General features: G+C 41.2%; 46 protein-coding genes, 1 tRNA gene and 2 pseudogenes. 23 read left to right on the top strand and 26 right to left on the bottom strand.

The window, feature by feature from the left end; all coding sequences use genetic code 11:
• The 4 genes from H6G18_RS25360 to H6G18_RS20655 form a co-directional block, all read right to left on the bottom strand.
• Positions 1 to 68 (bottom strand): transposase-like zinc-binding domain-containing protein (locus tag H6G18_RS25360; RefSeq protein WP_449224089.1); only part of this gene is annotated, 68 nt, incomplete at its 3' end.
• 103 nt (positions 69 to 171) lie between these two features.
• The gene (locus H6G18_RS20665; RefSeq protein WP_190408975.1) at positions 172 to 474 is read right to left on the bottom strand and encodes a TMEM165/GDT1 family protein; all 303 of its coding nucleotides are present in this window, start codon (positions 472 to 474) and stop codon (positions 172 to 174) included.
• A gap of 28 nt (positions 475 to 502) precedes the next feature.
• The gene (locus H6G18_RS20660; RefSeq protein ID WP_190408974.1) at positions 503 to 931 is read right to left on the bottom strand and encodes a TMEM165/GDT1 family protein; all 429 of its coding nucleotides are present in this window, start codon (positions 929 to 931) and stop codon (positions 503 to 505) included.
• A 94-nt stretch (positions 932 to 1,025) separates the two neighbouring features.
• A complete protein-coding gene (locus tag H6G18_RS20655; protein ID WP_190408973.1) occupies positions 1,026 to 1,376 on the bottom strand; it encodes a YkgJ family cysteine cluster protein in 351 nt (116 codons plus the stop codon).
• Between the two features lie 126 nt (positions 1,377 to 1,502).
• Here H6G18_RS20655 and psb30 point away from each other — a divergent pair, with 126 nt between their 5' ends.
• Positions 1,503 to 1,625, top strand: coding sequence for a photosystem II reaction center protein Ycf12/Psb30 (gene psb30, locus H6G18_RS20650; RefSeq protein WP_190408972.1), 123 nt, complete (start codon positions 1,503 to 1,505; stop codon positions 1,623 to 1,625).
• A 43-nt stretch (positions 1,626 to 1,668) separates the two neighbouring features.
• Here the strand turns inward: psb30 and H6G18_RS20645 are convergent, their stop codons facing one another.
• From H6G18_RS20645 to H6G18_RS20625, 5 genes are all read right to left on the bottom strand, one after another.
• On the bottom strand, positions 1,669 to 3,807 hold the full coding sequence (locus H6G18_RS20645) for a single-stranded-DNA-specific exonuclease RecJ (RefSeq protein ID WP_190408971.1): 2,139 nt from the start codon (positions 3,805 to 3,807) through the stop codon (positions 1,669 to 1,671).
• Between the two features lie 95 nt (positions 3,808 to 3,902).
• Complete coding sequence (locus tag H6G18_RS20640; RefSeq protein ID WP_190408970.1) at positions 3,903 to 4,193, bottom strand: antibiotic biosynthesis monooxygenase family protein; 291 nt, start codon at positions 4,191 to 4,193, stop codon at positions 3,903 to 3,905.
• Between the two features lie 10 nt (positions 4,194 to 4,203).
• A complete protein-coding gene (locus tag H6G18_RS20635; RefSeq protein WP_190408969.1) occupies positions 4,204 to 4,629 on the bottom strand; it encodes a hypothetical protein in 426 nt (141 codons plus the stop codon).
• Positions 4,630 to 4,706: 77 nt separating this feature from the next.
• On the bottom strand, positions 4,707 to 5,201 hold the full coding sequence (locus H6G18_RS20630) for an ureidoglycolate lyase (RefSeq protein WP_190408968.1): 495 nt from the start codon (positions 5,199 to 5,201) through the stop codon (positions 4,707 to 4,709).
• A gap of 183 nt (positions 5,202 to 5,384) precedes the next feature.
• The gene (locus H6G18_RS20625) at positions 5,385 to 6,440 is read right to left on the bottom strand and encodes a hemerythrin domain-containing protein (RefSeq protein ID WP_190408967.1); all 1,056 of its coding nucleotides are present in this window, start codon (positions 6,438 to 6,440) and stop codon (positions 5,385 to 5,387) included.
• A 260-nt stretch (positions 6,441 to 6,700) separates the two neighbouring features.
• Here H6G18_RS20625 and H6G18_RS20620 point away from each other — a divergent pair, with 260 nt between their 5' ends.
• The 4 genes and pseudogenes from H6G18_RS20620 to H6G18_RS20605 all read left to right on the top strand — a co-directional run bounded on the left by H6G18_RS20620 (position 6,701) and on the right by H6G18_RS20605 (position 8,724).
• Positions 6,701 to 7,447: an LmeA family phospholipid-binding protein gene (locus H6G18_RS20620; RefSeq protein ID WP_190408966.1), complete on the top strand. Its 747-nt coding sequence runs from the start codon at positions 6,701 to 6,703 to the stop codon at positions 7,445 to 7,447.
• 11 nt (positions 7,448 to 7,458) lie between these two features.
• Positions 7,459 to 8,019 (top strand): DUF2231 domain-containing protein, encoded by a 561-nt coding sequence (locus H6G18_RS20615; RefSeq protein WP_190408965.1) that lies wholly within the window; start codon positions 7,459 to 7,461, stop codon positions 8,017 to 8,019.
• A gap of 143 nt (positions 8,020 to 8,162) precedes the next feature.
• Positions 8,163 to 8,519, top strand: a pseudogene (locus H6G18_RS20610) (ribosomal maturation YjgA family protein).
• Complete coding sequence (locus H6G18_RS20605) at positions 8,497 to 8,724, top strand: DUF167 domain-containing protein (RefSeq protein ID WP_190408964.1); 228 nt, start codon at positions 8,497 to 8,499, stop codon at positions 8,722 to 8,724. Before H6G18_RS20610 ends, H6G18_RS20605 begins: the two are co-directional and overlap by 23 nt.
• A gap of 58 nt (positions 8,725 to 8,782) precedes the next feature.
• Here H6G18_RS20605 and H6G18_RS20600 read toward each other — a convergent pair whose 3' ends face one another.
• A complete protein-coding gene (locus H6G18_RS20600) occupies positions 8,783 to 9,415 on the bottom strand; it encodes a glutathione S-transferase family protein (RefSeq protein WP_190408963.1) in 633 nt (210 codons plus the stop codon).
• Positions 9,416 to 9,618: 203 nt separating this feature from the next.
• Between H6G18_RS20600 and H6G18_RS20595 the strand changes: the two genes are divergently transcribed.
• The 9 genes from H6G18_RS20595 to H6G18_RS20555 all read left to right on the top strand — a co-directional run bounded on the left by H6G18_RS20595 (position 9,619) and on the right by H6G18_RS20555 (position 17,270).
• On the top strand, positions 9,619 to 10,320 hold the full coding sequence (locus H6G18_RS20595; protein ID WP_190408962.1) for an SOS response-associated peptidase: 702 nt from the start codon (positions 9,619 to 9,621) through the stop codon (positions 10,318 to 10,320).
• Between the two features lie 81 nt (positions 10,321 to 10,401).
• Positions 10,402 to 10,923, top strand: coding sequence for a photosystem I assembly protein Ycf3 (locus H6G18_RS20590; protein WP_190408961.1), 522 nt, complete (start codon positions 10,402 to 10,404; stop codon positions 10,921 to 10,923).
• A gap of 195 nt (positions 10,924 to 11,118) precedes the next feature.
• Positions 11,119 to 11,409, top strand: a complete 291-nt coding sequence (gene gatC / locus H6G18_RS20585) for an Asp-tRNA(Asn)/Glu-tRNA(Gln) amidotransferase subunit GatC (RefSeq protein ID WP_190408960.1) — start codon at positions 11,119 to 11,121, stop codon at positions 11,407 to 11,409.
• A gap of 41 nt (positions 11,410 to 11,450) precedes the next feature.
• On the top strand, positions 11,451 to 12,419 hold the full coding sequence (locus H6G18_RS20580) for a glutathione S-transferase family protein (RefSeq protein WP_190408959.1): 969 nt from the start codon (positions 11,451 to 11,453) through the stop codon (positions 12,417 to 12,419).
• Between the two features lie 59 nt (positions 12,420 to 12,478).
• A complete protein-coding gene (locus H6G18_RS20575) occupies positions 12,479 to 12,682 on the top strand; it encodes a ChaB family protein (RefSeq protein ID WP_190408958.1) in 204 nt (67 codons plus the stop codon).
• A 576-nt stretch (positions 12,683 to 13,258) separates the two neighbouring features.
• Positions 13,259 to 13,981, top strand: a complete 723-nt coding sequence (gene pgl, locus H6G18_RS20570) for a 6-phosphogluconolactonase (RefSeq protein WP_190408957.1) — start codon at positions 13,259 to 13,261, stop codon at positions 13,979 to 13,981.
• A 290-nt stretch (positions 13,982 to 14,271) separates the two neighbouring features.
• Positions 14,272 to 15,123, top strand: a complete 852-nt coding sequence (locus H6G18_RS20565) for an FHA domain-containing protein (protein WP_190408956.1) — start codon at positions 14,272 to 14,274, stop codon at positions 15,121 to 15,123.
• A gap of 92 nt (positions 15,124 to 15,215) precedes the next feature.
• The gene (locus H6G18_RS20560; protein ID WP_190408955.1) at positions 15,216 to 15,959 is read left to right on the top strand and encodes a M50 family metallopeptidase; all 744 of its coding nucleotides are present in this window, start codon (positions 15,216 to 15,218) and stop codon (positions 15,957 to 15,959) included.
• A gap of 165 nt (positions 15,960 to 16,124) precedes the next feature.
• Positions 16,125 to 17,270 carry a SpoIID/LytB domain-containing protein gene (locus tag H6G18_RS20555; RefSeq protein WP_190408954.1) on the top strand — a complete coding sequence of 382 codons (1,146 nt, stop codon included), beginning with the start codon at positions 16,125 to 16,127 and terminating at the stop codon, positions 17,268 to 17,270.
• A 96-nt stretch (positions 17,271 to 17,366) separates the two neighbouring features.
• Here the strand turns inward: H6G18_RS20555 and H6G18_RS20550 are convergent, their stop codons facing one another.
• Positions 17,367 to 18,662, bottom strand: coding sequence for a hypothetical protein (locus tag H6G18_RS20550; protein WP_190408953.1), 1,296 nt, complete (start codon positions 18,660 to 18,662; stop codon positions 17,367 to 17,369).
• Between the two features lie 313 nt (positions 18,663 to 18,975).
• On the opposite strand from H6G18_RS20550, the gene H6G18_RS20545 reads away from it, so the two are divergent.
• The gene (locus H6G18_RS20545; RefSeq protein ID WP_190408952.1) at positions 18,976 to 19,455 is read left to right on the top strand and encodes a hypothetical protein; all 480 of its coding nucleotides are present in this window, start codon (positions 18,976 to 18,978) and stop codon (positions 19,453 to 19,455) included.
• Positions 19,456 to 19,625: 170 nt separating this feature from the next.
• On the opposite strand, the gene H6G18_RS20540 is transcribed toward H6G18_RS20545, so the two are convergent.
• A tRNA-Gln gene (locus H6G18_RS20540) sits at positions 19,626 to 19,697 on the bottom strand.
• 91 nt (positions 19,698 to 19,788) lie between these two features.
• The gene (locus tag H6G18_RS20535; RefSeq protein ID WP_190408951.1) at positions 19,789 to 20,496 is read right to left on the bottom strand and encodes a diacylglycerol/polyprenol kinase family protein; all 708 of its coding nucleotides are present in this window, start codon (positions 20,494 to 20,496) and stop codon (positions 19,789 to 19,791) included.
• A 62-nt stretch (positions 20,497 to 20,558) separates the two neighbouring features.
• Here H6G18_RS20535 and yidD point away from each other — a divergent pair, with 62 nt between their 5' ends.
• Positions 20,559 to 20,855, top strand: a complete 297-nt coding sequence (gene yidD, locus H6G18_RS20530; RefSeq protein WP_190408950.1) for a membrane protein insertion efficiency factor YidD — start codon at positions 20,559 to 20,561, stop codon at positions 20,853 to 20,855.
• 22 nt (positions 20,856 to 20,877) lie between these two features.
• Here the strand turns inward: yidD and H6G18_RS20525 are convergent, their stop codons facing one another.
• From H6G18_RS20525 to psbQ, 3 genes are all read right to left on the bottom strand, one after another.
• Positions 20,878 to 21,726 carry an alpha/beta fold hydrolase gene (locus H6G18_RS20525; protein ID WP_190408949.1) on the bottom strand — a complete coding sequence of 283 codons (849 nt, stop codon included), beginning with the start codon at positions 21,724 to 21,726 and terminating at the stop codon, positions 20,878 to 20,880.
• Between the two features lie 147 nt (positions 21,727 to 21,873).
• Positions 21,874 to 22,956, bottom strand: coding sequence for an NAD(P)/FAD-dependent oxidoreductase (locus H6G18_RS20520; protein ID WP_190408948.1), 1,083 nt, complete (start codon positions 22,954 to 22,956; stop codon positions 21,874 to 21,876).
• A gap of 131 nt (positions 22,957 to 23,087) precedes the next feature.
• Positions 23,088 to 23,591: a photosystem II protein PsbQ gene (gene psbQ, locus H6G18_RS20515; protein WP_390825527.1), complete on the bottom strand. Its 504-nt coding sequence runs from the start codon at positions 23,589 to 23,591 to the stop codon at positions 23,088 to 23,090.
• A gap of 331 nt (positions 23,592 to 23,922) precedes the next feature.
• Here psbQ and H6G18_RS20510 point away from each other — a divergent pair, with 331 nt between their 5' ends.
• Positions 23,923 to 24,351: a hypothetical protein gene (locus H6G18_RS20510; RefSeq protein WP_190408947.1), complete on the top strand. Its 429-nt coding sequence runs from the start codon at positions 23,923 to 23,925 to the stop codon at positions 24,349 to 24,351.
• Positions 24,352 to 24,435: 84 nt separating this feature from the next.
• Here the strand turns inward: H6G18_RS20510 and acsF are convergent, their stop codons facing one another.
• From acsF to H6G18_RS20495, 3 genes are all read right to left on the bottom strand, one after another.
• Positions 24,436 to 25,470 (bottom strand): magnesium-protoporphyrin IX monomethyl ester (oxidative) cyclase, encoded by a 1,035-nt coding sequence (gene acsF, locus H6G18_RS20505; protein WP_190408946.1) that lies wholly within the window; start codon positions 25,468 to 25,470, stop codon positions 24,436 to 24,438.
• Between the two features lie 188 nt (positions 25,471 to 25,658).
• On the bottom strand, positions 25,659 to 26,876 hold the full coding sequence (locus tag H6G18_RS20500) for an ABC transporter permease (protein ID WP_190408945.1): 1,218 nt from the start codon (positions 26,874 to 26,876) through the stop codon (positions 25,659 to 25,661).
• Entirely contained in the window at positions 26,873 to 28,339 is a 1,467-nt protein-coding gene (locus H6G18_RS20495; RefSeq protein WP_190408944.1) for an efflux RND transporter periplasmic adaptor subunit, read from the bottom strand. The genes H6G18_RS20500 and H6G18_RS20495 overlap by 4 nt, the downstream gene beginning before the upstream one ends.
• Before the next feature lie 578 nt (positions 28,340 to 28,917).
• Here H6G18_RS20495 and H6G18_RS20490 point away from each other — a divergent pair.
• Positions 28,918 to 29,403, top strand: coding sequence for an allophycocyanin (locus H6G18_RS20490; RefSeq protein WP_190408943.1), 486 nt, complete (start codon positions 28,918 to 28,920; stop codon positions 29,401 to 29,403).
• A gap of 54 nt (positions 29,404 to 29,457) precedes the next feature.
• On the top strand, positions 29,458 to 29,637 hold the full coding sequence (locus tag H6G18_RS20485) for a high light inducible protein (RefSeq protein ID WP_190408942.1): 180 nt from the start codon (positions 29,458 to 29,460) through the stop codon (positions 29,635 to 29,637).
• A gap of 493 nt (positions 29,638 to 30,130) precedes the next feature.
• On the opposite strand, the gene H6G18_RS20480 is transcribed toward H6G18_RS20485, so the two are convergent.
• From H6G18_RS20480 to H6G18_RS20465, 4 genes are all read right to left on the bottom strand, one after another.
• Positions 30,131 to 30,805 (bottom strand): ABC transporter ATP-binding protein, encoded by a 675-nt coding sequence (locus tag H6G18_RS20480; RefSeq protein WP_277875620.1) that lies wholly within the window; start codon positions 30,803 to 30,805, stop codon positions 30,131 to 30,133.
• 106 nt (positions 30,806 to 30,911) lie between these two features.
• Entirely contained in the window at positions 30,912 to 32,183 is a 1,272-nt protein-coding gene (locus H6G18_RS20475) for an ABC transporter permease (RefSeq protein WP_190408941.1), read from the bottom strand.
• A gap of 18 nt (positions 32,184 to 32,201) precedes the next feature.
• Positions 32,202 to 33,746, bottom strand: a complete 1,545-nt coding sequence (locus H6G18_RS20470) for an efflux RND transporter periplasmic adaptor subunit (RefSeq protein ID WP_190408940.1) — start codon at positions 33,744 to 33,746, stop codon at positions 32,202 to 32,204.
• Between the two features lie 265 nt (positions 33,747 to 34,011).
• Complete coding sequence (locus tag H6G18_RS20465; protein WP_190408939.1) at positions 34,012 to 34,404, bottom strand: hypothetical protein; 393 nt, start codon at positions 34,402 to 34,404, stop codon at positions 34,012 to 34,014.
• A 408-nt stretch (positions 34,405 to 34,812) separates the two neighbouring features.
• Between H6G18_RS20465 and H6G18_RS20460 the strand changes: the two are divergent.
• Positions 34,813 to 36,807, top strand: a pseudogene (locus H6G18_RS20460) (protein-arginine deiminase family protein).
• A gap of 139 nt (positions 36,808 to 36,946) precedes the next feature.
• Positions 36,947 to 37,819, top strand: coding sequence for a tetratricopeptide repeat protein (locus tag H6G18_RS20455; protein ID WP_190408938.1), 873 nt, complete (start codon positions 36,947 to 36,949; stop codon positions 37,817 to 37,819).
• A gap of 236 nt (positions 37,820 to 38,055) precedes the next feature.
• Here the strand turns inward: H6G18_RS20455 and H6G18_RS20450 are convergent, their stop codons facing one another.
• Positions 38,056 to 38,460: a response regulator gene (locus H6G18_RS20450; protein WP_190408937.1), complete on the bottom strand. Its 405-nt coding sequence runs from the start codon at positions 38,458 to 38,460 to the stop codon at positions 38,056 to 38,058.
• 227 nt (positions 38,461 to 38,687) lie between these two features.
• Here H6G18_RS20450 and gyrA point away from each other — a divergent pair, with 227 nt between their 5' ends.
• The gene (gyrA, locus tag H6G18_RS20445) at positions 38,688 to 41,195 is read left to right on the top strand and encodes a DNA gyrase subunit A (protein ID WP_190408936.1); all 2,508 of its coding nucleotides are present in this window, start codon (positions 38,688 to 38,690) and stop codon (positions 41,193 to 41,195) included.
• A 65-nt stretch (positions 41,196 to 41,260) separates the two neighbouring features.
• Here gyrA and H6G18_RS20440 read toward each other — a convergent pair whose 3' ends face one another.
• Positions 41,261 to 42,958: a potassium channel family protein gene (locus H6G18_RS20440; protein WP_190408935.1), complete on the bottom strand. Its 1,698-nt coding sequence runs from the start codon at positions 42,956 to 42,958 to the stop codon at positions 41,261 to 41,263.
• A gap of 295 nt (positions 42,959 to 43,253) precedes the next feature.
• Here H6G18_RS20440 and H6G18_RS20435 point away from each other — a divergent pair, with 295 nt between their 5' ends.
• Positions 43,254 to 44,006, top strand: a complete 753-nt coding sequence (locus tag H6G18_RS20435; protein ID WP_190408934.1) for an ABC transporter ATP-binding protein — start codon at positions 43,254 to 43,256, stop codon at positions 44,004 to 44,006.
• A 201-nt stretch (positions 44,007 to 44,207) separates the two neighbouring features.
• Here H6G18_RS20435 and H6G18_RS20430 read toward each other — a convergent pair whose 3' ends face one another.
• Positions 44,208 to 44,546: a four helix bundle protein gene (locus H6G18_RS20430; protein WP_190408976.1), complete on the bottom strand. Its 339-nt coding sequence runs from the start codon at positions 44,544 to 44,546 to the stop codon at positions 44,208 to 44,210.
• Positions 44,547 to 44,655: the final 109 nt, after the last annotated feature.

Below are 44,655 nucleotides of genomic sequence, written 5' to 3'. Positions count from 1 at the left end.
TAGTTTTGTTTACCTCTTTGCTTGCCATTCTTCCGGATATGATGGGAATTACAACGCGGACATTCCATGAAGATTCACCCTAATTCATATTCTCATTATGCAACGCCCTAACCCCTAGTCCCTTGAACCGCAGAGACACAAAGAAAAATCTGTTTTTTATGGCAAAACCGATTATGGAGTTTGTTCTAAATCTGATGTTTCTTCATTATTAAACAACAACAGACGTGCAGCCAAAATAGCAAATCCTACAGCAGCGATCGCTTTTAATATTCGTGTAGGTAATAATTCTGATACGGCTCCTCCTGCTAATGCACCCAATAAGCTAGTTAATAGGAGTGCGCCCGCAGTGCCAAAAAATACCGCTTTTACTGACTGACCACGACCAGAAAGGGCGATCGCTGCTAATTGACTTTTGTCGCCTAATTCTGACAAGAAAACTGTAATAAAACTCAGACCTAAAAGATGCCAATCCATAATATTTGGGAGTGAGGGATATTATTAACTAACCGTGAAATACATCCCAAAACAGAGTTAGGGAAATGAACAGCAGCATTACTCCTGCTGATTTGTCTAAAATTTTGGGACTGAAGCGCGTAGAGACCCAACTACCTAAAAGTACCCCTAATAAACTAGTAGTAATTAATGCTGCTCCGGAACCTAGAAAAACTACCCAAGGTAAATGAGACTCTGCACTCATTAGTAAGGTTGATAACTGGGTTTTATCGCCAATTTCTGCCAGAAAGATAGTCACAAAGGTAGTGGCGAAGACAGCAACAACTGATTCCTGTTTTTTAGGAATCTCGGTAACTACAGGCTGGACTGGCTCAAGAATTGCAGTAGTTATATGGGATTGGTGGCTTTGTTGTAGTTCTGGCTGGTTTACAGTCTCAGTTACGCCAGAAAGGGTGACAGGTGCAGAGTCAAGTTTCACAGGCAGTAGTTCTGTTACTAAATGGTTTTCATATTTTTCTCATTTTCTCAGATTATTGTAATAAATTGCAACTGTGTAACACAAAATGCAACGATTAAATTCCGACGGCTTTGTCAAAACGCAGCATTTCTAGACTTCTATCACCATAAACCCCTTCAATTTGCTGGCGACAGCAATCAATAGCAAAATCATTCAATTCTTCTGTCTCGATACCATACATATCTTGAAATATCTCTGGTTCTACACGGCAGAACCGGGGACGATTTGAGTAGATACGACATTCTCTTGTTGTATGGTCAAAGTTAATGCACCATCCACCTTCACCCACCATACTGAAGTAGAGTTCTAGTTCTTCTGGTGTAAGATAATCTTCTATCTCTGGACGCTCTGCTGGATCAAGATTACAGCAAGCTCCGCATTGTTTGACGCATTGCCAATTTGCCATTTTATGTTGTTTCCTATACTTTTGTTAAGTAAATTAAATATCACTGGCGATCGCCAGATATGATCTAATACGGGTTTTGCAAATGCAACTGAGTAATTCTAAGACAATTGGGAGGAATAGAGACAAATGTTTGAAGCTTTAGCCAACGTCAATTGGGAAGTTATTTTCCAGCTAACTTTTGTTGCATTAATCATCCTTGCTGGGCCTGCTGTGATTTTTGTTCTGGCTTTCCGCAACGGCAACCTTTAATACTGCTGAGTACTGAGTGCTGAGTGGTTAGGAAATTCAGGACTCAGGACTCAGAACTTAGGGCTAATAATGCTTGCATCGCAGCTTGAATAATGGAATCATACACAGGTAAAGAAAGGTCAATTTCTAGGGCATCTTCACGACTAGTACCTAGTAAACCGATTGTACGTCCTGGCTGCATTACTAAAACTTTGCCATCTGGATTTTTAATTCTCAATTCCTTTCCAGAATTATTTGGATAAACCCCACAAGTATATTGACGCTGATTGTACTTAAAGGTGGTTCTCAAGGGTTTGGGTGAAGTTATATGGAACAGTTGTAGATTGGATGGCTCCGAAAATTGTTCCTGTGCTAGTCTTGCACCCAACAATTCCAACTCCAGACTAGGATTGCCATTAAAGTGATTTTCGCGCAATTTATAAGCAATATCTAATCTTGGTGGTAGAGGAAAATAATCACGCCAACGCCAAGCGATCGCCTTAAATTGATATTGTTGACCATCAATAGTTTGACTGAGTGTGGTTTTGATATGACCTTTACCAATGGTTTGCTGTTCCACAACTTGTACATTAGATGTCCAAAAAATCGGATCGGGATTATCGATACCGCAAGGATGGAGAGAGTTTAGTTGTTGATACAGTTCTTGATTGATTTGATGAAAATTAGCTTGAGCATCAATTTTTAGTAATGGTTTGAGATGCTGTAGTTCTAAACATTGGTTAGCAAACTCACACAGACGCGATCGCAACCCTGGCAAGTTTGCAGATGGAAAGGAAAATCCACCGGCTGCTTTGTGACCGCCATATTTACCCAGTAAATCATGACAATATTCTAAAGCTGCAAAAATGTTAAATTCAGGGATTCCCCTGGCTGAACCACGTATGAGTTCTTCATCTTCATAAGTGCCGATAAATACCGGTACACCGTAACGTTCTACCAAACGAGAAGCGACAATACCAATTACACCATGATGCCAATCTGATTGAATCACAACCAATACCCGGTCTTGTTGTAAAGTTGAGACAAATTGTGATTCTACATAGGCGATCGCTTCTTGTTCGATTTGTTCGCACATTTGCTGACGACTGGTGTTAGCCTGTTCGCATTGCATCGCTCTCTCCAACGCCATCCCCTCATCATCCGTTGTCAGTAATTCGATTACCGTTAGGGGGTCACCAATTCGTCCAACTGCATTGATCCTCGGCCCCAAGCGAAAGCCAATATCTTCTGGCTTCAGGGATTTAGGATGAACCCTTAGTTTTCCCTCCCCTGCTCCCCCTGCTCCCCCTGCTCCCTTCTTCCCCTGCTCTCTCGCTTCCGTGGCTTGCACTCCCGCAACTTGAATTAACGCTTGCACTCCAGGTAATTGGGACTTTGGTAGTAGCTTCAAACCGCGCTTTACCCAACGACGGTTGACACCAGTTAAGGGAGCTAAATCTGCGATCGTTCCCAAGGTGAACAGTGCTAACATCGGCTGAATTAAGCCTTTGGTTTTCTCTAGTTTTTGCGCCAGAGATACTGCCAAAATATAAGCAACACCCACACCAGCCACACCCCGATATGGCGAAGATTCTGCGATGAGTTTCGGGTTGAGGATTGCGTCAGCTGGCGGTAGTTTTTGGGGGATGTCATGATGGTCGGTGATAATGACACTCAAACCCAGTTCTTTGGCTCTAGCAATTGGTTCATAGGCAGAAATACCATTATCAACAGTGAGAATTAATCTGACACCTTCACTGTGAAATTCTTCCACAATTCGCTTGTTGATACCATAACCCTCGTGCATCCGACTGGGAATAGCATAATCCACCTGAGCGCCTAAACTGCGGAGACTACGCAAAAGTAGAGCCGTGCTAGTCATTCCATCCGCATCATAATCACCACAGATGGCTATTTTACTTTGGGAGGCGATCGCCTCTTGTAATAACTCCACACTCATCGCCAAATCTGGAAATTCGGCTAACGGCGAAGGTAAGTTTAAGGATTCTGGCTCTAAAAATGCTTGTGCTTGTTCTGGTGTTTCGATACCGCGATTAATCAACAACTGAGCCACAATAGGCGAGAGATTTGTTGTAATTGCCAGTTTTTGAGCTAATTCTGCTTTTTGTAAGTGAATTTGCCAACGCTGATTAGGTAAGCGCTGACGAGGTTTTGATAGTTCTGGAGCAATTCGGTCTAGCATTGAGCTATTAAATCAGGTATCAACACACAAAAGGGTGAAGCATCATATTATCTCCACCCCTTTGTTTGCTGAAAAAATCTTACTAAACGTTTACTTTAAACAATTGGTGAAAAATGTTCAACTATGGGAAATGGTTCGTAAAAATGATGGAGGAGTCGTTTCCATTCTTGATATTCAGCAGAACTCCTAAATCCGACTGTATGCGCCTCTAAAGTTTCCCATTGCACCAGCAATAAATATTTCCCTTTTACCTCTAGACAGCGATGCAGTTCATGGCAAATATAACCATTCATTGAGGTAATGATATTTGAGGCTTGCTGGAAAGCAATTTCAAAATCTGGCTCTGTACCACTTTTGACACTGAGCATTGCTGCTTCCAAAATCATAACTTCAGTTTTAAAATATGTTTATTCGTCCATCATTGAGTATATAGAGAGAGCGATCGCCTGGATAGCGCCAAGTAGGACGAAACTCTACACGTAGCGTAGCAAAATTAGGTTTAGAAACAACAGCTTGTAGTGGCGCTCCAGTATTATCCCAAAAAACCAGAGATAGATTAGGTTGTGAACCTTCTTGTTGTGTAAATTGTAGTTTTTGTTGGGGTTGCAGACGAATAGGACGAGTACCTTGGATTCTTTCCAATTCTACTAAGTTTTTCGTATTATTTATGACTTCCAATTTTATACCTTGTCCTGGCGTAAACTGGAGTGGTCGTGATCCGCAATTAGAAGCACAAGTTCCTGCTAATGCGGTACTTTGATGATTTATGGATGTAACTAAAATAGTAGCTGAAATTAAAGCAAAAGGAAATTTTTTAAACATACTATTCAGGATATATACGTATGGAAATAGTAGCCTATTGCAGCACTATTTAACCTCAGCAAATATCCAGAATTTAGCTAAACCATCTCAAACTCTAATTGATGACTTTTGAGAAAATCATGAGTGAAATGATCCACCACATTAGTATCAGCAAGTTCTAAATTGTAAAAATCTACAACTTCATGTTCAAAATATGGACCAGCGTGCCAAGTTCCCTGATTTAATTTAATAAAACAGTTCCCTGGAATGCGGAAAGCAGCAATTTCCTCTAAGACTGGTGTATCTAAATCATTGTGAGGAGGACAAACTGCAATTAACCAATCCTTACCTTCTAGGGAACCTAAACATTGAGTACATTGCAAATGGCGAGTAATTTTATGAAACTTATGCCCACGCTTTTGCAGTTGCATAATATAAAAGCGGGGTATGCCATTTTGCAGATATAATTGAGCATCTTCCGCATCAAAAGCTTTACCATCTGAACTAGGAAAAATTACCTGTCCATAAAGCCGGAAGTTTTCTGGTGTGATCCACTCTGCTGCCAATTCTTGAACGATTTGTGATGTACTCATAAGAAATTACAAATAGAAAAATATTTATTATCTGGGTTTCCAGGTTTTTATCTGTGACGTTATTTTTGCAAATTAGTATAACAAAGCAGCCCGTCCACTCCATCAAATAAGGAGTGAACGGGCAACAAAAATCAACTTTTAAAGAAAGATGGGTATTTTACCCGCCCTTAATTTAAAGCAATATTAAACACCTGCACCGGTAGCTTGGCTACCTAATCTTTGTTGAATTTTGTTTTTAGCGGCTTTGAATTGTGTAGCTAATTGCTCGGTTTGATCACTGCTGAGGTTGTTACGAATAGCCGCAAACATTGTGCTTTCTTCTTGGCGGACGTGATCCATGACGATATCAGCCAACTGTCTGACTCTATCTTTAAATTCAGGGGTAGAGGGGTTAAGAGCCTTAATTTGCTCCAACATCCGCTTCATTTCAGCTTGTTCGTCGTACAGTTCTTGAGTATCACCTTCACCGTAGAAAGAACGAATCCTGGGGTAAAGTACTTCTTCTTCAGCTTCAGCGTGAGCAGTTAAATCCTTGTAGATTTGACCAAAGTACTCTTGGATTTTTTGAGGATTGTTGCTTTGTTGTAGTTCGGTGAACAAGATATTTACTTTGTTGTGATCCATGCGAAGCACATCTTGGATATTCATATCCTGCTTGTCAGAACCTTGGGTAACAGCACTACCTACTGCACCACTAAAGGCGGCGATCGCATCTTGAACTCTTGACCAAATACCTTGGTCTGCATCTTGTCCAGTAAGTTCACGCACACCCAAAATTTCCAAAATACCTTTGAGTTGTTCTTGATGAGCGCGGTTCTCGAAGTTAACGGTATTTAAAGGCCCGATAGCAGCCATCACATCCGCGCCTACCTTTTGTGCTGCTTTATGAACCAACAAACCACTCATTACTTGTTGGTGTTTTAGCAACTCATGCTGAGATACTTTTTCGTAGAAACTTAGTTCGGAACCTTGCATCAATTGGCGAATTGTATCAACCATTTCGCGGACTGTTTGTCTTGGTTCTTTCTGTACACCATATTGAACCATGACAGTTTCTAAGATGCCCAAATTTTTCCGGTCATCTTCCAGGAAATCGCGGATGCGATTAGAAATTTCCCCATCAGTTGATTCTCTTAAAAACCTTTCTTCATTTTCAATAAGCAACTGTTGAATTATTTTTGCATCTGCTAACTTTACAGCAATAGCATTACGTTTTGCATCATCTAAAGTTGATACCATCTTGAAGTTCTCCTCTAAAAAGTAATCGGATTCTGAACTAATATCAGGTTGACATAATTCTTTGTGGTCTTTCCTCCTTCTTTTGAGCGATTATCCGGGTAACTCAGGATAGAACATAAATATTTTTTCTTCAGAAGAATATACTTCTACTTTTAGGCAGAGAATCATTCAGTATTTACTCAATCTCTAGATAGATAAAATTTTTATTTTAGTTGTTTAAATTGACTCAAAGATATTTAATTTTAGGAGATTACATAATAATGCCGGACTCCACCGGATTAGGAGAAGAAGCGCTGAATAAAGCGGCAGAAATTGGTTTATCTAGCCAGTTAGATGAAGTGGAAAATTTAAATGTAGATATCAAAACTGATCCACTGAAACTAGTCCAAGGACAGGTGGATACAGTAAAAATTTATGGCGAAGGTTTGGTAATGCAGGAAGACCTCCGCGTAGAAAAAATGAAAATGCAAGTTAATAGGGTTGCAATTAATCCCTTAAGTGCAGCTTTTGGCAACATTGAACTAACCAAACCTACAAGTGGTAGTGCGTGGGTTATTTTAACTGAATCAGATATTAACCGCGCTTTCAATTCGGAATTTATCATATCTAAAATTCAAAGCCAAAAAATACATATTAATGGGCAATTAAAAACAGTTAAACCTCAACAAATAGACTTTCGCTTACTTAGTGAAGATAAAATTTCACTGAATGCCAAAATATTGTTAGTAGAAAATAGCGAAACTTACCAAATTTCTTTCACTGCCATACCGCGTGTTAGCACTAATGGTACAACTATAATTCTGGAAAATGTCAACTATAGCGAAGGAAAAGAAATTTCACCAGAATTAACAAAAGCATTAGTAGAACAAACTAGCGAAATTTTGAATTTAAGTAACTTCGATTTAGAAGGAATGAGTTTGCGAGTTAAGCAATTGCAAGTAGAAACAGGCAAACTCACACTACAAGCAGAAGCTTATGTAGAACAAATACCCTCAGCAAAAAACTAGGATACTTAACTATGGAAACAACAGAAACAACTTCCTCTGCTTCTTCCGCATCTTCACCATTTCCTAATATTCCACCAGTTATTGAAACAGACGATCGCGAATATCGTGATACAGGTGTGCCAAGTACAGTAGCGATCGCCGGACACCCCTTACACCCCCTGAGTGTTATTTTTCCTATAGCTTTCTTAGCAGCCGCTTTAGGTAGCGACTTCGGCTACTGGTTAACACGCGATTTTTTCTGGGCTAGGGCTTCTATTTGGTTAATTGGACTAGGTTTAGGAGGAGGTGTCATCGCCGCAGCCATAGGCTTAAGCGATTTCTTAAAAATTGAACGTGTCCGCAAGCGTAACGCTGGTTGGGTGCATCTGATCCTCAATGTGTCGATTCTAGTTTTGACACTAGTAAACTTCCTTCTCCGCTTAGGCGACGCTGAAGCCAGAATAGTACCTTGGGGACTGTTAATTTCTTTAGTTGTCGGTACTTTAACTAGCATTTCTGGCTGGTTTGGTGCAGAACTTTCCTATCGCCACAAAATAGGTGTGGTAGGCGCTGGTAGCAGAAGATATCCATAAATAAGCAGTAAAGAAAAATACAACCTCCACTCTTTTAATTTAGAGAGGCTAAAATCTTGCTTGTATAGTCTTTAGCTTGAAAAATAAATCCTCAACGCACCTAAAGAAGAACCATCATCCTGCCTCTGCTCATCGTCATAGCGATGGGCTTTTTGTGTAATTATTACAATAGTCCTGCTTATCAGTGGTTCAATAACTATTGAGAAGCTACATTTTACGAAATATTTTGGTGTTTATTTGCATTTTTATTTTTGAGAAGATCCGCATTTATCAAACAAATTCCCATTTGGGTTTTTGTAATAACCTGCTTCATAGAATTCCTTCAACTTTGGCATCCGCCACTATTAAATGAAATTCGCGCTACATTGATAGGTAAACTACTACTTGGTACTACCTTTGCTTGGTGGGATTTTCCTCATTATTTTTTGGGTTTTATTCTCGTCTGGTTGTGGCTTAAACAACTAAAAAAGTTAAGTTATGCAAAAAAAGGTGAAAGTTAAACCTAATTCAAAACAACAAAAAATTGCAGAACAAGATGATGGTAGCTTAACTGTACACTTAAAATCTCCACCAGTAGATGGTAAAGCTAATGAAGAGTTAATCAAACTTCTAGCTGAAAAATTTGATGTGCCAAAATCTCATATCAGAATTAAGTCTGGTTTATCTTCCAGACAGAAGTTAATTGAGATTAACACGGAGATTTAGTGAAAAAAGGAGTTAAAGACTAGAGGCTAGTTGTATTCTCTGAGTTAACTTGAGTGAATCATAAGTCATAGCATAATTGTGGTTCATGGGTGATACTGATGTATCCGGGTTGCGCTTGAACTCGTTCTATCCAAGCTTGAATGGCAGGAAATTTTCTTAAATCAAACCCACCTTCATCAGCAACATGGGTATAAGCAAATAAAGCAATATCAGCAATTGTGTAACGCTCACCCACAAAAAAACTATGGTATCTCAAATGACTTTCCATCACTTTTAGGGCTGCGTACCCAGGTTCACGTTTTTGTTCTAAGGCTGCATGATATTCTTCAACTTTACCTAAAATAGAAATCCAAAATCGAGATGTGGCAATATAAGGCTCATGGCTATATTGTTCAAAAAATAACCATTGCATTACCTGAGCTTTTAGATAGCGATCGTATGGTAAAAATTCTGTATATTCACTCAGGTAAAGTAATATAGCATTTGATTCGGCTAAATACTTCCCGCGTTCAATTTCTAAAACTGGTATTCTACCGTTAAGATTTTTACTTAAAAATTCTGGAGTACGGCTCTCTCCCTTTAAAATATTCACTTCTGTTCGTTCAAATGGTACACCCATTTGTGTTAATAAAAGTCGGACTTTATAACCATTCCCTGAAGGTAAAAAATCATACAAATGTAAGTTTTCCATGTACAAATTATGATGCAGAATATGTTGTCAATTTAAGGTCTAAAATACAATATCTTACAAAAAAAATTTTAAAGAACAGGATAATTCTTTTATTTACTATCTTTATATATTTAGTTATTAATTATCCGAAAAAATAAAAATAATAGGATTAATTAATTCTGAATTAAAATGTTTTCTTTGATGCAATAGTATAAAATAAAAATATGTGTGGAAGATTTACTTTAACCCAGTCAGCAGAAGCACTAGCCGAGTTTTTTCATGTCCAGCAGCTTCTGGATTTAGAAGCGCAATATAACATTGCACCTACGCAAACTGTAGTGACATTGTTACATAATCCCGAAAACAACAAACGTGAATTGCGAAAATTACATTGGGGTTTGATACCTTCGTGGGCTAAAGATCGGGCGATCGCCTCGAAGTTAATCAACGCCAGAGCCGAGACTGTTGCGGAAAAACCCTCTTTTCGTTCAGCGTTTAAGCAGCGTCGCTGTTTAGTAGTGGCTGATGGTTTTTATGAATGGCAAAAACAGAAAAGTAAAAAACAACCGTTTTATTTTCGCCTCCAAGACGGGCAACCCTTTGGCTTTGCTGGGTTATGGGAGAAATGGAAAGCACCTGGTAGTGAAGAAATCACCTCTTGTACAATTGTAACAACAGTAGCCAACGAACTACTCCAACCAATTCATGACCGAATGCCAGTAATTCTTGCTCCCCAAGATTACGATTTGTGGCTAGATCCCCAAGAGCAAAAGCTTCAAGCCTTACAACACTTATTATCTCCCTATCCAGCCGCAGCAATGACCTCTTACCCAGTGAGCATCCTAGTCAATAGCCCAAAACACAACAGCCCAGAATGTATTATCCCCGTTAACGAACAGAATAGCCCCCCAAATCAGTTAAATTAGCTATTGAGTCTAATAGGTAGGGGACTAGGGAAAAATTATTACTTAGCACTCCCCAAATAGCTACACAACCATAGAAAAAATATGCCAAGAACACAAAAGAACGATAACTTTATTGACAAATCCTTTACCGTGATGGCAGATATCATTCTTAAAATACTGCCAACTAATAAAAAAGCTAAAGAAGCATTTGTTTATTACCGAGATGGGATGTCAGCGCAAGCAGAAGGCGAATATGCCGAAGCCCTAGAATATTACGAAGAAGCCCTGACACTAGAAGAGGACACCAACGATCGCGGTTATATTCTCTACAACATGGGGCTAATTTATGCCAGCAATGGCGACCACGAAAAAGCCCTAGAACTCTACCACCAAGCCATTGAACTTAATCCCCGACTACCTCAAGCTTTAAACAACATCGCTGTGATTTACCACTACCAAGGTGAAAAAGCCAAAGAAACTGGAGATCACGACGGTGGTGAAGCACTGTTTGACCAAGCCGCAGACTACTGGGTTCGTGCCATTCGCATGGCTCCCAATAACTACATTGAAGCTCAAAACTGGCTAAAAACCACCGGAAGGATGCAAATTGACGTATTCTTTTAGTCAATAGTCCACAGTCCATAGTCCATAGTTAGTAGGCAGAGTTTCTCGCCTGCTAGTACTGCCATGAATTGGAAATTCAAAATAAATACAGTCTCAGCATTTCGTTGATTTGGAATTGATGTTTTATTTGCGTCGTGTTGTACTAGTTATTTAACTAATGACTATTGACTATTAACAACTAACAAATAACAAAATATGATTGACCGCGAACAAGTCCGTAAAGTAGCCCTGCTTGCCCGTTTAGAACTGACTCCAGAAGAAGAAGAACAATTTACCACCCAGCTAGGAAGTATTTTGGATTATGTCGAGCAACTGAATGAATTGGATGTTAATGATGTAATTCCCACAACACGGGCAATTGATGTCAGCAACGTCACCAGAGAAGATAACCTACAACCCTGTGCTGATAGGGAAGCTATCCTAAGCAGTGCGCCTGATCAAGAAGGCGAATTTTTCAAAGTACCAAAAATTCTCAATGCTGAATAGTCAACAGCATAAACTAATGATAACTGACTAAGGAGCAAACTATGGGTTTGGGAATTCTCAAAGATGGTCGGTGGGTATCTGAACGGGATCAGGAAGATTCTCAGGGCAAATTTATTCGTCCTTCTACTACATTTCGTAACCAGATTACAGCCGATGGTTCCAGTGGATTTCAAGCTGAATCTGGTCGTTATCATTTGTATATTTCCTGGGCTTGTCCTTGGGCGTGCCGCACGGCAATTCTCCGCCAATTGAAGGGACTAGAAAATGTGATTGGACTATCAGTATTAGCCCCAGAGATTGATCAAAATAGTTGGGAATTTAGTGATGAGCCAGGGTGTATTCCTGATACCGTTAATGGCGCTCAGTACCTTTGGCAAATTTATCTTAAAGCTGATGCTAATTACAATGGACGGGTAACAGTCCCAGTTTTATGGGATAAACAAACCCAAACTATTGTTAATAATGAGTCTCGAGAAATCATCCGAATGTTGGATACAGAATTTGAGTCTTTAGCTACAAAAGATATCAATTTTTATCCTCAACATTTACAAAAGAAAATTAACGAGACCATAGACGCAATTTATCAACCTATAAATAACGGTGTTTATCGCGCCGGCTTTGCAACATCTCAGTCAGCCTACAATGAAGCAGTAACAGAATTATTTGCTACCCTTGATTATTGGGAAAATATATTAGGCAAGCAACGCTATCTTTGTGGAGAGCAAATTACTGAAGCTGATTGGTGTATGTTTACTACGCTATTTCGCTTCGATGCAGTTTATTACGTACATTTCAAATGTAACTTACGCCGAATTGTCGAATATCCCAATCTCTGGAATTACCTCAAAGAACTTTATCAATTTCCAGGAGTAAGAGAAACCTGTAATCTTGACCACATTAAACGACATTATTACAGAAGCCATCCCAAAGTTAACCCCACCCGCATTGTGCCGAAAGGCCCTGTGATTGATTTTGATGCACCACACAACCGCGATAGAATATTTACATAGAGGATTGCCACGAGAAACACAACAACTCTCTTTAATTAACCACTAAAAGAGTTGAAATTATGCCTTATCAGCACATTGATGACTTACCAGATTCAGTAAGGGAACATTTACCCAAGCACGCCCAAGAAATTTTTCGGGCAGCATTTAATAATTCTGAAAAAGAATATAGCGAAGAAGAAAGCGCTTTTCGCGTTGCGTGGAGTGCTGTTAAGCGGGATTATGAAAAGGACGATAGTGGACATTGGCAAAAAAAGCTAGAATAACCGTGCTTTTGTAGAGAAGAGTTTTCACCTGTGAGCAAAATTTGGGATTTTCTTGATGAAGTTATTACTTTAGTTAGAAGCCAGGGTACTTAGTAAACGTTATTTTGCTTACTAGCAGTAGTAGTAATTCACTTTGTTGGGGACTCTCAAACCACGAGGTAATAATCTGGAAATTTCAGACTTATTCGCTGAACGTTCGGGAGATTCCCAATTTACTTAGTTCTGCAAAAGAAATTATTCAGTATTCCTCATCATTCTTGCTGCGAACGATGATGAGGATTACATATCTGACTAAAAAGTTTAATAATAAACATTGATTTAAAAGCTACTTCATGCAGTAGAAGATTATTCCCAGTACCTAGTTCGCAGTTACCCGTCTCTTTTTCTTCCAGCAGCAGAGTCTTCAATGGTTAGTACAACTGACTACTGACAACCAACTATAGAAAGTGATAAGGATAAATCATATTGACTTATATCCACCTAATTGCTGATGTTAAGAGTTTCAAAAGTTAAAAAGGGGGGTTGTCATAAGTTGGGTATTGTATTGCTGGAAGCAGGTAATGTGATCATGAAGCCATGAAAAGAACGGTTGAAGTCTTACCGGATCAAACAGCGTTAATCGCGCGATCGCTCGATTTGATCCTCACCAAGTTAGATACTGCCATTAAACAGCAAGGGCGATTTACCATTGCTTTGTCCGGCGGTAGCACACCAAAGCCGTTGTATGAAGCGATCGCCAATCAAAAATTACCTTGGGATAAAATTCATGTTTTCTGGGGAGATGAACGTTATGTCCCAGCAGATCATCCCGATAGTAATGAACTAATGGCGCGTCGTGCGTGGCTAGATCGCGTTGATATCCCAAGAGCGAACATTCACGCCGTCCCCACCTTAGATAATAATCCGGCTTTGTCAGCCGCTAACTACGAACAGCACCTGCAAGCATTTTTCAACTCTGCACCCGGAGAGTTTCCCGCCTTGGATGTAGTATTGCTAGGAATGGGTGATGATGCCCATACCGCATCTTTGTTTCCCCACACAGAAGCTTTACAAGTCCGCGATCGCTTAATTACCGTGGGTAACAAAGACGGTAACCCCCGTATAACCTTCACATACCCATTCATTAACGCTGCTCGCAGTGTGATTTTTGTGGTTGCAGGTGCTAACAAACGCCCAGCCCTTGCTCAAGTCTTCGCGCCAAGTGCAGATGACTTAGCTTATCCATCCCGCTTAATCCAGCCCCAAGGTGAACTTTTGTGGCTACTGGATGCAGCCGCAGGTGCGGAACTCACGGTTTGATTTTCCCATCACGAGTAATTGTTAAAATCGGAAGCTAGAGTCACCCCCTTGCCGCATTTCTCATGAAGACAAGCCTAACCTTTGGGTATCTCACCCAAGCAAGACTTACCGATGAAAATGAAAAATCTAGGTTTTGGGTAGGAAATATTGGGGTGTGGGGGTGTAGGTATTTAATACCCTCATACTCTTACACCCTCAAAAAGCCAAGACTCTCGTCACGTAAGTCCGGCCAAGGTTAGTTTGCTTGTTAGCACTATATTTAGGATGCTCTTGAACAAAGGCTTAAATCAATGATCGTCTGCCCAAATTGCAATCACCCCAATCCAGACGGCGCTGTCCAATGTGAAGCTTGCTACACGCCGTTACCCGCTACTAGCAATTGTCCCAATTGTGGCGCAACTGTACAGTCTGATGCCGCTTTCTGTGGTCAGTGTGGCTTTAACCTACATTCAGTTGCTGCACCTGCTGCTACTGTCGCCCCTGATGTTCCAGTAGAAGTACCACCTCTAGTTAATCCCGATCCCCTTTTAGAATTGTTACAACCTAATGCCTTAGGCATTGACCCTGTGGCTGAGAATCCAGCTACTCCTTCACCCTTACCGCCAACAGCTGTAGCCGCACCTCCAGTAGTCGTGGAAGTTACACCTGCTGCACCACCACCAACAGTTGCAGCCGAACCTGTAGCGGCTGAAGCAAGTATTCCCACTCCCCCACCCGAACCCATAGCACCACCAGAACCAGTTCCAGCAGTAGAACCCCTACCACCAGCACCTGTCGCCGCACCCTCATCTCCCGCTAGAACACAATTACAGCAGATTACGGCGCGGTTAGTTCATGTTCAAAGTGATCAGGAAATAGAATTACCTCCCAGCTTGTCTGTGGTTCATATTGGGAAACCTAACGATCGCATTCCTCCAGATGTCGATGTTTCGGGCTTTAGCAACTCCGAGATTGTTTCAAGGGTACACGCCGATATTCGCATTGAGGGCGACGCGCACTATATAGAAGATGTGGGCAGTTCCAACGGTACTTACATTAACAATTTACCCCTACCACCAGGCAACAGACACCGCCTCAGACCAGGCGATCGCATCAGTCTAGGTAAAGGCGATTTAGTCACATTTCTCTTTAAATTGGCTTAATTAAAGAGTAGGGGTGTAAGGGTTTAGGTGTTTAAAGCCCTACACCCTTACATTTAAATAACAGTACAAAATAGTAATAATTACGAATTAACATGAGCCAGCCAGGGAAAGAATTTGAAACCTTACTTCACCAAGAAGCACCAGCAGAAGTGGAACGTATGGGGCTAACTTGGTTAGTAGGAGCCGCGATCGCTACAGCAGTACTGTGGCAATTCCCAGGAGGAGATTATATTTTATACCCTTTTACTATCCTAGCTACTTGGTTCCATGAAATGGGTCATGGCTTGATGGCCTTACTTTTGGGTGGTCAGTTTCTCAAATTACAAATTTTTGGTAATGGTTCCGGTGTAGCAACCTATGCCATTAGTACATCATTAGGCCCTATAGGGCCGGGTTTAGTAGCCGCAGCAGGGCCGATGGGACCACCTCTTGCTGGTGCAGCTTTGATTTTAGCTTCTCGTAGTTTTATCGCCGCCTCCCTTAGTCTGAAAATACTAGGGAGTTTTTTATTAATTTCTACATTAATTTGGGTGCGTTCTGCGTTTGGATTGGTGGCAATTCCCTTGTTAGGTCTAATTATCTTGGGGATTTCCCTGAAAGCTCCCCGATGGATGCAGGGATTCGCCATTCAATTTTTAGGTGTACAAGCCTGTATCAGTACCTACCATCAATTAAATTATCTATTTAGTTATTCTGCCGGTCCTTTAGGATTATCAGATACAGCCCAGATGCAAAGATATTTATTATTACCCTATTGGTTTTGGGGTGGATTGATGGCGATCGCATCTTTAATTATTCTCATCCAAAGCCTCCGCGTTGCCTATCGTTCAGTTTAGTCAGTAGTTATTCTCACCAATTCATCCTGATCTCACACCCCACAAAATACATTGCATAATTGTGAGGAAGTGGCAACCTCTTACTTGAGAAAATTGTCTTATCTTAAGTTGTGGGCGATATAGTCCAGAACTGCTAACAGATACTAATGTGACTAGATGATCAGTATGAAATTTCAACTGTTGTTAGGCTCTTTATTTTCCCAGATTAAAGTCCGTCATTGGTGGCTAGGTATCGTATTGTGGATAGTTATGGTCGCTCCTGCTCAAGCCTCAGTTATCCTACGTGTGGCAATTGAGAGAGGAGTCAATCAAGCTAAAGTTGGCAGTTCCACAACGGCAATTGTCAAAGATAGCACAGGGCGTACTTTGGGACAATTGCCAGCGATGAGTTCCTTCTATGCTCAAGCCGTTCCTGGAGGAGTAGCTTTAGATAAATGGCAATCTGGTTTATTTTGGATTGAACCCTCAGATAAAGGATTCGTTTATATAGGCGATCGCTGGTTTCGTGGCAGAACTCTAGTTGTACCCACAGAAAAAGGTATAGATGTCGTTAACTGGATAGATTTAGAAGAATATCTCTACAGTGTCGTAGGTGGAGAAATGAGTTCTAGCTGGCCTGAGGAAGCCCTAAAAGCGCAAGCGATCGCCGCCCGTACCTATGCCCTATACAAGCGAGAACAACAGCGTAGTAACCCTGTTTACGATTTAGGTGATAGCCCAGATCGCTGGCAAATTTATAAAGGAGTCAGTAGTGAATCTTCTGCAACTTACTCCGCCGTTGATGGTACAGCCGGGCAAGTCTTAACTTATAAAAATAATCTCATTCTTTCGGTCTTCCACGCTTGTTCTGGAGGACACACAGAAAACGTAGAAGATGTTTGGAGTAATCCCCTTCCTTACCTACGTGCTGTTCAAGACTACGACCAAAACATTAAAGAATGTAATTGGCAAAGAACCTTTACCCCGGCAGAAATCAGCGCCAGAATTTCTGGTATCGGTAATATCAGAGAAATAGTTCCCGAATCTTTCTCTCCATTCCGCAGTGTGAAAGCTTTAAGAGTCGTTGGAGATAAAGGTACAAAAGTCCTGCGGGGCGAAGAAGTGCGTACTGCTCTCAAACTCAGAAGTACTCGCTTTAACGTCACCAGAGGAGCAAATGGTACCTTTACCCTCCAAGGCTTGGGCTTTGGTCATGGTTTAGGTATGAGTCAATGGGGAGCCTATAATTTAGCTCTACGTGGCGCTAACCATCTACAAATACTAGGACATTACTATCGCGGTGTCGCCCTTACACCCATTAAGGCGAAGTAATTAAGGAGTGAGGGAGTGCTGAATCAGAATTTCTCCCTCATCTCTCCCTACTTTTTGAGAGTTAGTTAATTTTGAATTTTGAATTTTGAATTGATATTACTCCCCACTCTCCAACCTTCTTCGCCATTCAGCCTCAATTTGATCAGATCGCTCAACTTCTTGGTCAAGTAGGTCAGTTTCCGTGGAGTAAACTAAATCTTCAGTACCAATAACTTTCTCTTGGGCAAACTGACTAGCGTAATCGATTTTTTGTTGTAAAGCTGCGTCGGGACTTGCTAATAGTCTGGCACGAGCTAGGCGATCGCGGTTACGTGCAGCAATTTTCTGATTACGCCACTTAATCCATAAATAACGGACTAAAGGAACGCCCAAAAAACCTATTCCATAAGCCAACAACACCCAATAAATTCCCTGAACAAAAGCGACTAAGCCACCTAACTCAGCAGCAACTGTACCATCTGCCAATAAACCACCTAATACCAAAGCCGCTACTAAATTGACTATACCCAAACCTGCACTGAGCATAACTTGCCCAGAACTAGCCGCACTAAAATGCCAGAGAAATTCTTCTAAATAAACCGCCAGTGGTTGCTGACGTTTTTTACTTGCTCTTACCTGCAACTCTGGGAAGTAATAAACAATTTGTCCTTCAGAACTTACGCTTGGTTGTCCGTTGAACCGCAACAGCACAGGCAACATATAATCTTCGTACTCTTGCTGATACACTTCACCTATATCATCCAAGTATGGGGCAATTTGTTCTGCTGCCACTGCACCACGGTTACTACGAATTACACTAGCAATTTCTTGCCAACGGCGTTCTTCTAAATTGGCATTAGGATTACCATCGCCAAACAAAAAAGAAAACACAGCCTCAAAGAAATTTAGATCACTACTTTCCTGCCTACTACGTCGTCGTTCTTGTGAAGAATAGCCATAGTTGGGGCTGAAATACCAAAATAAATCAGGGAAGTAGAAAAAGCCCCAACTACCACTAGAACCACTATTGCGATTGTCATTATCACTATTTGAGTTCATCGCTGTGATAATCATGATGATGGCAATAGTAATCAGAGCAATGGAAGCGACTAGAAAAATTCCAAATGAGATGCGAATCAGGTAAAACAGAATTCCCCATATTTTCTGCCACCATTCTTGCAATCGTAATTTTAGGTATTTATTCCGTAAAATATCTCGAAAATTCCGAGGAAACAGGTAAACAATATCACCCGTTTCTGCTACCTGCAAATGTCCACCTGCATCGCTAGCTAGGGCTAACAAGCCTTGTCCAGCCTCCGCTAAATTTAATCCAGCCTGAGTTGCCACATCACCAATGGTGACACGATAGCCCAGTTTTTCCACAGCCTGCATAATAATGGGATTGGGAGCCATTGCTCTCCCCTCCTATTGAAACTTTTCTCCTTTACTTAAGTATAAAGTTGGATTCTCAAGTACTTGTCAACGAAGTGCTGAGTTCTTGATCTTAAGCAGAAAGTAAATAAATCATTACCTCTTAGATAACTCCAAAAAATAATTTATCCAATTTCTAGAATCAAAACGAATTTTCCTCTCCCTGATTTCCTGCTATAAAAGCGGTTGGGTATTTTTTTCACTTAAAAGTCTTTTATTACCTCTCAGTTTCCAATCACCAGTCCCCATTCCCTTTAATGTTAAAATATGCAGATTAGGCCTGGTTAATCACAATATGGTTCAGTACACATTAGCTCAAAGCCCAGAAATTATTCTCACCGTTCCTGGGAAAGATTCAGCCAAAGCCCGCGACAAAGCGATGGATCAGTTGGTGGAACTGATTGATGCTGGTAAGCTACCTACAGAACTTGAAGAAGGATTTGGGCCTCAACAGTTAATTGAAGTAAAAGAGCCACCTGCTGATGGTGTTAGTGCTGAAGATTCGATTACACAAGCTGTTCAAGTCTTGAGTAATTTAGCCACACTCAAATTAAAAGTACAGGAATCACGAACCGAAGCCTGGGAAATTCGTAAAGCTGTTGATGTTCTGTTTTCCGATGATTCAGTAACAGAAGAAGAAATTACTCGCCTCAAAGAAGGTTTTAAAGTCCTCAAAAATTTCGCTCAAGCAAATCTACGTTACCAAGAAGCAAGATCTAAAGCTGAACAAGCTAGACACGTTTTAGATCAGGCTTTAAAATCATCAGAGAAATAATTTAGTTACTACGCTACTCTTGTCTCTTACCACAGAATAAGCGACCCGAATTAGTTTTAATCACTGTCAGCTTTTTCTTAAAAATAAAGTTAGTATTGCTTTACCCAAGATTTGTTTAAGATAAAATAATACTAACTTATTAGCATAATGTGAATTATTTTTGGTAGAAACTGGGGCGCTAGGATTCGAACCTAGGGATGGCGGGACCAAAACCCGCTGCCTTACCACTTGGCTACGCCCCAACGTTTTTGACTTTATTAATATAGCAGTTTGTGTATGGGTGATGTCAAGTACTTTGAGAAAAAATTCTGGGATACTCACGTGACTGGATTTTTAGTGCAGTGGCCAGAACTGAATTAGCGTAAATGCTATAGCTGCACTACCTATAGGCACAGTCAAATTGTCAACACCCAAAAAAGAAAAAGCTTCCAAGCTAGTGGCGACAAAAGCAACTACCAGTGAGACAGCCCAAGTTTGCCAAACATTGCCGATGACACCCAGTAAAATTAAGCTACACACTAAATAACTAGCTAAAGCCATAGTTAAGGAGCCTTCCCAGCTTTTTTGCGCTCCTAAAAGTTTATACTTATGCTTACCAAATCGCTGTCCAATTAAAGCGGCTAATCCGTCACCCCAGGCCATTACCATCATACCGATCGCCGCATATTGTGGCTGTTGGATGTGCCAAAACCAAGCAACTAGAACGCCGACACTGACAGCATAAAAAAACGTCCCTAAGCTTTGTCGTCCCACACTATTGATACCAGGGAGAAGTGGGAAGATGTAAGACAACAGAGTAACGATACTTGCCACAATAGAAGCACCAATGCCCACACTAGCAGGAATATCTAACCACCAAGCTAGTAAAATGACATGGCCAGCGCCAATATGAACTATTTTTCGGACTATTTCTGAGTCACTAGTGGCAAAGCGATTTACCAATCCGGCGATCGCCAGAATGAAGAATACCCAAGCTGCAACAATAGTAATTTGCAGCCACAAAGGCGGAGTTGAGATTAATTCAGAAAATAGATTTAACAAAGATAATACAAGATAGAAATTTTTTACCTTTCTTACCAATTTATAAGATTTGGGTGACGCTCATGAAGCAAATATTGATTTGGTTGATTCAGGGATATAGGATGTTTATCTCACCACTATATCCCCCGACTTGTCGCTTTCAGCCCACTTGCTCAATGTATGCCATCCAAGCCATTGAAAGATTTGGCGTTTTACATGGTGGCTGGATGGCTATACGTCGCATCTTACGCTGTCATCCCTTTCATCCTGGTGGTTATGATCCTGTACCGGAGATAGGCGTTGTCGCAGCCTCTCGTAGAGATGGACTACGCCCGCCCGGAGGTCATCATTGTTGTGATCATGATGAAAGTAGGGAGTAGGAGAACAGTCAATAGTCAACAGTTAACCCTCAGCACGACGTAGAAAGGGGAGAAGGTCTTCTAAAATTGTTTTGTGGTAGTGTTCTTGTGGGTAGTGACCGACGTTGTTAAGTTTGACTAATTCGGCATTAGGTACGGTATCAGCAAACTGTTGTGCTACTTCTACGGGCAACCAAGGGTCTATCATTCCCCATTGTAGTAAAATTGGTTGTTGCCATTGTTTAAAGCCAGATTCAATTTCTGTCATGGCTTCAGGGAGTTGCAAATTGCGGATGGTAGTTAAAAGCGCCCTTCCTACGGCAGAGGTTTTCAAAAAAGGTTTGCGATAAACGTCTAAATCTTGGTCTTCAATGCGGTAACGACTACCACCTTCTAAAGTCCTGTCAATTAATAAGGGGTCTTGAGTCATCATGTCACCGATAAAAGGTAGACCCATTTGTTTAATTTTCCAAGGTAATTTGGCAGCAGTAGAAACTGGGGTATTTAAGATGGCTATGTTAGCAATTTGTTGGGGGTATTTTAAGGCATATTGTAGACCGACAGACCCTAAAAAACCTTGCACAACTAGAGAAAAACGTTCAATTTCTAATGCTTGAATAAATCCGGCTAATGCTGTGATGTATGCTTCTGTAGTGTAAGCAAACTCTTGTTTTTCAGGCTTGGACGAAAAGCCCGAACCAATCCAATCTGGAGCGATCGCTCGTGTTCCTTGACTAGCTAATGCTGGTAAGATATTTCGCCAACTATAACTTTGTGACGGTATACCGTGCAGTAACAACACAGGCAGTAAGTCACTCCTACCAATTGGTAGAGATTCCCGATAAAACCACTCTAAAGAATTTACTGTTATTTTATTTTCTGTTATCGACACGCTCTTTTCCTAAAAAGTTTTTCAAAATATTTGGTCATTAGTCAAAAATCAACAGTTCTCCTAATTCACATTAGGCGTGAATTAGGAATAATGACTTACCACTTATTACTCATTACTCATTACTCATTACTCCTAACTCATTACTCCCTATCTGAGAATCTTCTCACGAATTGCCTGAGCAGTTGCGGGTGCGAGTAAAACACCATTGCGATAGTGTCCAGTCGCCAACAGTAGATTACTAAACCCTGGTATTTCATCAATTACTGGTGCTGGGCGACCTTCAGGACGGGGGCGTAATCCTGACCAAGTGCGAATAATTTGGGCTGTTGCTAATTCTGGACAGAAAGCGATCGCTTGTTGTCTAACAGTTTCCAGTAGTTCGTGATTAGGTGGTATTTCATCGCCATTTGTGGGAAATTCCACTGTTGCACCTATCCAATAGTCGCCACCACCTACAGGGACTATATGCACGTCATTACCTGTAATCGCTGGCTGAAAGTCGGGATTTCCTAGCAAATGCCCTAAGCGTACTTGCAAAGCTTGTCCCAACACAGGACGAATATCTACTTTTTGGTTGAGTTGTGTTGTGATAGCTGTGGAACCCAACCCAGCCGAGATAATTATCCAGTCTGTGGTAATTTGACCTTCTGTTGTCTCGACTGATGTGCATTGAGTTGTTTGTGTGGTATTTACTCCCAACACTGTTACACCAAATCTGAAAGTTACTCCATTATGCTGGGCAGCTTCAACTAAAGCTAAAGTTAAGGCAGTCGGATCTAGTTGGCGGTCTTGTGGAGAGTAGACAGCGCCTGTAATTTGAGGATTTACAACTTGAGGACAGATATGTTTAAGTTTAGCTGTGTCCCAGATTTCTAATTGCCAACCTTGGGAGTGGCGAATGGCTGCTAACTTTTCCCAACCTTCTAACTTTTCTGCGTCTAAGCAAAGACTAAGAATACCTTGACGGTTAAAAGGAATTTTGCGCCCTGTGATAGCTTCGAGTTCAGGAATCAAAGTTTCATAGCGTTGAATGCTAGTTTGCCGCATCTGCCAAGCTTTACCCTTGATTTTTTGACTGATGATGCCTACTAAAACACCGAGTGCTGCACCTGTAGAAGCTTGTGCGGGTGGTTGTTTGTCAAAAACTGTGATTTTGATTCCGGGGACTTGGCTGAGTTCATAGGCGATCGCCGCCCCAACGACACCGCAACCAATAATCGCTACATTCATAAGTTTTGTTTACACAATGGGAGAGGTGAGGGAAGAATGAGGAATCAGGTTAGCGGAAAAAGAGGAAATTTCTCCCCCTACTTCCTAATCCCCTGCTTCTTTTCCTCCCTCATCTCTTATTTTCCCCTGTCTTAACCTGCCTCTGACTGACTGCTAGTGTCAGGTAGCAGTTGGATGAACTTATCAATATCTGCAACAGCAGCTTGATAATTACTTAAAGCAAGTGCAGAATTACCAGCACTAGCAGCCTGATCGATTTTCACTAGGTGACTGAGAAAATCTTTGTTGATTTGCCGTGCTGTGACTTGGTCTTTAGGTAGCAGGTTGGGTGTGATATAGGTCATAGTTAACCTGGCTTCCGTAATGGGGCCATGAATAAAATTACCTACATCAATCCATTCTTTTTTCAGGATCAAGTTTTTCAGTTCGTCCGCGCGATCGCGCACAACCTGAATATCTGGTGCGTATCCTTGAATTTTTTCCAGTTGTGCAGTTGTGTAGGTTGGTGGTGCAACTGCGGTAGTAGGACTGCTGCAACTAATGAGGAAAGTTGCTAATAATACCAGAAGTAATGAAATAATTGAGCGTTGACGCGCCATACACTGAAATTGGTTGGTTTCTTTTTGCCGATTCACAGTGTAATTTTAGATCGCAAAGGTAAGTTATCGTTCTTACTAATAAATGATTTTGCCGAAAATTTTTAATATGCTCACGTCATATTTTCTACAAAAGGTGCAGTATCAGCTTTTTTTGAGTATAATTACTCAATAGAATCTTATATAATCCCTGAACTAAGAATAAGCGGTTGCTGCTCAATTTACCTCACCACCATTATGAGGAAAGCCTGATAAAAAGTTGCTAAATTTCCAGGGTCTTGATAAGCTAAAAAACCAAGTATGATAAGCCTTCTGGCGGTTTTATTTTGTCACATTCCCCTAGACTGACAAAACAAAGGAGTGTTTTTTAGTGAACGCATCTGAACAGGCAACTAACCTTGAACTCGCCAGCAAGATTGCTACGGTAGTGAATTTATTCAAATTTGAGTTTCCTGATGCTAAATCAGATTTAAAACCTTGGAAGAATGATCCAGAAACTAGAGAGTTAGTTGATCCAGATTCTATTGACATTGGCTTTCATTTTCCTGGTGTCAGCAAATCTTGGCGTAGTCGTAGTGTTTTAATTCAAATCCGATTTTACCAAGACCCGATGACAAAGTTACGCCGGGCGATTGGTTTAGAAGTAGCGGGATTTGATCATCGGGGTGAGGTGTGGCGACTGTCTACAGTGGAAAATTGGAGTTTTGTGGGTGAATCTGCACCCTCTGTTGAGGTTGGTAATCAACTCAAACAAGTCTGCCGACATATTTTAGATGTGTTCAATCAAACTAGTAGTTAGGTAGGCATTAAGAAAAAAGGTAAGGGTGATTGTTTTTTGCTAATTCCCAACCGTAAAAAGCATTAATACATCTAGGTTAATCTTTTAAGCAGTTCCACTACGTATTAATAGACGTAATATAACTAATAAAATAGTGGAATAATGCGGAATTTTTCTAATTAATTTTAAGAGAGTGTTCTGATTTGAAATATTGATTTTTTCATTTTCTGAAATATGCAGCAAGCAAATGTCTAATTCTTCAAACAACTGTAACTCCTCAAGATCGATAACTACAGGTAAATCTTTTCTGATAGAGTTGTTGACCTTTCTTATTGTAGACACGTAGTATTCACGAGCATCTAGCCCAAGCAATGCAAGGAGTTTATAATTACTTTTATGCTTGAAGTATGTCATACTAAAAATCAGCAGCAAAAAGAACTTGCAGACTAATCTTGCCTTCAATCCATTAGAAAGTTGTAGTTGAGATTTAATAACTGCACCAAAAAAATCTCCATGTCGATTCTCATCTTCACTCCATGATTTATAGAAGCTAAAAAGAGGATAGATGGAGTATTCAGGATGAGATTCTAAATGCTCGAAAATGGTTATGTAATAACAGCTAGAAATTCTCTCAGACAGATAGGTAGAGTAGATAAACCATGAAAAAGGTAGAAAAATATATTTTCTATGTTCTTTCTTTAGAAAACCTAATCCAGGTTTAAGATGAAAATCTAATAGGGCTTTATTTAGAAAACTAGCGTGACGGGCTTCATCACGAGACATCAGGGAGAATCCATCTGAAAGGACGCTGTTTGTTTCCTTAAGTTCATGTGATAATTCTTTGTATAGAAGAAATCCTGAGTACTCAGCAGCACAGTACATTTCCAGAAGTTTAACTATGAGTTCTCGCGCCTCACCTTGAATGTGATCCCAAGACTGATCAAATCTCTCGTCACGTATATACTTATCTTTAGTGTAGTCGTTCTTTAGATTGGTGATAGCAGTAGTAAAGACTCCTTGAAAACTTGAGGTATCAGTACTAGAAAGTTTCCCGATGTTAGTTGTATAAAATCCTGGGAAAATGAGAGTTTCTTTCGCTAAAACCTCAGTGTTGGACTGTGTGTTTTCAACATATTCCATATTCTAAATCTTCTATTAAATGTCAGTTTCGATACTACTTCAAGAGAAACGAAAATCTTGAAACAGACCCACATCCAGAAACCCTTGTCAAGCCAGTATTTTTCAATTGCGAATTGCGTCGGCGTTAGCCTTTCCTACGGAACGCTACCGTGTTCACCGCTTGCGGTATTGCGAATTGTAAATTGGTATTACGCACTTCTTAAAGCCACGATGGGATCGAGTTTAGCCGCACGACGGGCGGGAACTACGCCAAAAAATAAGCCGATCGCACCGGAAACACTAACAGCCGTAGCAATGGCTACTGGAGAAATGGCTGCTTCTAAGGGTGTGAAAGCTGCAACTAACATGATGCCACTGACACCAACGCCAGTCCCAACTAAGCCACCAATGGCAGATACAATCACGGATTCAATCATAAATTGCAACAAAATATCCTGTTCTGTTGCGCCGATAGCTTTACGCAGCCCGATTTCTTGGGTACGTTCGGTGACGGAGACGAGCATAATATTCATGATACCGATGCCACCAACAAATAAGGATATGCCAGCGATCGCTGCTAACATAATTGTCAATGCACCTGTGATCTGTCCGACTGTTTGCAAGGCATCTTTTTGAGTCCTGATGGTAAAGTCGTCTTCACCTGTGATTTTGTGTCGTTGTCGCAGCAAGTTAGTAATTTGAAAGACTGCTGCATCTACACTTTCGGCATTCTTCGCTGAGGCGACGATAAAAGTCAACTCCAAGCCGTAGGGAGAAGTGCGTCCAATAATGCGGTTTGCTGCTGTGATTACGGGTATCATTGCCGCATCATCATAATCAACACCAAGGTTTGAACCTTTGCCTTCCAATACACCAATGACTTGAAAGCTGGTATCTTTTATGCGTAACTGCTGGCCTACAGGATTAGTATTACCAAAGAGTCTTCCAGCTAATTTTGCACCAACTACCGCAACCTGATTGCTGCGCTTCATATCTACATCAGTAAAAAATCGTCCTTGATCCACAGTAAAATCACGTACAACTAAAAAGTTGGGATTTGTACCAATAATATTAACGTTAGTATTTCTGTTACTGTAGGTCACTACTTGCCTACTATTTAACTCTACAGTCACGGCTGAGATAGTTGGTACTTGGGTGGCGATCGCTTCTGCATCTGCTAACACCAGAGTTTTTGGTAAGCTGTTAGAGATGCGTTGAGTGGCTTGGTTCCCTGGAATCACAAACAGCACGTTTGGCCCTAGAGATTCTAACTCTCTCTTCACATAACTCTGTCCCCCCTCACCAATGCCAATCATCGCAATCACTGAGGCGTTACCAATGACAATCCCCAACATAGTCAGGGCGCTACGCAGTTTATTCGACAGCAGAGTTTTCCCTGCCATTTGCACGCTTTCTAAGAAGTTCATTGATTTGCTTTCTCTTTGGCCTGTTGGATTTTGTAGTCTTGGGGTAAGTCAACAAACACGCGATCGCCTTGATTTACGCCTGATAAAACTTGAGTTTGGTCTTCGATTTGTGCGCCTACTGTGACTTCTCGAAACTGGGGTTTATTGTTGGTATCTGGCACTAAAACACCTGTTTTACCATTTTCGGTGACAATAGACACAGTTGGTAATACTAAAGCATCACTGACGCGATCGCCCAAAAAGGTCAAATCTACATTCAAGCCAGATCGCAGTTTATCTATTCCCGTATCAATAGCCACCCGTACTTGAAAGGATGTCACACCTTGTTCAATTACCGCTTCCGGCGCAATTAAACGGACACGACCTTGAAAAACTTGATCAGGATAGGCATCTGCGACAATTTCCACTTGCTGTCCTTGTTTGATGCGGCCAATATCAGTTTCTGGGACTTGCGCCAGTATTTCTACGCCTCGTGCTACAGCCACAATGGAACTAGAAGTAGCTGATGCACTGCTTGAGGCTGAGGTTGTAGGCGTAACAAAAGCACCGATATTCGAGTATTTCTGAGTGACTATACCAGAGAAGGGAGCGCGAATTACTGTTTCGGATAGCCTAACATTAGCTGCTGCTAACTGTGCTTGGGCAGCTCTCAGTGCGGCTTGACGTTGGGCGATTTCTTCAGGACGACTACCTTCTTGTAAAAGCACTAGTGCTGCCCTTGCTTCAGTTACAGCTGCTTCTTTCGCTGAGATAACTTCGCTACGAGTACCACTTTGCAGCAACGACAATTGTTTTTGCGCCTCTGCTAAATTAGCTCTAGCACTTTTATCTTCACTGATGGCTTGATCGAGTAATTGTTTTCTCTCTGCACCTTGATCGTAAAGGTATTGATAACGTTTTACCTGTTCAGCCGTGTAATTCACCCTGGCTTGAGCTGCATCAACTTGGGCTTCGACTTTGGCAATTTCTTGGGGGCGATTACCAGCTACAGATTCGGCTAACTGGGCTTGTACTTGTGCTAGACGTGCCTTGGATTGAGCAATTTCTTGGGGACGATTCCCCGCCTTAGCTTGATCCAACTGGGCTTGAGATTGAGCTACATTGGCACGATATTGAGCAATTTGGGCTTCGATATCACCCACATCCATCCGGGCAATAATTTGTCCTTGCTCCACGCGATCGCCTTGTTCGACATATAATTGCGCCAGGACACCAGGATTTTTCGGACTAATATTCACACTCTGAATCGGCACAACCTTACCACTAGCAGTAATTCTGATGGTGACGTTCTTGGTTTCCACCGGAACTGTTAGTTGTGTCACATCTTGTTTATTGTTTCCCGGCTGAAAAATCTTATAAGTTGTTACACTTACTACCAATACACCAGCTGTTATCAATCCCATTAGCCAACGTGTGGGGTATTTAATTTTACCAATAATCGGAACTTCTATATATGCAATCATAAGTAGCAACCTATTAACTTTGGTTCGGGGAGTGGTCTGGTTATGAGAAACAAAAGTCAGAAAATAAATATTTATTCAAATCCCATGAATAGACGAGTAAGAGGTGATATGGTTGCCGATTTATCTTAATTCTAGCCTTTAGTATATTTATATGCCTGAAACTTAATGGGTGAAATCGTCAGATGACAAACCAACTGCACAAGCTACCCCATAGTTGCAGTTCCCTAATTGAGGTAAAAACTCAAGGGGAAATATTGTTACTAGCACACAGAAGAAATCTCGGTCTATAATAGAAATAGAAAACCAGCGAAAACGCTACACATAGTGAGGCAGCCGATATGGATGCCAATGAAGCTTTAAGGCGATATGCAGCCGGGAAAAAAATTTTAGGCAAGCAAACCTCAAAGAAATCAGCCTCATTCAAGCCAATTTGAGGGAATAAAGTTTTACTAGAGCCAATGTTGGCTAATCAGATACATAAGTGACTCACAAATAGGTAATGCGCCTCTGGGTTTACCCAATCTAGGGGAGCAAACATAAATTCATTAATTCATTTTTTTTGCAGGAGTATTCTATTAATGAGTCTGATCATAAAGTCGATTCTCAATGCGGACGCTGAAGCACGCTATCTTAGCCCTGGTGAGATTGAGCAGATCAAGAGGTTCGCCACAACTGCTGGGAGTCGTCTCCGCCTAGTTCAAGTTTTAACAGAGAACAGAGAGCGCATTGTTAAGCAATCTGGAAACCAACTATTTCAGAAACGCCCAGATATTGTTTCACCTGGTGGTAACGCCTATGGTCAAGAAATGACTGCAACTTGCTTGCGGGACATGGATTACTACCTACGTTTAATCACATACAGTATTGTAGCCGGTGATTCTACGCCAATTCAAGAAATTGGGGTCATTGGTGTCCGCGAAATGTATAGATCCCTCGGTACTCCGATTGAGGCTGTTGCAGAAAGTATCCGTGCAATGAAGAATGTTGCCATGTCAATGATTTCTGTTGAAGACAGTAGTGAAGTTAATAATTACTTCGACTACCTAATCGCTGCTATGCAGTAAGGGATTAACAATTCAAAATTCAAAAATAACATGGAAAATTTTGGAGCATTAATTATGTCAGACACGACAAAAGCTACAAAAACAATTTCTAATAAACGCAATCTTGGGTTTTGGGGCTTTACTCATCAGTCCGAAAATTGGAATGATCGCCTAGCAATGATAGGCTTTTTAGCAGATGCTTTGATGGAAGTATTCTCCGGTCAAGGCTTTCTCCACTTTTGGAACATTTTGTAGAGGAATTATCTCTTGTAAAAGAAATTATTGGCATTGTAGTTATTTCACTTAACTTTACATTGGAGAGTAATTATGTCGAAGAAAAATGGCAATAGAGAAACCAAAAAAGCTAAGAAAGATCCTCAGAAAAAAAAGGAGAAAAAAGACCCAAATAGATATGATGGGTGATGTCTAGTAGAGATTAAGTAGGTAGACACAATTAAATATAAAATAAAGTTGTGTTCGTAGTGAGCAATTTATCGCTCTCTTGCCAGGTTGTGAAGGGCTAAAGCCCTTACTACGAACTTTTATTATTTCAGCCTTTCGTACTTATAAAAATCCTATTTGATGATTGAAAAAATCTAAGTATTTGTAGGTTGGGCAATGCCCTTTACTTTATAAATCGTCTCTTAATGTAGAAAAGCGTCTGCCTTGAAAAGTCTTACGCTCCTCTTACCTAGACGCGTAAAAGTTTTGTTAAGTCTTTCTTTTTTATTTTATACATTATATCTAATTATGATGATACTATTAAACCATCTTGAACTCGAATAACTCTCTTGGTTTGAGCAGCGATATCTGGTTCGTGAGTAACAATAACAATTGTGATTCCTTGCTGATTTAATTCTGTCAATAAACTCATCACTTCATGAGATGTTTCAGTGTCTAAAGCTCCCGTTGGCTCGTCTGCTAAAACTAAAGCTGGTCGATTTACTAAGGCGCGAGCAATAGCTACCCGTTGTTGTTGTCCACCAGAAAGTTGACTAGGGCGGTTTAAAATACGTTCTCCCAGTCCCACTTTTTTTAATGCTTCTAATGCTCTTTGACGACGTTTGTGTTTGGGTAAGTTAGCATAAACCATTGGTAGCATGACATTTTCTAAGGCTGTTGCCCGTGTTAACAAATTAAACTGCTGAAAGACAAAACCTATTCTTTGATTGCGAATATAAGCTAATTCATCATCATCATAAGTAGTCAAATTTCTACCTTCAAAAATATAGTGTCCAGCGCTAGGACGATCCAGGCATCCTAGAATATTCATGAGTGTGGATTTACCAGAACCTGATGCACCCATGATGGAAACATATTCTCCTTCCTCAATAGAAAGTTCAATTCCTTTGAGTATGGGAACGCAAACTTCTCCTAACTGGTAAGTTTTAGTAATGGATTCCATCCAAATCATTGTTGTCATAAGCAGTACTATTTTTTAACGCAGAGTAACGCGGGGATTAACATTAAGGTACACAGAGTGTTTCTCATATCAATCCACTACAAATTAATGAAGTGGTGTACTTAATTTAATCACTGCGTAAGGCGGTGATGGGATCTAGTTTGGAGGCATTTCTGGCGGGAATTACCCCGGCGATTAAACCGACGGTTAGGGAAAGAGCAAAACCGACGATGACTGATAAAATAGAAATTACAAAGGGAAATTTAAAAATAGTAGCGGCAGCAAAAGCAATGAGAATGCCAGTTCCTATACCTATACCACCGCCAACAATAGAAATGACGATCGCCTCAGCTAAAAATTGATTGAGAATGGCTGAATTAGTGGCTCCTACTGCTTTGCGAATACCAATTTCTCTGGTGCGTTCGACAACAGACACTAGCATGATATTAGCAATCCCAATACCGCCAACGACTAGGGAAATGCCAGCGATCGCTACTACCATGATTGTAAATAAACCTACCACATTAGTAAAGGTACTCACAATATCAGCTTGGTTAGTTAAACGAAAGTCGTCGGCTTGTGGTGGGTATATATTATGACGCAAGCGTAAGATATTCGTGACTTGAAATTGTGCCGCCTCTAACTGCTCTGTATTGCTAGATTTAACTAAAATTCCACTCACAGCAACGCCAGTTAGCGCATTATTCCCAACCAGACGCTTCGACATACTTGTGAGCGGGATAAATATCTGGTCATCTCTATCTGTTGGGCCTTGAGAACCTTTTGGTTCCGTAATGCCAATCACGTCATAAGCTTCTCCTTGAATGCGAATTTTCTCACCTATGGGTGTGATACCTTGCCCAAAGAGGGTTCTTTGCACTGTCGGCCCAATCACCGCAACTTGTGCAGCCGTGTTTAATTCTTCTTGGGTAAAGAATCTCCCATATTGGGGGTAAGTATTTCTTGCATCTGGGTAGTTTAAGTCTGTGCCGTAAATTGTGGTTGAGGTGTTTTCACCACCATAAACAACTTGGGCATTTCGCTGGAGGAAAGCAGAGACAATTTCGGCAGAGGGTGCTTGTTGGGCGATCGCTTTTGCATCTTCCCAAGTTAAGGTGCTAGTAGAACCTAAACCCTGGCGGACATTTCCACCTCTAGGCGCACCCGCCAAAATTTGGATGACATCTGTTCCCAATGCTTGGATTTGTTGCTCCACACTCTTCTGCACCCCTTGACCTACAGAGGTGATAGCAATGACTGAAGCAATCCCAATAATTACACCCAGCATAGTCAATCCTGTGCGTAATTTATTACTCCACAGAGTTTCAGCCGCCATCGTCAAGATTTCTAGAAACGGGACTGTACGGCTATTATCTTTTTTATAAAAAATTTTTAGCATAGTGTTGGAAAATTCAGCTTAAGGAGCAGCATTGCCCGAACGACCGCCACCACGACCGCCACCCATACCGGGGAAAATTCCGCCTCTTGGTGTAGATTGTGGTCGCATTCCTGGTGGGAAACTGAGCAAAACTCTCTCATCACCTTTTAAGCCAGATTTTACCTCAGTAAAATTATTTACCGTCGCTCCAGTTTCAATGGGAGTAAACACGGCTTGATTATTTGCACCTGAAACAAATACACCTGTGGCATTTTCTCGGCGCACAACTGCGGCTGTGGGAACTACTAAGGCATTTTCCAATTGACCAGCTTGGAAGTCTGCTGCTACATTCATCCCCGATCGCAGTAATCTTTGCGGATCAGTCAACGATACTTTGACTTGAAAACTAGTGACATTCTGCTCTACTGTGGCTTGAGCCGCAATCTGACTGACTTTACCTTCAAAAGTTTTACCAGGATAGGCATCTGCTGTAATCGTAACTCTTTGACCTAAACTGATTTTGGCAATATTTGATTCAGATAAATTAGCCACAACTTCATTTTGTGAAGCCAGAGCCAAAATAGAGGAAGAAGTTGCTGAAGAAACGGCACTTCCTGAGGTGGTTGGGGTGACAAAAGCACCGGGGTCAGCAAATTTTTGGGTAACAACCCCATCAAAAGGCGCACGCAGTATGGTGTCATTGATTTGAGCTTGGGTATTTTGCAACGAACCACGGGCAGATGTTACCTGGGCCCGCGCTACATCAATATCTTCTCTGCGGTTCCCTGCCTTCAGTAGTGCTAAAGCTTCCTGTCTTTGTCGTACCGTAGCTCTTGCTTGCTCAATATCTTCTTGGCGTGAACCCGCTTGTTGTAAAGCTAGTGCTTGTTGCGCTTCATTTACCTGGGCTTGAGCGCTATCTCGTTCTGTACGTTTTTGATTGACAGCTTGTAGAGCGATCGCTCCATCATTATAAAGTTGTTGATTACGACGTAAATCGTCTTCTACTTGATTTAAGTTTGCTTGAGCGCTGTTTAAACGTGCTTGGGCTTGAGCGATATCTTGTGGACGATTACCTGTTTCTAGCTTCCGTAAATTGGCTAACGCTTCATCTAACTGAGCCTGAGATTGACCGATATCTTGTGGACGATTGCCTGCTTGTGCCTTTTGCAAGTTGGCTTCAGCCTGTGCTAATTGCCCCTGTGCTGAGATCAATTGCCCTCGCAAGTTGGAATCATCCATGTAGGCTAATATTTGCCCTTGTTTGACAACATCGCCTTCCTTTACTAGCAGTTGTTTGAGAATGCCGGAATTTTTGGGGCTTAAATTGACTGACCGTTCAGGCTTAACCATTCCGTTGGCTGAAACTGTAATCGATAGAGTCTGCCTTTGTACAGACCGTGTCGGTACCCTGCTTCTGGCTTCTTGACGAGGACGGACTGTTACTTGGTAATAAGTAGTATAACCAATACCACCTAAAATCCCCAAGACCATCAGCCAAGACAGCCAATTAATTTTGGCTTTTTTCTTCGTCTGTGGAAGCAATACTGGTGAATCTACAGGGTGTGTTGTCTCAATTGTCATTTGCACTCCATTGTCGAAAAATATGATACAGAACCAGTTATGAATAACTAGCTCTGTATATTGGTAGCCCTGTATGTATTATGTCTAGTTATTCAAAGAAGATGTAAAAACACTGTTTTTTGTATCTTCTTCAATTCATCATGATGCAATTTATTAATTACTAGTAATTCGTCAAGGTAGCTTTGAGGGTTGCAGCCAGCACTCCAGCGCTAGAGTCAAATCTGGACTAAAATCCCCACTACAAACTTTTTTGATGCAGTATATATTAGAGTCTGACTAGAATTCCATTAGGCAGCCTAATGCTACCATCTCTTAGTCGGACTATGCTTCTAACAGGAACAATTTCTTGGCTAGGAAGAACAATATCCCCACTAGGTAATCTCCAATAACCAGGATTGCGTAGTCTGACCAATCTGTTAGCAGGAATAACTCGCCCATTAGGTAGCCTATAAGCACCGTTACCAAGTCTGACTACTCGTTGATAAACTTGTCGCTGGGGAACTCGTCGCTGATAAACTGGTTGACTATAAACTGGTCTTCTTTGGTTTACTTGCCTATTGTTATATCTACTTCCAGCATTGGCAGGGGTAGCCAAAAGCATGGGTGCAAACAGGGCGGCAGCAGCTAAAAAGATAGTTGCGCTATTTTTTTTCAACATAAAACTGATTCCTTATTTGTGCTGATGTTGCTTGCTGTTGAGGTTAAGGCGTTGGGAATTTGCCTACCTATGTCACCAATTATCAGCCAAGTAGTGAGGATTTTGTAAGTGACAAAAGTCACTAATATTTACCTAGTGATGTATGACTATAGTCATAATAATTCGTAATTATTAGTCAATTCCTAAAAATAAAAGAAAACATTTCTACTATTGCTCTCACAACCAAACATATCCGTTCTGGCGGGAGTAATCCACAGTTTAGATGTGATGAGTAGACAAATTCTCTTCCCTTGAAAATTACCTAAAAATCTCTGATAGAAAGGAGAATTATCTCTATCAGGGATGATATGACTCCAAAATCATTTATGAGAAACTATAACAGGCACAAGATTTTTATGTTCATAAATTATGAAAAGTTTATTACCCATTGAAACATCTAATACCCTACACTCACGTTCTCCACAAAAAACTAGAGATTACGAAAATATTCTAGTTGTCGGTCAGCCACTGCAAATATCCTTAAAAAATCTTGTGCCTTCTGAGGAGGCAATTGTTAGCTTCAAAACACGGGGAGAAATCGAAATTTATTCCAGCACCAAGCAACCGATTGCTATACAAACCCCCCTTCCTCTCAAGCAAGTTTCAGAGATTACCCTGCTGGCAAGAACCTTTAGTGATCAGCTAAAAGACCGTTCTTTAGAAATAACCTTTCAAGATGATACAGGTCGTCAGCTAAGTCAAGTTCGATTCAAGCTAACCTGTCTGCGAATTTGTCTAGATGTGGATGCAGATAGAGACGGAGTAATTGAAGAAAATAATTCTCATAAAGGGGATTGGCAATGGGGAATTAATGGACATGGTGCAATCCTATTAGTAAATAGCGATCGCGACCTCGTTCATTCTGATGGTAAATATGATGGCGAAGATAACTATATTCAAGGGCTGCTGGATCTGAAAGATTTTAGCTTGATGATTGTTCGCAAGGTTGGCTTAAGAGATTTACCTGCTGGATGCGAGCTTTACTTGTCAGTTGACCAAGACACAGCCAAACGTATTCGGATTTATGACGAATTAGATAGAAGTGGTTATGAGTTAATTGGGGGGAAGAGAACAAAAGCAAAAATCAGGAATACTGACAGAGACATTATTCTGGCTATTGAAGGATTAAGTTATCCCGATGTTGATTTCGATGGCATGGTGGAGATTAATTTAAATCTCGTCAAAGATGGCAAAATCATCTACAGCGATCGCGTGATTTTTCGAGTGGCTCCTTGGATGATGACTCCTAATACCTTATCTCCAATCACTGTCTTTGTTTCGCGTTTATCTAAGGGAGCTAACTAAGAATTTATTGAGGAACTGAGAAAAGTTGTTGGTAAAGCCGACGCACAACTAGATCCTGTTCCTTTTGAGTTTCATCAAGACGATCCTTGGATGCGAGACGAAATTGAAATTGGTTACACTCAAGCACCGGGACACTGCATACACGTAGTATTTGATTCGCCACGCGATCGCGGATTAGTTCACTTCGCCCAACGCAAACTATTAGGAATTGATTTTGGTTATGTAGCCCGCAAAAGCTGCTATGAACCCACAAAGTTAGACTCTTTTGGTAATCTAGAAGTTTCTCCACCAGTAACCGCAAAAGGCGTTCATTATCCCTTTGGTCGTCTGATATTTGGGGGAACACGTAAAGAAATTATGCAAAAGCCCCGGCGGATGTTAAAAGTCTTGCGAAACTTTCTTTATGCCCAAAAGATTCAAGCTCCCTTGGAAATTTTTTCTGACTGGCTCAGTGTAGGTCACATTGACGAGTTTATGACCTTTGTTCCTGCTTCTAACCCTAAAGGATTTAAACTACTTTTAGCTAGCCCTGGCAAGTGTTATGATCTGCTCAAACACTTACTAGCTCAAGGACATTCTCAGGTCTTATTACGGCAAGGAAAAAAACTTTATAACAAACCTGCTGATATTAGTGTGGCAGATGTTCTCAAGAATGAAGACTTAGCTCGTGATAACCAGCGTTTTCAAGAATATATTAACTGGAACCGAGAAGTTCTCAAAGAGGAATTAGGTTTAGCAGAAGAAGACATTATCGACATACCTGGGTTGTTTGCAGATGATGGCGATGGACGAGCCGAAACATTTTTCCCAAACATGGTCAATATGATCGTTCTCAAGCAACATCTTGCTATTCCCAAACCATTTGGACCCAAAGTAAATGATCAATGTCAATTTGAAGCTTACGTTAAAGAAATTTTAGAACCTTTGGGTTTAGTTTGTCACTTTCTTGATGATTGGGATCCTTATTTTCGGGGTGGCGGGGAAATTCATTGTGGTACTAACACAAGCCGACAACCTTTTGCCCAAAAATGGTGGGAGATCGAACCAATTAACACTTAACTGCTCACTCTCCACTGGTGCAAGAGTATCTCCATCCCCTTGGCCGCGCAAACGACTGTAACATTTACCTGCCACCTTGGGCGGAGATCGTTTAAGCTAGCTGAAAGATTATTTGATTTGTGGCTCAAAAGGCGGTAGTGTGCCTAAACACGTTAGTTTAATTTCTCTTCTGGTTGTCTGCGGTTTGTGGAGTATGCCCCAAGCAGCTCATGCACAGGCGCTGATACCTCATACATTGCAGCTAGATACAGCAAAATTGGAGAAGCAAGGGTTGAGTTTAGCCCAAGAAGCGGCTCAACTAGGACAGTTTCAACAGTATGAATTGGCTTTAGCAAGAGCAAGACTGGCTAGCCAGCTAGCTCCTGGGAATGATAAAGTTTGGTTTCTCTTGGGTGGTTTGCAATTGCAGACTAAAAACTATGATGCAGCGATCGCGTCCTTAAATAGAGCCAAAACAATCAATCCCAAGAATGGAGATGTTCTGTTTGCTTTGGGTTCGGCTAGTTTTCAGCAGAAACAATATCAAGCAGCTATTGAGCATTACCAAGCGGGTTTGAAGTTAAAACCTAACGAAGCAGACGGTTGGTTTGATTTGGGTAATGCTTACTACATGGTAGGACGATTACCAGAGGCGATCGCTCAATACAACAAAGCTGTAGCTCAAGATAAAAAGTTTTGGCCGGCAATTAATAACATCGGCTTAATCAATTACGAACAAGGTAAAGTCGATGAAGCCATTAAACAATGGCAAAATGCTGTGTCCCTTGATAAACAAGCCGCAGAACCATTACTCGCTCTAGCAGTTGCCTTGTACACCAAAGGCGATCGCCAACAAGGTTTATCTTTAGGAGAAGCCGCACTTCGCATTGATCAGCGTTATGCCGATTTAGATTTTCTCAAAGAAAATCTTTGGGGCGATCGTTTACTATCTGATACCAAACAATTCTTGGAGTTACCACGTATTCAGGCTGCTTTAGGTCAGGCAGAAAACACTCCTGCTACTAGACAGTGAAATTAGGGGTTTAGGGGTTTAGGGGTTTAGAGATGTAGGGGGTGGGTGAAATCAATAATTCATCTCATTTAAAGATACTGAGTTTGGCAAATAGTTCTTTCCCTTACACCCCTATCCGCTTATTTCCCCTTACCACTTGCTTATTAATAATATTTCATAGTACTTTTATACTATAAAATTGGGAACCATCGCCCAATCTTTTTTTGGGCGAAGAATCCTAAAAATGTCTGGAGTGTTCAGTGGTTGTCATTAGGGAGAAGAGCTATGATTTGGTCAACAAACTGCTGATGGTCTACAACAGGCTTAGAAATATAGCCATCAGCACCACTCAGTCGGAGAAAGTTCTCGCGATCGCCTTCCATAGCGTGTGCTGTTACTAAAATTACAGGTAAGTTAGCCGTTTGTGGGTCAGACTTTAACATTTGTGTAATTTTGATCCCATCAACAGATTTACCTTGGTAAACGCTTCTAGATAAAGAAACATCCATTAAAATCAGGTCTGCTTCTCCTGACTGAGCAATTTTCATGACTTCTTCTACATTTTCAGTATGTTTCACACCCAAGCCACCGCGTTTGGTCAAAATTTTAGAAAAAACACGAGCATTAATTAGATCGTCTTCGACAATCAGAACAGTTTTCATGAGAATTTTATTTATAGAGGTGATGGGGATGACAACCAGAAAAAACGTAGTTGTCTAGCTTATTTTTAGTATCAATATGCTTTCCTGTCATCAAGGATAATACTACGGCTTGTTATCTGGTGATAATCAAGATTGTGTTAGGAATTCCATTTCATCCGTTATGCTGTGTTTGCTGCCGTGTTTAGTGCCAGCGACTTTTATGTAATTCAATTTCAGGGAAAAAACTCATGGCAAAACAGTTAAACCTTCTCTCAACGGGACAGGTAATCACAACAGCCCTGCACACAGAGATGCAACGGTCTTATCTTGAATATGCCATGAGTGTGATTGTTGGCCGAGCATTACCAGATGTTCGTGATGGCTTAAAGCCAGTGCATCGGCGGATCTTGTATGCCATGCACGAACTCGGTTTGACCCCCGATAGACCATACCGTAAATGCGCTCGTGTGGTGGGGGATGTGCTGGGTAAATACCACCCTCATGGCGATCAAGCTGTTTATGATGCTTTGGTGAGGCTGGTGCAGGATTTTTCCAGTCGTTACCCTTTACTCGGTGGACATGGCAATTTTGGCAGCGTCGATAATGATCCGCCGGCGGCGATGCGTTATACAGAAACGCGTCTGGCTCCCATTAGTCATGAGGGAATGCTGACAGAAATTGGTGAAGAAACTGTAGAGTTTGTTGGTAACTTTGATAACTCCCAACAAGAGCCGACAGTATTACCTGCTCAGTTGCCGTTTTTGTTGCTCAATGGTTGTTCAGGAATTGCTGTCGGAATGGCAACAAATATTCCCCCTCATAATTTAGGGGAAATTGTTGATGGTTTGATTGCTCTCATTGACCAACCAGATTTAGCCGATGAAAAATTATTAGAGTTAATTCCAGGGCCAGACTTTCCCACGGGAGGGGAAATAGTTGGTGATGCTGGGATTCGAGAAGCATACATCACAGGTAAAGGTAGTGTTGTTTTACGGGGTGTTGCTACAGTCGAAGAAGTTCCTGGTGGCAGGGGAAGCAAACGCCGGATGGCAATTATCGTTACTGAATTGCCTTATCAGGTGAATAAGGCAGGCTGGATTGAAAAAGTGGCGGAATTAGTCAATCAAGGTCGCTTGCAAGGAATTTCCGATCTGCGGGATGAAAGCGATCGCGAAGGGATGCGCGTAGTCATTGAACTCAAACGCGATACCAACCCCCAAGAAATTCTCCAACATTTGTATCATCAAACAGCTTTGCAAACTAACTTTGGGGCAATTCTTTTAGCCATAGTTGAGGGACAACCCCGCCAGTTAAGTTTGCGGCAATTGTTGCAGGAGTTTCTCAATTTCCGAGAACACACACTCAATCGTCGCTACGGTTATGAGTTGAGTAAGGCAGCCAGTAGATTAAATACAGTCGAAGGGTTGCTCAAAGCCTTATCTAGTTTAGATGAAGTCATCGAAATTTTGCGCCGATCTGCTGATGGTAGTACGGCAAAAATTAGCTTGTGTAGCCGACTAGAGTTGAGTGAAGATCAGGCAGATGCAATTCTAGCGATGCCCTTACGTCGCCTCACCAACTTAGAACAGGAGAACTTACAACGCGAGTTTGGCGAACTGAGCGAACAGATAACTTTGTTAGAGAGGTTATTAAGCGATCGCAAGGAATTACTCAAGGCGCTGAAAAAAGAGTTGCGATCGCTCAAACGTAAATACGGCGATCCTCGACGCACTAAATTAGGTGCTAGTACTGTTGAAGAACTACCGAAAAATAAAAAGGCAAACAAACAAAACAGTTCTGTTACAGCAGATGAGGAACAAGAAAATTCTCAATCTTTAGAACCTGCGGAAGAAGCAATTTTAGAGATTACCCACCGAGGATATTTACGCCGGATTCAGCCAGGAAAAAAATCTAAGGTGGAAAATGGGTTGCTAGAACATGACTTCATTATTCAAACTAACTTAACTGACACCCACAAAGAGTTACTAGTACTTACCAATGGTGGCAAACTCTACCCTGTGAAAGTGGGAGATATTCCCCCAACCACTGGACGTTCTCCACGGGGAACACCATTGATTACCATGCTGACAAGTACAGCTCAAGGTAATCAAGAACCTGTAGTCAGTCGCTTTTTACTCCCAGAAAATTTGAATGCTCAACAATTAATTCTCTTGACTAAGCAAGGAAGAATTAAGCGCCTGTCTTTGGGAGAATTAACTAACCTGACCCGTCGTGGCATTACGATTTTAAAACTCAAAGATGATGATGAATTGCTATTTACTCAATTCAGCAAACCAGGAGAGCAGCTAATTTTAGCTAGTTCTGGGGGAAGATTGTTGAGGTTCCCAGCCAATGATGAACAACTGCCAATTATGGGTAGGACTGCTATGGGTTTACAAGCATTCCGACTGCTAAGAAATCAGCAAATGGTGGGCTGTGTTAGTTCGGCACAAGCAGAACATTTATTGTTAGTCACCCAAGAGGGATATGCTAAACGCTTGCCTGTAAATCAGATCAAGTCAGCAAATCGTGGTGATTTAGGCACACAATCCATGAAATTTGTCAATAAAACCGATACTCTCGCGGCTATGGTTGGGACAAAAGCTTCTGTGGAAGTGGCACTACTTACCAATAAAGACCGCGTAGTGCGGATACCCACAGACACAGTACCTATCTTGGGTAGAGATGGTAAAGGTGAAAGCATCCTTCAACTCAACCGCGATGAAAAAGTAATTGCGATCATCGAAGTGCGGTAGTCAGAAATTTTTCTCTGTGTTTTTGTGTTTAATTACCACAGAAACACAAAGACACAGAGAAGATATTAAAGTTGGGTATTTGCTCTACAGGCTCGTTCATCACGCCACAATTTATATAACTGGTTTGCTGGCATAGTTAAATATAAAACATCGCCTTCATTGAGGTGGGTTGCTAATAAATCCCAGCCGTGAATCCTTTGACCACTTGTTTCTACATATAAAGGCACAAAATCAGCAGACATGGCTATATCTTTCACCAAATGATCACAAAAAGGATGTGATGGTGTAATTAAAGTGGCAAAAGCTACCCAAAGTTTATCTGCTGTAATGCCGTTACCCAGGATGCGTCCCCCCAAAGCCGCCGCCGCAAATGCTGGCGCTGCCAATTCTGCTGAACTTAACACCGCCTCAAAGTCAAATACCTGTTGTGCCATCCCGGCAAAATCAGGATCGGCATAGTGGACAATTACGGGAATTTTGGGAACTAAACCTTTAGCTTTCAGGGCAATTTCTAGGTTAGTCGCATCATTATTGGTTACAGCCAACACAGCAGCAGCATGATCTATATTGCTAGTTTTAAGTATGGTGCGGAAACTTGCATCACCTTGAATTACGGGAATACCTAGCCCCCGTACAGAGTTGATATATTTATTGTTGGAGTCAGTTTCAATAACTACTATTTCATAACCACTGGTATGGAGTTGCTGGACAATTTTGCTACCAACGCCGCTTAAGCCACAGACAATATAGTGATGGCGTTGGGGAATCCGAGCAGCATCCCAAAATTGCTTGAAGCGTGTACCCAAGACAAAATCGGTGAGCATGGCATACCAAATACCAATCACAGCTGCACCAACCAGCATCATGACAACAGTGAATAATTTGATACTGTTGGAGGCATTTTCTGCTACTTTGTCATTACCACCTGCACCAGTAATCATACCTACAGAAAAATAGAGTGCATCAACCATTGATAAACTCAATTCAGTAGACATATAAGTGATTGTGGCAATTATCACTATTACTAGTAAGACGATCGCACCCACAATGACTGATTGCCCATGTTGTTGAAAATGCCGCAAACTAGTAATAACTTTGAGGCATTTTCTGATTAAGGATCTGCGAGAAGAACGGATACGGGGTTGGATACCTACAATTAAGCGATCGCCTATTCTTAACTCTTGTCCAGCCAGTACCGCAGATACCAAATTCATCTCCCCTTCTACAGGTAAATAATAAATCGGCATCCGGGCTGGATTTTCCCAGAAGTCACTTAACTTACAACCACACCACGGGTGATCTTCATCAATATATTCTTCTTGGACAGGCCAAGTCTGCTCATATAACTTGATCTGCCCGATCGCTTGATTTCCCAAAGCGGCAAAAGTAAACAATGGTGCGGCTAATCCCACCACACTCATACTTAGGTGTTCTGGCAGAGTTTGATCTAGGCGATCGCCTAAATTAGTATTGTAAAAACGGTTAATAATCCGAATATGCGGATTTAGTACCCTTGCCTGCATCATAATTGACAAATTCACCGCATCATCCGAGCCAGCAATCACTAAAGTGTGTGCTTGATGAATTCCAGCTGCTGTTAGGGTAGCAGCAGTGTGCAAATTGCCAACAATTACATCTCCTCCAGCTTCGCCAGGGATTGGTTTGTGATGAATACCGACTACAAACGCACCCTGTTGTCTCAGCAAACGGAAGATTTTATATCCAGTTCGTCCTAAGCCACATACAATAATTCGAGGTTTCATGTAACAGCAGCATGATTTACAGGTTAGGCTGCACTTTGTGTTGATTAATCAACATTGTGGCTTAATCATGCGATGCAGAACTGTAACTGAAAACACGTTAGACAAGAGGTTTTGTTGAAGTGAGAGTTGAGAGGCTGGAGGTGAGGGTAATGTAACTCATCCAGAAGAAAAGTGCTGGATGTAGATGTAGTGTTTAGAATTGGTAATAACCGATAATTGGTAATTAAAAAAAGATTTTCACCCATTACCAGTTCTTAATTGATAACTAGCAACTTAGGTTAATAACTAAATTATTATGGCAAACACTATTTCTATTACTGATTCCCTAATTCCTCATCCTGTACCTAAATCGGCAATTATTCGCCTAGAAAACATTTTTAAAATTTACGGTAGTGGAGAAACCGAAGTCAAAGCTTTGAATAATGTAAATTTGGTCATCAATGAGGGTGAGTATTGTTCAATTATGGGGCCTTCGGGTTCTGGTAAATCTACAGCGATGAATATTATTGGCTGTTTGGATCGTCCAACTGGAGGACATTATTATTTAGATAATGTGAATGTGGCACAAATGAATGATGCAGACTTGGCAAATATCCGCAACAGAAAATTGGGGTTTGTGTTTCAACAATTCCATCTTTTACCCCAATTGTCTGCCTTAGAAAATGTCATGTTACCGATGGTATATGCTGAAGTCAACCCTAATGAAAGACGCGATCGCGCTACAGAAGCTTTGATTCGTGTAGGCTTAGAAAAACGTCTTAGCAACAAACCAACTCAACTATCAGGTGGACAACAACAAAGAGTAGCGATCGCCCGTGCCATTGTTAATCGTCCCGTAGTACTCTTAGCAGATGAGCCAACAGGCGCACTTGATTCGCGTACAACCCAAGAGGTATTAGATATCTTTAGTGAATTAAATAGTAGTGGTATTACTGTAGTTATGGTGACACATGAACCAGAAGTTGCCCGTCAAACCCAACGCATTGTTTGGTTTAAAGATGGTGAAGTGGTTCACTCTAACCTGACTCCAGAAGATTTAACAGAATAATCCAGTGGCTACTCTTTCTACCTGTGGTTCCTTTACAGGTGTAGGGTTTTAATAAAGTGATGAGTTATGACTATAACACCAACCAAAAAATTATAGTTTCATCAACGCTTACACCTCTACACCCTAAACCGGGAGCAACTCAATTTTGTGAGATGCTGAAACAGCAAAAGGAGCAGGGGATGCAGGGGATGCAGGGGGGGATTAGTGATTTCTCAACCAAGGTGATGGATTATTAATCATATTTACCAAACCTGATAAAACTTGGTTGTAATTTGCATAAACTTCTCGTCCTATTTCTACATTCATGTAGTTGCATTTGACAGCAAATTCAATCCAAGTTTGGGTTTCTGCTGCTTCAGCCTCACAATCATTTAATTTAGCGATAAAAGCTGCTTCATAACGCCGTTTTCTCCATGCTTCAGCTAAATTAGCACAAACAGAACGAGAGGATCTACGAATTTGATCAGTTAACGAATATCTTTCCTCCACAGGGAATTTTTTTGATAACTCAAAAATTTTCATTGCCGCTTCAAAGGCAATTTACGCCTAATGTGAATTAAGAAAAAAGGCGGGAGAAGTAAGAAGATGAAAGTTACCAGCTTCTCAAATCAAACTTCCCCCATGACTAGCATAAACTTTGGAACGCTAT

Source organism: Anabaena subtropica FACHB-260 (assembly GCF_014697105.1).
Taxonomy (GTDB): Bacteria; Cyanobacteriota; Cyanobacteriia; order Cyanobacteriales; family Nostocaceae; genus Trichormus; species Trichormus subtropicus.
Note: the sequence above shows the minus strand (reverse complement) of the source record. Positions and strands in the feature narration are given on the sequence as shown.

Excerpts from the sequence above, each read along its gene's own strand:
- gatC (WP_190408960.1), top strand. The coding sequence starts at position 11,119 with ATGATTGACCGCGAACAAGTCCGTAAAGTAGCCCTGCTTGCCCGTTTA.
- H6G18_RS20465 (WP_190408939.1), bottom strand. The coding sequence starts at position 34,404 with ATGTTGAAAAAAAATAGCGCAACTATCTTTTTAGCTGCTGCCGCCCTG.
- H6G18_RS20640 (WP_190408970.1), bottom strand. The coding sequence starts at position 4,193 with ATGATTTTGGAAGCAGCAATGCTCAGTGTCAAAAGTGGTACAGAGCCA.
- H6G18_RS20550 (WP_190408953.1), bottom strand. The coding sequence starts at position 18,662 with ATGGCTCCCAATCCCATTATTATGCAGGCTGTGGAAAAACTGGGCTAT.
- H6G18_RS20575 (WP_190408958.1), top strand. The coding sequence starts at position 12,479 with ATGCCTTATCAGCACATTGATGACTTACCAGATTCAGTAAGGGAACAT.
- gyrA (WP_190408936.1), top strand. The coding sequence starts at position 38,688 with ATGGCAAAACAGTTAAACCTTCTCTCAACGGGACAGGTAATCACAACA.
- H6G18_RS20500 (WP_190408945.1), bottom strand. The coding sequence starts at position 26,876 with ATGAACTTCTTAGAAAGCGTGCAAATGGCAGGGAAAACTCTGCTGTCG.
- H6G18_RS20475 (WP_190408941.1), bottom strand. The coding sequence starts at position 32,183 with ATGCTAAAAATTTTTTATAAAAAAGATAATAGCCGTACAGTCCCGTTT.
- H6G18_RS20520 (WP_190408948.1), bottom strand. The coding sequence starts at position 22,956 with ATGAATGTAGCGATTATTGGTTGCGGTGTCGTTGGGGCGGCGATCGCC.
- H6G18_RS20555 (WP_190408954.1), top strand. The coding sequence starts at position 16,125 with ATGAAATTTCAACTGTTGTTAGGCTCTTTATTTTCCCAGATTAAAGTC.
- H6G18_RS20615 (WP_190408965.1), top strand. The coding sequence starts at position 7,459 with ATGGAAACAACAGAAACAACTTCCTCTGCTTCTTCCGCATCTTCACCA.
- H6G18_RS20440 (WP_190408935.1), bottom strand. The coding sequence starts at position 42,958 with ATGAAACCTCGAATTATTGTATGTGGCTTAGGACGAACTGGATATAAA.
- H6G18_RS20565 (WP_190408956.1), top strand. The coding sequence starts at position 14,272 with ATGATCGTCTGCCCAAATTGCAATCACCCCAATCCAGACGGCGCTGTC.
- H6G18_RS20545 (WP_190408952.1), top strand. The coding sequence starts at position 18,976 with ATGGTTCAGTACACATTAGCTCAAAGCCCAGAAATTATTCTCACCGTT.
- H6G18_RS20595 (WP_190408962.1), top strand. The coding sequence starts at position 9,619 with ATGTGTGGAAGATTTACTTTAACCCAGTCAGCAGAAGCACTAGCCGAG.
- H6G18_RS20655 (WP_190408973.1), bottom strand. The coding sequence starts at position 1,376 with ATGGCAAATTGGCAATGCGTCAAACAATGCGGAGCTTGCTGTAATCTT.
- H6G18_RS20620 (WP_190408966.1), top strand. The coding sequence starts at position 6,701 with ATGCCGGACTCCACCGGATTAGGAGAAGAAGCGCTGAATAAAGCGGCA.
- pgl (WP_190408957.1), top strand. The coding sequence starts at position 13,259 with ATGAAAAGAACGGTTGAAGTCTTACCGGATCAAACAGCGTTAATCGCG.
- H6G18_RS20665 (WP_190408975.1), bottom strand. The coding sequence starts at position 474 with ATGGATTGGCATCTTTTAGGTCTGAGTTTTATTACAGTTTTCTTGTCA.
- H6G18_RS20480 (WP_277875620.1), bottom strand. The coding sequence starts at position 30,805 with ATGACAACAATGATTTGGATGGAATCCATTACTAAAACTTACCAGTTA.
- psb30 (WP_190408972.1), top strand. The coding sequence starts at position 1,503 with ATGTTTGAAGCTTTAGCCAACGTCAATTGGGAAGTTATTTTCCAGCTA.
- H6G18_RS20605 (WP_190408964.1), top strand. The coding sequence starts at position 8,497 with ATGCAAAAAAAGGTGAAAGTTAAACCTAATTCAAAACAACAAAAAATT.
- H6G18_RS20470 (WP_190408940.1), bottom strand. The coding sequence starts at position 33,746 with ATGACAATTGAGACAACACACCCTGTAGATTCACCAGTATTGCTTCCA.
- H6G18_RS20580 (WP_190408959.1), top strand. The coding sequence starts at position 11,451 with ATGGGTTTGGGAATTCTCAAAGATGGTCGGTGGGTATCTGAACGGGAT.
- H6G18_RS20450 (WP_190408937.1), bottom strand. The coding sequence starts at position 38,460 with ATGAAAACTGTTCTGATTGTCGAAGACGATCTAATTAATGCTCGTGTT.
- H6G18_RS20495 (WP_190408944.1), bottom strand. The coding sequence starts at position 28,339 with ATGATTGCATATATAGAAGTTCCGATTATTGGTAAAATTAAATACCCC.
- H6G18_RS20560 (WP_190408955.1), top strand. The coding sequence starts at position 15,216 with ATGAGCCAGCCAGGGAAAGAATTTGAAACCTTACTTCACCAAGAAGCA.
- H6G18_RS20490 (WP_190408943.1), top strand. The coding sequence starts at position 28,918 with ATGAGTCTGATCATAAAGTCGATTCTCAATGCGGACGCTGAAGCACGC.
- H6G18_RS20600 (WP_190408963.1), bottom strand. The coding sequence starts at position 9,415 with ATGGAAAACTTACATTTGTATGATTTTTTACCTTCAGGGAATGGTTAT.
- yidD (WP_190408950.1), top strand. The coding sequence starts at position 20,559 with ATGAAGCAAATATTGATTTGGTTGATTCAGGGATATAGGATGTTTATC.
- acsF (WP_190408946.1), bottom strand. The coding sequence starts at position 25,470 with ATGGAATATGTTGAAAACACACAGTCCAACACTGAGGTTTTAGCGAAA.
- H6G18_RS20635 (WP_190408969.1), bottom strand. The coding sequence starts at position 4,629 with ATGTTTAAAAAATTTCCTTTTGCTTTAATTTCAGCTACTATTTTAGTT.
- H6G18_RS20630 (WP_190408968.1), bottom strand. The coding sequence starts at position 5,201 with ATGAGTACATCACAAATCGTTCAAGAATTGGCAGCAGAGTGGATCACA.
- H6G18_RS20590 (WP_190408961.1), top strand. The coding sequence starts at position 10,402 with ATGCCAAGAACACAAAAGAACGATAACTTTATTGACAAATCCTTTACC.
- H6G18_RS20485 (WP_190408942.1), top strand. The coding sequence starts at position 29,458 with ATGTCAGACACGACAAAAGCTACAAAAACAATTTCTAATAAACGCAAT.
- H6G18_RS20435 (WP_190408934.1), top strand. The coding sequence starts at position 43,254 with ATGGCAAACACTATTTCTATTACTGATTCCCTAATTCCTCATCCTGTA.
- H6G18_RS20625 (WP_190408967.1), bottom strand. The coding sequence starts at position 6,440 with ATGGTATCAACTTTAGATGATGCAAAACGTAATGCTATTGCTGTAAAG.
- H6G18_RS20645 (WP_190408971.1), bottom strand. The coding sequence starts at position 3,807 with ATGCTAGACCGAATTGCTCCAGAACTATCAAAACCTCGTCAGCGCTTA.